Origin of the sequence: Thermithiobacillus plumbiphilus (assembly GCF_038070005.1) — a bacterium.
Lineage (GTDB): Bacteria > Pseudomonadota > Gammaproteobacteria > Acidithiobacillales > Thermithiobacillaceae > JBBPCO01.
In genome coordinates, this window is the sequence record NZ_JBBPCO010000006.1 from 56,989 (window position 1) to 112,329 (window position 55,341).

The window sequence follows — 55,341 nt, forward strand, 5'->3', positions numbered from 1 at the left end:
AGAGGCCATGAAACCCGCCATCTCGCCGTGGGGCAGCTGCATGAATTGGATCTGATCCTGCTGCAATCGCAGGGCATCGAGCACGCCAAATAGCCCGTAGCCGGGATTGCCGAATACGCGCTTGACGCCCCAGGCCTGCAGGCGCTCCACCAGAAAGTCCGCCACCCGTTGCGTCATGCCCGCTCCTTGCCCGTCTCAGGACCCTCAAGCATAAGGTCCGGCGCCCCTTGCCGCATGTGGAGAATGTTGTAAGACCAGCAGCAGGTTCAGGCAGGCGGCAGATCGGCGGGAGCGTCGATGTCGCGCAGGATGCCGGGGTCATCCACCGCGAGCGTCCTGAGCAATTCGGGATGCGCCTGGAGAATGGCGCGCGCGCCCGAATCACCATCGAGCGCCAGCAAATCCTTGCGAAACCGCGGCCCAAAGCCCACCGGGTGCCCGCGCCGACCCTGATACAGGGGGGCGACCAGCGGGGCCCCCTGGCGTAGACTTTCAGCGATCAATCGGATGGTATCAGGCTGGATGAAGGGCATGTCGGCCAGCGCAATGAGCCAGCCACCGGCATCCGGGCTGGCGCGCACGCCACAGGCAATGCTCGCGCCCATGCCCAGCGTGGCCTGCGGGCAGAACACCGGCTGCAGGCCGGCATCTACGAGCATCTGGCTCAAGGGGGCATCTTCGGGGCGCAGCACGGCGAGCGTCTGATCCATCCCGGCTTGCAAAGTAATGGCGGCGGCCAGTGCCAGTGGCCTGCCATCCGGCAGCTGGTGCAGGCGCTTGTCGCTGCCAAAGCGCCGGCTGAGGCCGGCGGCGAGCAGGATGCCAGTGATTTCAGGCATGTTTTCTCCCACTGATTTGTCGGGGCAGGCGCCAGCGTGGCATCATTGTTGCTTGAATTTTCGGGACCAATGTCAGTCCGACCAAGAGTGCCTGGAGCAAGCAGATGGCGACAGACATGTTATAATTTCTCTTTTTCCACCGTGAATCAAAGGTTTGCCATGACTTACTGTCTCGCCATATCGACCGCGCATGGTCTGGTCTTTGCCTCGGATTCGCGCACCAATGCGGGTTTGGACGATATCAGCGTGCACGGCAAGATGCACTCCTTCATCTGGGAGGGTGACCGTTTTCTCACATTGCTGAGCGCCGGGAGCCTTGCCACCACGCAAGCGGTGATCAAGCGTCTGCGTGAAGATGCTGCCGGCACCGGGCATAGCCTCCTGAGCATGCCAAGCATGGCAGCGGTCGCGGACTATGTCGGCGGCCTGAGCACCGAGATCCAGCGCCACCATAGTGGGCGGGATACCGCCAGCACCAATTTCGAATCGACCTTCATCCTGGGCGGCCAGATCGGCACGGCGGCGCCGGCGCTTTATCTGATCTATCCGCAAGGCAACTACATCCACAGTTCCTCGGCCCAGCCTTTTTTCCAGATTGGCGAATTCAAGTACGGCAAGCCGATCCTGGATCGGGTCATCGGGGAAAATACCACCCTGGAGGACGCGGCCCGTTGCGCGCTGGTGTCCATCGATTCCACCATGCGCAGCAATCTGACGGTGGGTCCACCCATCGAACTGCACCTCTATCCGCGTAATTCCCTGAAGAAGGGCCGCTATCTGCAACTGGATCAGGACGATGATTTCTGGCGCGAACTGAGCAACAGCTGGTCGATTGGTCTGAATCGTGCCCTGGGCGAGCTGCCCCCCTTCTCCTGGGAGCAGGCGGACCAGCCGCCGAGCATCCGTTCCATTTCCCAGAGCTGAGCGGTGGGCAACTGTAATTCATCAGGTTCGGCCCGGGAGTGCGCATGGGAATTCTGATCGCATTGCAGCATCGCAGCCAATATGCTTATGACCGCCCCATTCAGCTCGGGCCGCAGATCCTGCGTCTGCGTCCGGCGCCCCATGATCGCTCGCAGATTCGCCAGTATGCGCTGCAGGTCACGCCAGCCGAACACCATCTGTACTGGTTTCAGGACCCCTTTGCCAACCATCTGGCGCGCGTGCTGCTGCCCCAACCCACCCGCGAATTCACGGTGGACGTGAATATCACCCTGGACCTGCAGCCCTTCAATCCCTTTGATTTTCTGGTGGCGGACTATGCCGAGACCTATCCCTTCGCCTATCCGCAACCCTTGCGCCGGGCGCTGCTGCCCTACTTCGAACCGGAACCCGCAGGCGGATTGCTGCAGCAGTGGCTGGCCGGCATCGACCGGCGCCCAGCCAGCCTGATTGGCTTCTTGTTTGACCTGAACCAGCGGCTCCAGCGTGATCTGCGCTATGAGTTGCGCCTGGAATCCGGCGTGCAGTCCTGCGAGGAAACCCTGAGTCGCGCCTGTGGCTCCTGCCGCGACAGCGCCTGGCTGCTGGTGCAGATCCTGCGGCATCTGGGATTGGCGGCGCGCTTTGTCTCGGGCTATCTGGTGCAGCTTGACCCGGATAGCCGCGTGAACGGCACGGGAAATGATGATTTCGGCCTGCATGCCTGGACGGAGGTCTATGTGCCGGGTGCCGGCTGGCTGGGCCTGGACCCGACTTCGGGCCTGTTCGCCACCGAACAGCATATTCCGCTGGCCTGCGCGGCCGACCCCGAATGCGCGGCGCCGATCAGCGGCAGCCTGGAAGCCGCAGGGACGCACTTCAGTTTCACGCATCAGCTCCAGCGCCTGTCCAGCTAGCCTCGCCTGGGCGTATCCAGCGCGCGCAGCTCCCGATCCGCGCCGGCGGCCTCGGTCAGTTCGGCCACGTTGTCGCGCGTAAAGAATCCTTCGAAACCATCAAAGCGCTGCACATATTCGATGATCAGGGAAGAATGCTCGGAGGCGCTGGAGAATATCTGTTTCAGGCCCTCCTCGCGCGAGCCGACCACGTCCAGCAGGAAGTCCTTGCCGCTGTGCTCGATGGCACGCACCACGTAGTCGATATTGGCCTGCCCAGCCGTCATGCCATCACGCACCGCCAGGGCGAAATGATGCAGGCGCGGCCCGTAGTTGCGCACGAACTGCTCGGTCGGCGAAGGCAGTTGCAGCAGGTGGTTGACGAAGTAGGGATGGTTGGCGGCGGTGAAGACCTTGGCCGGGCTGCGCGATTCCTGCGCGCAGTGCAGGCTCTTGGTGACATTGGTCGAGGAATTCTGGTCGGCGATGTCGAAGGAGCCCCAGTAGTAATAACTCGACAGGCTCAGGTATTCCAGAATCGCCACTTCGCGGTTCTGGCTGTAGACCCGCGTGGCGAGATGGTCAATGGGCAGGATCAGCCGGTCGATGCCAAGCCGCGCCTGTTGCTCCTTGGCGTATTCGTAGCCCGACTGGATGTCCGCCAGGATCCGGCTCTCGCCGAGCTGATAGATGCGCAACTGCTGCTCCGGCCTTTCCCAGTAACAGACGATGTTGTGCGTGTAGGGCGAGGGCTTGCTCACCGCCAGGTTGGTCGGGAGCTCCATGCTGGCCAGCTGCTCGGGACTGAAGAAACGGATTTCGCGCGCCTGCTGGCTTCTGACCACGGCATCGAGATCAGTCACCCGCAGGATCTCGCCCATATAGCGGGAGTTGGGCTTGAGGCTGCCGATGGGATACACCTCATTGAGGCTGCGAAACACCCCGCGCAGCTCGGGATTGCGCACCTCGCGCACCAGGATGTCCGGGCTTTCCAGGTCGATGCGCAGCACATGGGTATGGTGCTGGGCGCTTTCCAGGGTGACGAGATAATGGTAGGGCGTCATCAGTGACAGTTCCGCCACGTAGTCGCGCGCGTGCCCAGGCTCCACGGTGATCATGAGTGCATCGATCTCGCGGATCATCTCGCTCAGGCCGGAGCGGTCGCGGTCTTCCAGCAATCTTTCCAGAAACTCCTCGAAAAAGCCCGAATTCAGCTTGTCGCCATGCCGCGGCTGGCGCGGGGAAGAACCCATGCGGTACTCCTCGTGTGGTTGAATGCTCAGTTCTGCGTCTGGCTCTGACAGTAGACCGGTGCCGGCCGGGGCGCGCAGTCATAGCGGAAATAGGTTTCGCTCAGGGCTTCGTGAATCACCCGCAGGTTCTGCTGCAGGCAGTCGAGGGCGGCATGCAGGCCGTCCTTGACCAGGGCATCGGGTTGCAAGGTGGCCAGATTGTCGAGCGTCACGCTGATCGAGGTCCGAGCCGCCTGTGATCTGGGCAGCACCTGCAGGCAGTCGTCCACTTCCAGCAGGCAAAACAGCACGGAGCGGGGAAAGTGCGGGTGGCGCAGCAGAAACTCGATGACATCGGCGCCCCGTACCCGCACCTCGACATGCCGTCGATAGGCCTGATAGGCGTCCAGCGAGCGGAGCACGGCCATCCAGCGCAGATTGAAGTACAGCGTCGGTATTTCGTTTGTGCTCAGCAGCTTGCTGGAATTGACGTCCAGTATCCGGGAGGTCATGTCGGCACGTTCGAGATTGCGCCCAAGGCGCAGGAATTGATAAGGCGCATCATGGCTCATGCTGCCTGCCAGCATGCCGACGATGGCCTGGCGGCGGCGGATCAGGCCGGTGAGGCGGTCGAAACGCTTGCCTCGGTCCAGCGTCGCTCCCAGCGAATCACGGGCATAGAGATAGAGTTCATTGATCTGCTCCCAGGTCTCCCGCGGCAGGATCTCGCGCAGTCCACGCGCGTTGTCGCGGGCCAGCTTCAGGCAGGCCAGGATAGAATTCGGATTCTGATCGCTGCGGATCAGAAATTCCATCAGACCTTCCTCGTCGGCCTGGGCCGTGGACTGACGATAGCGCGGGTCGGTGCCGATGATATCCAGCAGGGCCTGCCAGACGAGATCGGCATCCGCCGGCAGATCCAGCAGCAGAATCGAGGTCACATTGATCAGGCGCGCGGTATTCTCGGCCCGCTCCAGGTTGCGTGCCAGCCAGTATACGGATTCCGCGTTACGCGACAGCATCAGCTTCTCCTTCCAGATCGACGATCCAGGTGTCCTTGCTGCCGCCCCCCTGGGAGGAATTGACCACCAGCGAACCCGGCTTCAGGGCCACCCGGCACATGCCGCCGGGCGTCACGTACTGATCTCGCGCCTGAAGGATGAAAGGCCGTATATCGATATGGCGAGGCATCAGCCGGTCGCCATCGAAGGTCGGCACGGTTGAGAGCGAAAGGGTGGGCTGGGCGATATAGTTGCGCGGATTGGCGAGGATGCGCTGGCGGAAGTTTTCCCGCTCCTCGACACTGGCATGGGGCCCGATGAGCATGCCATAGCCGCCGGATTCATTGGCCGGCTTGACCACCAGCTTGTCGAGATTGGCCAGGACATGTTCGCGCGCCTGCTCATCGAAGCAAAGAAAGCTCGGCACATTGGGCAGGATGGCATCCTGGTCCAGATAGTAGCGGATCATGGCAGGCACGTAGGCATAGACGGCCTTGTCGTCCGCCATGCCCGCCCCGGGCGCGTTGGCAATGCCCACCTTGCCCTGGCGCCAGGCGCGCATCAGGCCGGGAACGCCGAGCATGGAATCCGGTCGGAATACTTCGGGATCGAGAAAATCGTCATCGATGCGTCGATAGATGACGTCGATGCGCTTGAGCCCGGCAATGGTGCGCATATAGACGCAGTCATCATCCCCCACCAGCAGATCCCGGCCTTCCACCAGTACTGCGCCCATCTGCTGGGCCAGATAGCTGTGCTCGAAGTAAGCCGAGTTGTAGATGCCAGGCGTCAGCACCGCGACGCGGGGCGTATCGCCGGGCCGTGGCGAGAGCGTGCAGAGCATCTCGAACAACTGGGCGCTGTAGTCATCGACCGGGGCCACCCGATAGCTTTTGAACAGCTCGGGAAACAGCCGCTTCATGATCAGCCGGTTTTCCAGCAGGTAGGATACGCCAGAGGGCACCCGCAGATTGTCTTCCAGCACGTAGTGCGTGCCGTCCCTGTCACGCACCAGATCGGTGCCACAGACATGCGCCCATGCACCAAAAGGGGGCGATACGCCCTGGCAGGCGGGCCGGAAATTCGGGGAGGCATGCAGCAGTTCTGCCGGAAAGACGCCATCGCGGATGATGCGCTGGTCATGATAGATGTCGTCGATGAAAAGATTCAGCGCAATCTGGCGCTGGCGCAGACCGGCGTCGATCCGGCGCCATTCACGGGCGGTCAGGATGCAGGGCACGAGATCGAACGGCAGGGCGCGATCGATATTGTCGCCGTCGCTGTATACGGTGAAGGTGATGCCCATGGTCATGATGGCGGCATCCACGATCTGGCGGCGCTCCAGAATCTCCGCCGCGCTCAGGCGATCCAGATAATCACAGAGAGGCCTGGCGGCCGGACGCGGGCGGCCATCGGGCTGGATCAGTTCGTCATAGAGCGCGAAAGAGGGATAGTCCGTACAGTTCAATTCGATCCCTCCGCTTGAAGTCCGAAAATGGCTGAAGCCGGCGACTCGGCCACACAAGGGAGGAATGCCCAGGGCGATTCCAGTCCAGATGCAGACCTAGCCGCCACTCATCAAGCCATTGCATGAACCATGCCAGAGTATGCGAATCAGGCCTGAACCGCGAGCGGGAAGGATAAGGGACTGCTGACTTCCGGCACGGGTGCGAGCCGCCGTCCATGGCGCAGGGCGGTGAGTTCGGCGAGGATGGCGATGGCGATCTCGGGCGGGGTGCGGCTGCCGATGGCTAGGCCCACCGGCCCATGCAGGCGGGCGATGGCGGCTGCGGGCAAGTCCATCTCCGAGAGCCGCGCCCGGCGCCGGGCATTGCTGGCGACCGAGCCCAGGGCACCGACGTAGAAGGCATCGGACAGCAGGGCTTCGAGCAGGGCCAGATCATCGAGCTTGGGATCATGGGTGAGCGCGATGACGGCGGTGCGGGCATCCGGCGCGCGCGCACGCAGCAGATCATCCGGCATGGCGGTTGAAAGCTGGGTGCCGGCCACTTCCCAGCCACCCGCATATTCCTCGCGCGGATCGCAGACGATGATCTCGTAATCGAGCGCCTGGGCCATCTGCGCGAGATAGCGCGAGAGCTGGCCGGCCCCGATCAGGATCAGTCGCCAGCGCGGCCCGTGCACCAAACTTAGCAGCCGGCCATCCCAGTCGAAGTCGGGCTCGTCCCGCCCGGCCAGCAGCCGCACCTGCCCGCTCAGGCTGTCCACTTCGCGCAGCACTGGCTGACGCTGATCGAGCTGTTCCAGCAGGGCATCGATCCAGGCAGGCTCCGGCTGGGGTTCCAGCAGGAGCTGCAGGCCACCCTGGCAGGGCAATTGCAGCCGCTGGTTTTCCGCCGGCGTGCCGCCAAAGCGCAGCACCTGGGGCGTGGCGGGCCAGTGGCTTTGCAATTGCGCGATCAGCTCGGCCTCCACGCAGCCGCCCGACACCGAGCCCGCCAGCAGGCCATCGGCGCGGATCGCCAGCAGGGCGCCTGGCGGTCGCGGGGCCGAGCCGTAAGTCGTCAGCACGGTGACGAGCGCCGCCCGCTCGCCAGCGCCGCGCCAGCGGGAGAGCTGGCGCAACACCTGTACGTCGACGCCTTCCATGTCAGGCCTTGAACTGCAACGGCAGGCTTCTCAGACGCTGGCCGGTGGCAGCGAAGACGGCATTGGCCAAGGCCGGCGCCAGGGGCGGCACGCCGGGCTCGCCGACGCCGCTGGGCTTGGCGCCACTTTCGACGAAATACACTTCCACCGGCGGCATCTCGTTCATGCGCAGCGCCGGATAATTGTCGAAATTTGTCTGCTGCACCTGGCCATTTTTCAAGGTGATCGGACCTTTGAGCGCCGCGGTCAGGGCATAGGCCACCGAACCTTCCACCTGGGCGCGCACCGTGTCGGGATTGACCATCATGCCGCAATCGATGGCGCAGACCACCCGCTGAACCTTTGGCTGGCCGTTTTCCATGCGCAGGTCCACCACCTCCGCCACATGGCTGCCAAAGGACTTGTGCACCGCAATGCCCTGGAACACCCCGGCCGGCGCCTTGCCCCAGTTGGCCTTCTGCGCCGCCAGCTCCAGCACGCCGAGCTCGCGCGGGGATTTGGTCAGCAGCGCGCGGCGATATTCATAGGGGTCCTTGCCGGCCGCATGCGCCACCTCGTCGATGAAGCTTTCCTTGGCGAACGCCGTGTGCGAGTGGCCCACCGAGCGCCAGAAACCGATCGGCACGCCGGTTTCCTGACGCACATAGTCCACCAGGATGGCCGGGATGGCATAGGCGATGTCTTCGGCGCCTTCCACCGAGGAAGGATCAATGCCCTTTTTCACCATCTGCGGCATGGCGCGGCTCATGATGGAATCCGTCACCACCCGGTGCTGCCAGGCCCGCGGCGCGCCCTGCTCATCGATCCCTGCCTGCAGCGCGTGATAGCTGTAGGGCCGGTAGAAGTCATGGGTCATGTCCTCCTCGCGGGTCCAGACCAGCTTGATCGGCTTGCCGGTGGCCTTTGCCACCATGACAGCATCGGCCACGAAATCCTGCTCGAAGCGCCGGCCAAAGCCCGTACCCAGCAAGGTGGTATGCACGATGACCTTTTCAGGCGGCATACCGGTGATCTTGGCGGCAGTCATCTGCACGCCGGTCTGGGCCTGGGTCGGCACCCAGACCTCGCAGATGCCGTCATGCAGGAACGCGGTACAATTCTGCGGTTCCATGTTGGCATGTGAGGCAAAGGGCACTTCATAGACGGCCTGCAGCTTGCGGGGGGACTTGTCCATGCCGCCCTTGAAGTTGCCTTCCTGGCGCGCCACCTTGCCCGGTTCGCGGGCCAGCTTGGCGGCCTGATCGTGAATGGACTCGCTGCTGAGATTGGCGTTCTTGCCCGGCTCCCAGGTGATCTTCAGGGCCTGCAAGCCCTTGCGCGCGGTCCAGAAATCACTGGCCACCACCGCCACGCCATTTTCCACCGGCACCACGGCCTGCACGCCGGGGATCTTTTTGGCGGCCGCCTCATCCACCTTGCCGACCTTGCCGCCAAACACCGGGCTGTGGGCGACGGTGGCAATCAGCATGTTCGGCACCTTCACATCGATGCCATAGCCGGCCGTGCCATTGGTCTTGGGCGGGGTATCGGTGCGCGCCATCGGCTTGCCGATGATGCGAAACTCGCTGGCGGGCTTCAGCGGCGGGTCCTGCGGCACCGGCATGCCCGCCGCCGCCGTGGCGAGCTGACCGTAGCTCAGGGTCTGGCCATTGGCGGGGTTGCGCACCACGCCCTTTTCAGTGGTGAGACTGGCGGGCTCGACCTGCCACTGCTTTGCAGCCGCGCTCACCAGCATCACGCGCGCTGCAGCACCGGCCTTGCGCAACTGATCCCAGCTCGACGGCACGCTGGAGCTGCCGCCGGTAGCCTGCATGCCCAACATGGGATTCTTGTAGACCTCGTCCGCCGGGGCTTGCTCCAGCTTGATGCGGCTCCAGTCGGCATCGAGATCCTCGGCCACCAGCATGGGCATGGAGGTCAGCACGCCCTGGCCCATCTCCGACTTGTCCACCACGATGGTGACCACGTCGTCGGGGGTGATGCGTATCCAGGCATTGGGTTTGAAGGGCGCCTGCTGAGCGCTGGCCTGCGTCGCCGCGCCGCTGCCTGCCGCAGCCCCAGCCGCCGCCGGTGCGCGTTTCTCCTCGCGCCCGCAACCAGGCAGCATCACACCGAGGGCAAAGCCCCCACCAAGCAGGGCCGAAGCCCGCAGAAACTCACGCCGGTTCATGCTCATGCCGCACCTCCCTGAGTATCATTGCCCGCCGCCTGATGGATGGCGCGGCGGATGCGGTTGTAAGTGCCGCAGCGGCAGATATTGCCGGACATGGCGCTGTCGATGTCGGCATCCGAGGGCTTGGGATTGCTCGCCAGCAGGGCTGCCGCCGACATGATCTGGCCGGACTGGCAGTAGCCGCATTGCGGCACCTCCACGGCGATCCAGGCCTTCTGCAAGGGATGGCTGCCATCCGGCGACAGGCCTTCGATGGTGGTGATCTTCTTGCCCGCAGCCGCCGAGATCGGGGTTACGCAGGATCGGATCGCCTGACCCTCCAGATGCACGGTACAGGCGCCGCACTGGGCGATGCCGCAGCCGTACTTGGTACCAGTCAACCCCAGATGATCGCGCAGCACCCAGAGGATGGGCGTGTCCGGGGTCACATTGACGTTCTGTTCCTTGCCATTGACCGTGAAGGCAACCATGTTTTTCTCCTTGATTTAGCGGGTTCTGGCCCGGACGTACTGCACCGGCCAGTCAATGTCGGCATGTAGATCCTGGGCGGCGTGCAAGGGCCAGTATGGGTCACGCAGCAGTTCGCGCGCCATGAACACCACGTCCGCCAGACCCATGGTGATGATCTGCTCGGCCTGGAAGGGATCGGCAATCAGCCCCACCGCCCCGGTGGCGATACCGGCTTCGTTACGAATGGCGGTGGCAAAGGGCGTCTGATAGCCCGGTGCCGCGGGGATCTTCGCATCCGGCGTCATGCCGCCGCTGGAGCAGTCGATCAGATCGATCCCGAGCGCCTTGAGGCGTTTCGAGAACTCGATGCTCTGCGCCAGATCCCAGCCGCCCTCGACCCAGTCCGTGGCCGAGATGCGCACGAACACCGGCCACTTCGCTGGCCAGGCATCGCGCAGGGTGCGCGCCACGCGCAGCGGAAAGCGCATGCGATTCTCGAGACTGCCGCCGTAGTCATCCTCGCGCCGGTTACTGATGGGCGACAGGAACTCGTGCAGCAAATAACCGTGGGCCATGTGGATCTCGATGACCTCGAAACCCGCCTCCAGGGCGCGTTTGGCCGCCGCCAGGAAATCCGCCTCGATGCGATCCAGCTCCTCGATGCCCAGCGCCCGCGGCTCGGGGAAGTCCGGCGAAAACGCCACAGCGCTCGGCGCGACCACCTGCCAGCCGCCGGCCTCGGGCGGCACCTTCTTGCCGCCTTCCCAGGGCACGGCGGTCGAGGCCTTGCGCCCGGCATGCGCGAGCTGAATGGCCGGCACCGCGCCCTGTTCCTTGATGAAGCGCGCAATCGGCCGCAGGGCATCGCGCTGGGCATCGTTCCAGATGCCCAGATCCGCTGGCGAGATGCGCCCCTCGGGCGAGACCGCCGAGGCCTCGGCCATTACCAGCCCCGCGCCGCCCACGGCCCGGCTGCCGAGATTGACCAGGTGCCAGTCATTGGGCATGCCCTCCTCGGCCGAGTACTGGCACATCGGCGAGACGAACAGGCGGTTGCGAATCTCGAGTTCGCGCAGCTTGATGGGAGTGAATAACTGACTTGGCATATTGGCTCCGTCTAGAAAGTCATCATCTGATAGCCATCGTGCACCATATGGACCAGGTCGCCGCCGAACGCAGGGCCATTTCCACCTTGACCGGATCTTTCATGTCCGGCCCCAGGACGACTGCAAGTTTGCTCATGTTTTTTCTCCTGAACAAGGGATATTCAGCCTGCCGCCTCGAGCATGGCCTTGGGCGATTCACTCTTCCAGCGGACAGCATCGATGCGTTTTCCGGTGACGGTATCTGCATCCGATGACAGCAGCCAACGCAGAGGCGGCACCACGATTTCCGGAGCGAGCAGATCCCGCCGGGCCTGCTCCGGCATGCTGTCCGGGATCATGCCGGTATTGGTCGCTCCACCGGGCAGCAACGCGTTGACGGTGACGCCACTACCGGCCAGGTCCTGGGACCAGATGATGGTTTCGGATTCCAGCGCCGCCTTGGAGGGGCCATAAGGAGAAAACCCGGCGCGGCGCATGGTTTCCCGATTCATGGAGATGTTGACGATGCGCCCCCAGCCCTGAGCGAGCAAATGCGGCACCGCGGCGCGGGCCATCAAAAATGGCCCGTTCACGTTGGTATCGATCACCATGCGCCAGACCACTGGATCCACTTCCCAGAAGCGCGTCGGCTCGCTGAGAAAGGTCTCGCTGACATATTTCATGCCACGACCGGCATTATTGATCAGGATATGCAGCCCGCCCAGTTCCCGAATGGCACTATCGACCACCCGCTGGCAGTCTTCCGGCCGGGTCACGTCGGCCAGCAGGGGCAACACGCAGTCCCGGCCGGTTTGTGCGCGAGCCTGTGCCGCCACGGACTCGATCTCCGCACTTTCACGGGCTGCGGTGATGAGCACCTTGACACCCGCCTCGACAAGGCCCAGGACCATGGCCCGTCCCAGCCCGCGCCCACCCCCGGTGACTATGGCCACCTTGTCCTGCAGGGAGTCTGGCGAAGCGGTATTCATAGATTCACCATCTGCATGCCGGCCTCGGTATAACGCGGCCCGGCTACGGCATCCGGCGGGAAGGCGCTGTCCAGGCGCGCGAGATCATCCGCCGAGAGATGCACATTCACGGCGCCGACGTTTTCCTCCAGGTACCGGCGTTTCTTGGTGCCGGGGATCGGCACGATGTTCTCGCCCTGTGCCAGCAACCAGGCCAGCGCCAGTTGCGCCGGGGTGCAGCCCTTCTCGCGCGCCATATTCTGCACCTGCTGCAGCAAATCGAGGTTGCGCTGGAAATTCTCGCCCTGGAAACGCGGCGAGTTGCGCCGGTAGTCATCCGCCGGCAGGTCCTCGAAACGCTGAAAGCGGCCGGTGAGAAAGCCGCGCCCGAGCGGACTGTAGGGCACGAAGCCGATGCCAAGCTCGCGGCACACGGGCAGGATTTCCGCTTCGGGATCGCGGGTCCAGAGGGAGTATTCGGTCTGGATGGCGCTGATCGGATGCACGGCATGAGCGCGGCGGATGGTCTGCACGCCAGGCTCCGACAGCCCGAGATAGCGCACCTTGCCGGCCTGTACCAGATCCGCCATGGCGCCGACGGTCTCCTCGATGGGCGTATCGGGATCGACGCGATGCTGATAATAAAGATCGATCGTGTCCACCCCCAGGCGCTTGAGGCTGGCATCACAGGCGGCACGCACGTACTCCGGGCGACCATTGACGCCACGATAGCTGCCGTCGGCACGGCGCTCGAAACCGAATTTGGTGGCCAGCACCACACTGTCCCGCTTGCCGCGGATGGCACGGCCCACCAGTTCCTCGTTGGCGCCCATCCCATACATATCGGCGGTATCGATCAAGGTAATGCCGAGTTCCAGGGCCCGGTGCAGGGTCTCGGTGGATTCGGCATCATCCTGACCGCTGTAAAAGTCCGACATGCCCATGGCCCCCAGGCCGAGCGCGGAGACGCGCAGGCCCTTGCTGCCCAACTGTCGCTGTTGCATGGTGCACTCCTTTCGATCAGCAAAGATCCGTATGACAAGCATCAGCCTGATGGCTGATGGCGCTCACTCCTGCGCGGCCGCTAGCGGCACCCGTTCCCGCCCCTGCCAGTGTTGCCAGCTCACCAGGGCCAGCGCAATCAGGATGCTGAGCATCCCCAGACCCTCCCAGCGACCCGGCACCTCCCCAAGGTGCGCCCAGGCCGCGAAGACACCGATGAGCGGGGTGAACAGCATGGACATGCCCGCAATCCCGGCCGAGAGCCGCTGCAGGGCATAGGACCACAACAGCCAGGCCAGTGCATTGGCAGGCAGGGCATTATAGGCGAGATCCAGCACAAAACGCGGCGTCCAGCGGATCTGCATCGGCTCGATCGCCCAGGCAATCAGCAACAGTACCATCCCGCCCAGCAGCATCTGCCAGGCCGTGAGATTCATCATGTTGACCTGCCGGTCCTGGCCCAGTTGCTTGAGCAGAATGGCCGAGATAGCCCAGCACAAGGCAGACAGCAAGCCGAACAGCGCGTTGGCGTAGCCCGTGTGATGGCTCCAGGGCGCCAGCAGCACGATGATGCCGCCGAGCACCAGTCCCAGCGCAGGCCACTGCAGGCCGTGAACACGCTCGTGCAGCAGGGGCCAGGCCAGCAGGATCAGCCAGACCGGCATGGTATAGACTAGGATGGCGGTCTTGCCCGCCCCGCCGTATACCAGCGCCAGAACGGTAAAACCGACGAAACCAGTGGTCTGCACCAGCCCAAGCGGCAGCATCTGACGCCAGGGCGGCGGACGCAGCGAGACACCCAGCAAGGGGCTGATGGCCAACAGCACGCCGGCGCCAACTGTCGCGCGCAGGCCCGCGAAGAGGAAGGGCGGACTGTATTCCAGGGCATCCTTCATGAAGATCCAGTTATAGCCCCAGATCAAGGACAACAGCGCCAAGGCAGCGAGCGGGCCCGCTGACGATTTGCCTTGCATGCAATTTTCCCGAAAGTGAGCTCAGGCCATCGACCAGCTAGACCGTAGCAGGCCTGCGTCCGGTGACCACCGCCTCGCGACCGTTGACGAAGAGATGCACTTCGGGCTCCAGCCCCACCGCCTCGAAAGCCGCGGCAATCTCTTCAGGACGCAGGAAATGATTGCCCTGCACATGCTCCGTGAGATTCTGGAAGGCCACCGGCCGGCGGGCGGGATCACGCAGGTCTCCGCGCCTTTCCGGCCAGGCCGGTTCCCAGATCACCGCCACGCCACCGGGCTTGAGCTGATCGCGCAGGATGCCAAACACCGTGTCCTTCTCGTCCCAGACATGATGCAGGGCGCGGTTCATGGCAATCAGGTCGGCCGGCTCGTCCGAGTTGAATTCGTAGATGTCGCCCTGGGCAAAGCGCAGCCGCTCACGCAGTCCCGCGGTCTCGGCACACGCCGTGGCCTGATCGATGTTTTCGGCAAAGCCATCCAGGCCCAGGCCACGCAGGCCGGGGAAATTCCGGCACAGGGCACGCAGATACCAGCCATTGCCACAACCGAGATCGATCGCCAGCCCGCCACGCGCCGCGACCTCCTGATAGGCCTTCAGATTGGGCAGGATCTCGCGCTCCAGCAGCGGCCCGAACTGATATTCGAGCATCGGCCCGAACCAGGGCAGGATAGTCTCGCGCTCGGCCAGCACTGATTCGCCCGGGCGCTCGCCGGTGCGCATCAGCCCCGCTGCGCGCTCGCTCATGTGCGCCGAGAGCACGGACTGCACTGCAAAGGGCATCAGGGTGCCGGGTCGATCCGGCAGGAAGGCCTGGCCCAGTTCGGACAGGGCAAAGCCATCCGGCGCGCTTTCATCCACCAGCCCAAAGGCATAGGCGGCATCGATCCAGCGCAGGACATAGCCCGCGTCCATGCCCGTGGCCTCGGCAAGCGATGGCACACTGGCCTGACCCAACCGCTCCAGCTGGCCGAAAAGCCCGTTGACCACCCCAATATAGGCGATATTCAAAAGCAGCGCGCCCTGGGCCTGCTGCATGACGGTCTGACGCAATTCTCCTGGAAGCATGGTTTGTCCTTATTTCTTGATTGAAACACGCCAGCAGGGCGCACGAACGCTAAGGATAGGTTTGCTTGGTGGGCATCACCAGTAGTTCCTGGACATTGACATTGGCCGGCTGGGCGAAGGCATAGACCAGGGCGTGGGCGATGTCCCCGGCCTGTAAAGCCTCCAGTTGGTCGCGGCGTTGCTGCATGGCTTCGGCGGGCACGTTATGCCCCCACTGGGTATAGACCGCGCCAGGCTCGATCAGGGAAATCCGGATGCCCTCGGGGCCGAGCTCCTTTCTGAGCGCGTCATGAAAGCCCACCACCGCGAACTTGGTCGCATTGTAGACTGCCCAGCCTTCGATGCCGTGCCGCCCGCCCACGCTCGACACCGAACTGATCATGGCGCCGGGACGCCCGCGCAGCAGCGGAATGGCAGCCTGGGTGCAGTTGAGCACGCCATAGAGATTGGCGTCGATGGTCAGCCGCCACTCCTGTGGCTTGCTGTCGGCAAAGGGGCCGTTATAGCCGACGCCAGCGTTGTTGAACAGGAGATCCAGCCCGCCAAAACGCGCGCGGATGGTCTCGAACAGATGCGCCACCTGCTCACGATCACCGACATCGGTGGCTACCGCCAGGGCACCCTCGCCCAGCTCGCCGGCCAGCGCCTCGATGCGATCACGGCTGCGCGCCGCCAGCACCACCTGCACGCCCTCTGCCACCAGCGCCCGGGCTGCCGCCTCGCCGATGCCACTGGAGGCGCCCGTCACCAGCGCGATCCTGCCCTTGAGATTCTGCAGTTCCATGAGAGCTCCTCGTCCTATCCGGCCAGGCCTTCTTCCTGCATGGTCTTTGCCACCGCCGGCCGTGCCGCCACCCGGGCGGCAAAGTCGAGCAGCGCGGGCCAGCGCGAAAAGTCCAGGTCCAGAAAATTGCGCCAGTTCAGAACGGTAAAGAGATAGATGTCGGCAACGCTGAAAGTCTCACCCAGCAGATATGGCGATTGCTGCAGCCTTGCATTCACATAATCCAGACGCGGCTGCAGACGCTCGAACTGGGCGTCCCGCTGCTCTGGCGTCAAGGCCGGATTGAACATCTGGCCCAGGCCCTTGTGGATCTCGGTGGCAATGAAGTTCAGCCATTCCTGCAGGCGGTAGTGTGCCAGTGTGCCGGCCGGGGGGGCCAGGTGCAGGTCCGGGTTCTGATCGGCCAGATACTGGAGGATGACCGCGACCTCGGTCAGCACCTCGCCATCATCCAGTTGCAGCGCCGGCACATAGCCCTTGGGATTGATGTTGCGATAGTCGACCCCTGCGGCGCTGCGCTGGCTGGCAAGGTCCACCTGATCCAGGGTCGCCTGCAATTGCGCCTCATTGAGCGCGATGTGTACCGCCATCGAACAATAACCTGGCACGAAAAAGAGTTTCATGGATGCACTCCTGCATGGGAAGGTCGAACCGGACCAGGTCTCATCCCGGCCCGGCAGGTTTCAGGGTAAGGGTTCCGCCGTATAGGCGATATTGGCCTCCTCGGACCGGTACAGCGGCAGCGGCTTGCCCTCGCGCACATCATTGACCCAGTTCGGGTTGAGCAGCATGGACTTGGCCGACAGCGCAATGTCCGCATCCTTCAGGGCATCCTCGGCACTGGCGCGATCATGAATCTTGCCGCAGATCATCAAGGGCATGTCCGTGACCTCACGCGCGAGCTGGGCCACATTCCTGTCCGTGCCAAAGGCCATGGCGAAGTATTCATAGGCCGAGATGGAAATGGCATCGATGGGCTCATCGGAGAGGAAGCGCACCACCTGCTGATACTCCTCGCGGCTGCCAAACAGCGATACATCCATGTCGGCAATGCCCCAGTCCGAAATCCGCACCGTGAGCAGCCGGTCCTCGGGCACCACCGCGCGCACCGCCCGGATCGCCTCGTGGAAGAAGCGGTAGCGGTTGTTGAGCGAACCGCCGTATTCATCTGCGCGCTGATTGGAATAGCTGGCAAGAAATTGATGGATCAGATAGCCGTGCGCGCCATGGACCTCCACGCCATCGAAGCCCGCCGCAATCGCACCACGCGCGGTCTCCACAAAACCCTTGATGACGTGTTCGATATCAAAGCGGCTCATGGCATCCGGCACCGGATAGGGCTCGCCGGTCAAAGGGTTGATTTGCTTGAGCGCGAGCGCGCTGGGGGCGATGCTGCGCCGCGCCGGATTCACCTCGGGCCAGGCCATGCGCCCACAGTGAAACATCTGCATGATCGAGACCGCGCCAGCCGCGCGGATGGCATCGGTCACCGACCGCCAGGCGTCGATCTCGCGCTGCGTGGTCAGCCGTGCCTGCCCGGGATAGCCCTGGGCACTTTCGTAATCCGTCACAAGCGCTTCGGTATAGACGATGGCCGCGCCGTTTTGCGCCCGGCGCACCAGAAAATCCAGCACGTCCTGGCGCGGGATGCTGTCGCCGGAGGATGACATGCGCGTCATCGGCGCCACGCCCAGGCGGTTCTTCAGCCGGAAGCCCTTCAACTCAAACGGTGAGAAAGCCTTTCCGTCACTCATGATCCCACCTTCAGCCGTTTGGCGATCTCCGCGACATGCCGGCCCTGGAAGCGCGCCATGCCCAATTCTGCCTCGCTCGGCACACGGCTGCCATCGCCGCCCGAGATGCTGCTCGCGCCATAGGGTGAACCGCCATGGATGACGTCCATGCCCATCTGCCGTTGTTCGGTATAGGGCAGGCCGACGATGATCATGCCCTGATGCAACAAGGAAACGTGCGTGGTCAGGATCGTGCTTTCCTGGCCCCCGTGCTGGGTTGCCGAGGTCACGAAAACGCTGCCGACCTTGCCCACCAGGGCGCCTGAGAGCCACAGCCCGCCAGTCTGATCGAGAAAGTTGCGCATCTGCGCCGCCATGTTACCGAAACGGGTCGGCGTGCCGAAGATGATGGCATCGGCCTCGGCCAACTGCTCAGGCCGCATCACCGGCACATCGGCGAAGGCCTGTTGCGCCTGGGCCGCGCCGCTGGCCTCCAGCTTGTCCTGCGGCACCAGCTCCGGCACCCGGAACAACTGCACCTCGGCGCCCTCCACCTCGCGCGCGCCTTCGGCCTCGGCCTGCGCCATCTGCCAGGTATGGCCATACATGCTGTAGAACACCACGGACACTTTCACAGACATGGACTATCTCCTCTCATTGAAGATGCGTGTGTGATAGTCGGCAAAGCATGGCGATCCACGCGCTTTGTGTAAAGTATGCAGTTTTTGGTAAGATACTCACTTGACAGTTCCATACTTACTTCAAGGAAACGTATGGTTCAGACAGAGTGAACAGCTTAACCAGTAAATACGCCTGTCAATACGGGCGAAGGTCGAGGGAAAGAAGATGCCGGAAGGAGAACATTGCGCCGTCGAGGTCACCCTGCGGGTGATCGGCGGGCGCTGGAAGGTCTTGATACTGCGGGAACTGTTCACGGGCACCAAGCGCTTCTCGGAGCTGCAGCGCGGCATCATCGGCGTCACCCAGAAGATGCTCACCCAGCAGCTGCGGGAAATGGAATCAGACAGCATCGTCCACCGCAAGGTCTATCCCGAGGTCCCGCCCAAAGTGGAGTACTCGCTTACCCCGCTGGGCGAAAGCCTCTGGCCCATCCTCATGACCATGCACGACTGGGGCATGCGGCAACTGAGCGAGATCGGCCAGGTGCCTGCGCCCCTGGTGCAGGATACCGGGAGTAGCTAAACGGGCTGAGCTCAACTTAGTATTGCGTCAACCCGAACCCATATTCAGACACCGCTCAGATGCGGCCCGGAAGCCCTACCCGGTCCGCTTTGCAAGCCAGGGTAAGCCCAACTATCATTAACTATCAATTCATCACAAATTGATGGTTAATGAAACTGCCGCTCGCGCCGCGAGGCACCTGCGCAATATGCCCGCGCCTATCTCCACACGAAAAGACGGCAACGACACCACCTACCTCATCCTGCATCAGCTTGGCGTCATCCGCCAGGCCATTACCGCCCTGCATGACCATCTTGGCCGCCAGGCATAAGCACAGCGCAATGCGGAGCGCCTGTTACGCAACGCACCCGCCTTGCACGAGCATCTCAATCACCGGCAAATTGCCCTGCTCACAGACAAGCAATCCAGCGGATTTCGAGAAACGGGTTGAGGGTGGATTTTCCATCAAAGCTCCTCCTGTTGGCACTACCAGCTACAGGACGCATGCCGAGAACCGGCATGCGCCATAAAAATCAGGAAGCGTAATGCTGCTTTTCCCGGAACTGGATCAGCACCTTGGTATAACCATCGATGCGCTCATCGAACTTCTCATAGGCATCGGGCGCCTGATCGATCTGGATGCGATGACTGACGATCTGGCTGGGCTTGGCCCGGCCCATGATGATCAGGTCGCGCAGATACTCGTTGAACTGCTTGACCGGACACTGGCCCATGCCGACCGTCACCGCCTTGTCGAAGAACTCGGCAATCGGCAGCGGGAAGACACCCTTTCTGGCTGAATCGCTGGCAGCTCCCGGATCCGGCGCGATATATACCCCGACGATCCCGATATGACCGGCGGCGTTGACCAGCCGGACCATGTTGTCCAGCACCTGCGTGGGATTCTCGCGGCTGTAGTCCTGGTCGTCGCGCGCCTGATAGCCCACGGCATCGATCACGCAATCCACGCCCTTGAGCTTTTCCTCGCCGGGCCGCAACCGCTGTTGCAGCGCCTGATTCGCCTGGCGCAACTGGAAGATCTGCTCCACCGGGTCGCCATCCCGGACGTTGATCGGCGTGGCACCAAAGGCGCGGGCCTTCTCCAGCCGCTCGGGGATGAAATCGATCACATAGATCTCCGAAGCCCCCTTGAGCGAAGCGCTCAGTGCCGCCATCAGGCCCACCGGCCCGGCACCGAAGACGGCCACGCTCCGGCCCGGCCCCACATGGGCCAGCTCGGCGCCAAAGTAGCCTGTCGGGAAGACATCGGCCAGCATGATGAAATCCTCTTCCCATTCATCGAAAGGCTCGCCCGGCAGCTTCAGGCAGTTGAAGTCGGCATTGGGCACCAGCACGTACTCGGCCTGGCCGCCCTGATAGGGTCCCATACCGGCATAGCCATAAGCCGCGTGCGGCTGCTGCGCGTTCATGGTCAGGCACATGTTGGTATACCCGCGGGTGCAGTTGTGACAGAAGCCACAGGCGATATTGAAGGGCAGTACCACACGGTCACCCTTGCGGATGCTGCTGACCGCCTCGCCCACCTCCTCGACCACGCCCATGATCTCGTGCCCGACCACATGCCCGGGCTCCAATGGCGTCCGCCCCTCGTACATGTGCAGGTCACTGCCACAGATCGCCGTGGTCGTGACCCGCAACACCGCATCCCGCGGACCGGCCTTCGCAGGACGCTCCCAGTCATTCACCTGCATGTTGCGCTCGCCTTCGTACACGACAGCTTTCATGATCATCTCCTTTCGCCAGGCCAAGATGCAATTTTGGACTGCCCATGCATCGGGAGGTTCTGGAAAGAGTCAGCCAGCGAAAGACAGAATCATCAGACCAAAGGAGGTGTCGCGCTGCTGGTGCATAAAATCCCAACCCGCCTTCGATCGCTTGTTGGAACAAGGCGCTGGGGTTAGGATCAGCGCATGTGTGGACGCTATAGCCTGGGCCGATCCCACCTGACCCAGCTCTCAGCCACGCTGGGGCAGGAATTCCCGCCGCTTGCCGCGCGCTACAACATCGCGCCGGGCCAGGATGTGCCCTGCATTCGTCAGGATGGATCGGGTTATGTACTGGAACAACGCCACTGGGGCCTGATCCCGCCCTGGGCCAGGGACACCCGCTTTGGGCAGCATACGATCAATGCCCGGGCCGAGACGGTGGCCGACAAACCGGCCTTCCGCAGCGCGTTTCGCCGGCATCGCTGTCTCATTCCCGCTGATGGTTTCTACGAATGGCAGACCACGCCACAAGGCAAGCAGCCATGGTATTTCCGGCTGGCATCCGGGCAGGACTTTGCCTTCGCCGGGCTCTGGGAACATTGGGAGAGGCCAGACCAGGTGGTCGACTCCTGCACGATCATCGTGCGGGCGGCCAATCCCCTGGTCAACGCCGTGCATGACCGCATGCCGGTCATTCTCGATCCCGCGGATTACGTCACCTGGCTTGATCCTGCCCAGCAGGACCCGATCTTCCTGCAGACACTGCTGCAAGCCTACCCGGAGGAGCTGATGCAGGCCTGGCCCGTCAGCCGGGCGGTGAACGCCTCGCGTGTTGATTGCCCGGAATTGATTGAGCCGGTGGGATAGAGACTTTACATTCTCGGCCCATGTAGAAGAATTTGCGGCCAGTTCATCACTCTCTGCATCTTACGCATGTCTTGTGCACCTCAGAGGAGAAACCCAAATGGTCTTTCTCTTTACAGCCCTTTATTAGATGTAGTTCCAGATCTATCCGCATGGTAGTCTGTACAGGAGAAGCTATGCAAAACGCATACCAATCCGAAAAGCTATGCCTTGCTTGCCGTTGCCTGATGCTCTTTCAAAGCCAAGACGAGCGCAGTCAATCGCAAGGGTCAGGGTTGACTGATTCATATTTTAAACAATGGGGCCAAACTCGATTGAGAAGCACCAGGCCCAAGTATGATGATTAACATCGACGCACCAATACTCCCCAAGGACGCAATATGAAGAATCAGCCCAACATTGAACATCCCTCGCCCCAGGACGCAAAATCAGCGTTGGAAACTTGGCGAATACTGTTCCTCGACAACGCCGCCAACATTGAGCAGCTGAAAACGTCCTGTAAAAAAGGCGGATACGATGTTGTGGGTTCGACCACCATCAAAGATTCATGGGCGTTTCTCAATGGGAAGGATCATGTCGACGTCATCGTCTGCGCCGCGCACCTTGAAGAGGAGTCGATGTTCCATTTCCTGCAGGATGTACGTGCCAACAAGATGCACGGCAAGACAGCGTTTCTGATTTTATCTCTTGAGCCGGGTATTTCGGCCGCGCGAATAGACCGTTCGACGGAGCGCGTGGGCATGTTGCTGGGCGCTGACGGCTATCTTGTCATGCCGGTATTTGACGCGGCCGAGTTGATCACCCAAATACAGCTGCTGCAGCCGGCGATCCCAATGCTGCAACAGTCGGCTACGGAAGAGGAGAAAAAAAACGCGGGGTAGAAAACCTACCTTCTCCTGGCGCGGATGGAGCAGCTGATTCCTTGGCCGCAGCTGGAAGCCCAGATCGGGCGCCACTATCCCCAAGGGAGCCAGGGCCGGCCACCGTACCGCTTGTCCGTCATGCTCCGGGTGCACTGTCTGCAGCTCTTTTATAATCTCAGCGATCCGGCCATGGAAGATGCGCTGTACGAGATTGCCTCCATGCGCCACTTCGCCGGGCTGCGCCTGTCTGATCCCTTGCCCGATGAGACCACCATCCTCAACTTCCGACATTTCCTGGAGCGCCATGACCTGGGCCAGGTCGTGTTTGCCCTGGTGAACCAGCATCTGGCGCAGCACGGTCTGATGCTGCGCGAGGGCAGCATCCTGGATGCCAGCATCATTGCCGCCCCCAGTTCCAAAGAACCAATCTGGCCAGGAATACCCACCGGCTGTACTGGCTGGCAGCCTTTGCCAACCTGCTGATCGGTAGTAGATACACGTCATCACGGGCGTAGTGCGCCCAAGTTCCGCCAATTAGTCGGAAATCGGGCCGAAAGCAAACAGATAAACCGGGAAACTCGGCTGAAATCCCGGAGTTTCGGACCAGTACCGGCGCCAGAGCCCGAGATCAGCCGTTGTTCAGAGGTTCTCTCAGACAAGAATCATTGATACGTTACTTCGTGGCAACTGAAATAATTTTTACTGCCAACCCCCCTCCAGGGACAAAGGTGTTTAATGCTTCTGCACCGATATCGAATAGCACCTCACGATCTGATATCTTACCCATGTATTTTTTAAAGCTTTGCCCATTACCGAACACTTCTCCACTCAGGCCGTCAACCTCAACGATTCCAATCTTTCCTTTTGAACTCCATGTATACTCAAAGGCAAACACAGGCCTATAGTATAGATGCATAGATTCTATCTCTGATTCATCAGCGATGATTTCATCAGCGTCAACTGCTTTAGCAATTTTGCTAGTGACCTCCTGAATCAGGTACGCACCTCGGACTTCAGGCTTAAGAAATTCTTCTCCTTCAGGTTTTTCTACCTCCTCAGGGCGATACCTCTTTAGATATTCCTGATGATCTCTCGTCTTCCGAGCATCTTTCATACCATCCAAAAAGCTTTCGTGAGCAATTTCTTTTGCACAGGTTTCAACGGCGTCAATTGTAATAACCCTGAGGGGAAAATCTCTTGGCTGGTACTCCTCTCCATTTACATTGATTATTTTAGCATCTAGATTCGTAATCGGCACACTGTATTTTGTTGAACGCCTAAACTCCACACGTCGCCTAGCCTTAACGAACCAGAACGGCTCGAACCGCTTTTCCACTCCCGTATTAATTATTTCTTCTTCTTTTGGCTTATCCCAGAACTTCAGCTTTGTCAATGTTCCAAATGCGTCCATTTTCTTTTTCTCGGCATGCTCTTTCGCAGCCGACTCTGGAAAAGTTTCCTTAAATACAAATACCTTCTTTGCCTTATCTGAAAGCAACATATCTTTACCCACCCATTTTCAAATGATTGATATTTTAAAGTTGGATCGCGCGGGAATTTACCAGAATCTCTCTTGGCTATTCGGGCCTCTCCTATCGGGCGCGGCGCAGGCCGATCTCGTAGGTTCAGAGCACCTTACTGGCTTTGCTCCTGCCATCCTACACAGCACATCATAGGGCCTGAAAGCCAGCCACCACCTCCTACCGCATCTGACACCACTATATTGATGAATTCGTTCATTTTGCGGGTCATGGGTTTCGTGTGCGGCCTGGCCGTTCAGCTTCTGGTCTTTGGGAGAATAGTCGGATCAGGCTGATTATGCCAGATCATCCGGCTTCAACTATCGCAGCCCTGTCAGGATGCCGAATACCAGCCCGCGTCTGAGCATATGAGACCCGATACGCTCAGTCCCACCGCAACCCCGGAAAGTCCGGGTACCACGCACTATGGTCGCCTTCGTGGTTGTCCATGCCCGGCCGGGTGAGGTCGCCCTTGGGCGGCGCATAGCTGGAGATGCGGCGTTCGGGCTGCTCGTGCCAGCTGAGATTGAAGGCCGCCAGCTTGGGGAAAAACGACATGCTGCCATACGGCAGGTGGTCGTGAATCCACCAGGCCAGCGCGCGCCAGTCCGCTCCTTACTCGTAGCGGTCTGCGAACCAGGGGATCACGATGCAGGCGGTCGCGCCCTTGTGGCCGGCCGCATCGCGCCGGTCCCAGATGTGGCGGGCATGGTTGGCCTCGTTCGAGGCACAATTGAGCTTGTGGTGATTGCCGAATTCGTTCACAGCGCAGGAGCGATAGGCGGAACGTATGGTGATGCGCCCGAAGGTGGCCTGTAGCGGTTCGAGCAAAGTTTCGCAAAGTTGCCGGCCGACCTCGATGGCCAGGTCCGGGTCATCGGGAATATTGGGTATGCCATGGAAGTTGGCGATTTCGCTGTACAGAAAGTCGCGCATGTAAAACGACCGCGACAGCCTCACCCGGCCCAGGGTCTCCAGTGCTTCCATACTTTGTGGTTTGCGCATGCGTGCTCCGGGCCTGTGTATCTTGATGGATAGGGACAAACTGCCTGCCTCGCTATGTACCATTCTTCGAAGATCTATTCCTCTTTCCCACATACCGCATCCGCTACAGGGGCTTGATAGCGTTGGTGCAGGTTATTGCACATCTGCGCAAAGTAGGCACGCAGGTACTCGGGTGCAAGCACCTCGACCTCATCGCCGATACCCAGCAGCCACCAGCGCAGTTGCCGGCTGTCTTCCAGCGTGGCGCGCAGCAGCATGCCGTCTTCAGCGGGCTGGAGTCGCTGATCCGGGTGCAGCGGCATCTCCTGGAGGTAACGGGCCACCGAGTTGCTGACCCAGAGCCTGAGCGCGATGGGCTGGTCTACCAGCGGATACTGAAAGGAGCGACGCACATACTCGCCAAGCTCAAAGCCCTGGGGCAGCTCGCGCGCGCTGTCGAGCAGGTTTGCTGTGCGCATGCGGTGCAGGGCGTAGTGACGGGGCTCGGTGTACTGCCAGGCAGTGGCCACGAGATAGAACACGCCGTCCCGATACACCAGTCCCAGCGGATTGAGCTGCATGGCCCGGGTCTCTGTTTGCTGGTGACGCGCATACTCGACCCTCACCTGCCGGTTCTCCAGCAGGGCCGTCTCGAGCGTGGTCTGCACTTCGGGCAATACCACCGGAGGCTGCAGCACCTGACCGCGATGGGCGATGCGCACCCGTTCGGTCCAGGTAGCCGGCCCCGAAGCCTCCCCGGCCTGCTGCAACACGACGGCAGCCTGATCAAAGTGCGGCTGGAGATGGATCATCGTGCTATGGGGGAAGATCGGGTGCAGTAACTCACCAGCCATGTGAAAGGCCAGCGCAGTATGCAGGTCCATGCCGGGCAGGTCCCAGAGCGGGGCGCTCTTTGTCCAGAACCAGCCAAAGGGCTTGTCGCGCTCATCACTTTGCAGCGGAAAGGCTACCGACAGATCCTGCAGATCCCGCTGAATGCTTCGCAGCGAGATTGAATAGCCCTGATTCTTCAGCTTTTTCTGTAACTGCTCGGCCGTGATCTTATGGGGTGCGTGCGGGATCAGGCGCAGCATGCTCATCTGGCGCAGCAGGGCGGACATGCAGAACTCTCCGGGAGTTAACAGATTTCAGAATGCCTGTACCGGCATCCTGTAGGCCGGAAACAAATGTCGCTCATACAGGTTGCGCCTCCGCGAGCACCTGATCGCGGATTTTTGGTGGCAGATCACCTGGGGTCGGCAAATCGACATCGATGCCTAGCAGATCTTCCAATTCGGCCTGCAGTCCGCCTAAGTCAAACAGCGTTGCCCCAGGGGACGCATCCACTAATACATCAAGATCGCCACTCTTGACCTTCACTACTTTCATCACTAGATGCTGGTTCGCTATCAGCAATCACGCGTTTTCCCATTACCTGTTCGATCAGGTTCAAAAGTGCTTGCTTCCGCATATGATAGAACTCATTGAAGTCATCGTTACGCAATGTCTGAGCAGGAATGCAGTGACTAGCCAGAATGTCATCCATTGCTGTGTCTACAAGCTGAACCTGTTGATGCTGTTGCAGGCGCTTTAGATAAAGCGATGGTGCTGCACCACCGATCATTCGGTTGGCTTTGTAAGAAATGGGCGTTTTGTTGATGATTGCATCGTACTGTTTTCGCCTGATGCCCTGTTTCTCACACCAGTCACGAGGAAAAATGTGATGAATGTCCAGCGCCACTTCCTCGGCGTCCAACTCCTTAATATTGGCCTTCCAGAAGAAATCCCGGGCTCCTTCGCGCAGAACCAGCACATTGATTCCCTTGTAGGCTGCACTGAGGCGAGATGTCAGGCGATCCAGGCGGTCTGGCTGAAAAGCGGCGTCAGCGATGGTACGAGGCTCGTCTGCGCCCCCTTCGATCCAGCTCAATAGTTCTTCCACATCATTGGCGATGCGGGTCTCAACTGCCCCACCATAAAGTTCACCCAGAACACCGCACCAATACCATCGTGCCAGCTTGGTATGGATGCGCGGCTCCAGCCAGCGTTCCCCAAGCAATGCCAGTACGGCAGCCAAGGGCGCGAGCTGAGTTCGATAAGGCAGATCACGCGGATTGGTGAGGCATTCCTTACGCAGGAATTTCGCGGCCAGCATAAATCCTTTTTCTACCTGCTCTGCCCAATCCCGGTAAGCCGCCAAAGGCAACGAGAGAATGGCCGACCGTTTGGCACTGACAGGTGTTATCTGCTTATCCTTCCGCCCTGCGGCAATATCTTCCCGGCGACGTTCCAAAGTGTACAGTAAAGTAACTGCCTGAAGAAAGTCAGTGGCCTCTACCCCGGCCAGCAAGGGTTCCCTGAACAAACGACGTTGACGTGAAGGCACATTACGCAAATTGCTCCCGAACCAGTCATCGCGCAAATTGTATCCGTCAGCAGCATAGCTGGCCGTTATAAGCTCGAAGACTGAAAGCGGCACACCGCCGGTATTCACTTTCTCAAAGACCAGACAAACCGCTTCCTTGGAGGTTTCCTTTTTCAGCTCTATAAGTGGCAGCTGGTAGCTACGAAATGCAGTAAGGATTTCCTTGCGAAATCTCATGTACTGGCCGAAGCACTCGGGCGCGTGTTCCTGCAGGCTTTCTTCCCAACTGTCCGAGTTAAGAATCTCGCTGCAGGGGAAATAAAGCTGGCGACACTCCAACTCGCGACTGGACAGATCCAGCACCACGTCACGACCGAAGTTGGCCTTCTGCTTGCGATCCGGCTCGACGGCGAGCAAGGCGTCATCCAGCCGATCCGGCCCTTCCAAGGCGGTTAAAATGTGCAGATAATAGTAACGCTCGATTGGCTTGCCTTTGTTATCACGCGTCTTGACCGTGCCCTTGAGGGCCAGCACCTGGGTCAAGGAAGTAAGACGCTGCTGACCATCAAGGATCAGGGATTCCGCTTCCGGCGGTAAACCGAAAAAAGGCACATTCTCCACTGGCCGCACCTGAAAGCGGGCTTCGCCACCAGTTTCCAGCAGCATGACCGCACCAACTGGAAATGAGCGGGCAATGCTGACGAGAAGCCCACGCACATGCTCATCATCCCAAACCCAGCCACGCTGAAAATCCGGCAGCTGAACCTTGCCCTTGACGATGTCACCCAGGATATCGGGCAACAGACGCTTGGTACTATCAAAAGTGCTCATATCCCCTTCCCTTTTTTGATCCAAGCCACATTCATGGCATGGCGAGGCCCACTGCTGCGTCTCCCAAGGACAGGTCGAAGATGAATGGGCGCAAGAAATCTGCTGTCATTATTTGTTGCATCTGGAAATGTGCAGAATAGTCGGTTTAACCATTCTTTGCACGGCAGGGCCAGCCTCACTTCCTCACATGAATCCTATCCGCTGCTTCGCGCCGGGCTTGGCCTGACACTCGGCGGCCAGTGCTTCCAGCACGCGCTGCGGGCTGACAGCCTGCGGCAACAGGCGCAGCTTGCGTTGCACGGTGGCAAAGTCACCCGGCGTGAGCCGCTCGAGACGGGCAAGCTCGCGGCGCTCGGGCATGCCGTCACGCAGGGGCAATTGCAGGCTTTTGAGCAATGCTTCCCAGAGCTTGCCAGCCTGGGCGGGTGTGAGGTAATCGAAACGGATCTTCAGGTCGAAACGGCGCAGAACGGCCGGATCGAGCCGTTCCATGAGGTTGGTGGACATGACCAGCAGGCCCTCGTAGGCCTCCATCTGCACCAGAAGCTCATTGACCTGCGTGAGCTGCCAGTGCTCGCGGGCCTGAGCGCGATCCTGCAGAAAGCTGTCGGCCTCGTCCACCAGCAGCAGGGCCCCTTGCTGACGGGCAGTCTGGAACATGCGGGCAATGGCGGCTTCGGTATCGCCGACATAGCGGCCCAGCAGGTCGGAGGCGCGGCGCTGCAGCACGGGCATGTCGAGCGTCTGGCCGAGGTAATGGGCAAAGGCGCTCTTGCCGGTGCCGGGTGGGCCATAGAGGGCAATGCGGCCACTGCGCAGCTTTGCCAGGCCCTCGGCGAGATCAGGCAGGGCGTGATCGGCATTCAGGGCGTCGAGCCGGTAGTCGAGTGCCGGGACCTGGCCGCCAGTGGCAACCGGGCCGCTCAGGCGCAGGCCCTCATCGAGCACGCGGCTGAGTACCGGCTCCAGCCTGTCGCCCGGGTAGTCGTCAAGATGGCTAGCGATGCGGGCGGCGCGCTGGATCTGCGCGGGCGTCAGTGACTCGATACGGCTGGTACGCTGCAGCCACTCGGGCGAGACCGGCAGGTTGTGAAATGCGCCATCGAGCATGCGCCGGCGCACCGATTGCGGCGGGGTACCGAGTTCGAGCACGAGATCGAAGGGCGCAGGGCGGCGGGATCGATCTGATGGACGATGTTGCTGATCCAGATGGCAGGCACGGGGTTGCTTTCGAGCAGGCGGTTGAGCCAGGACTTATGCTGGCTTTCCCGCAGGTCGCCGAAGGGCCCGAAATCAGGGAAGACGTCCTCGATTTCGTCAAAGATCAGGAGGTGCTTGCGGCTACGCGCCAGCAAGTGCTGCCCGAGCTGAAAGGCGCGAAAACGTTTTTCGCCCTTGATGGGGTTGCCGTGACGATCCTGGTCCGCCACTTCATAGGCGCTGAGACCGCATTCGCTGGCAAGTACCCGGGCCAGTTCGCTCTTGCCGGTACCCGGCGGGCCATAGAGCAGGATGTTCACGCCCTTGGTGCCGCGTGCCTGGGCGGCTTTCAGATAGTCGTGCAGCAGCCCGAAGTCCTGTTCAATGTGACTGAAGTCACCCGGCAGCAGGCGGCTGCTGCGGCTATCGGCAAAGAAGTATTGCAGCAGGAACTGGACATTGAAGTTGGCGTCGAGCAGGACCTCCTGCAGTTCGGACAGGAGTTCGAGCTTGTTGGACATGCGAAACAGGCTCTTGTCGTCGATCCAGAGCAGGCCGGTACGCGGCAGGGTAGCCCCATGTGCGAGGGCTGCGGCAATGGCATCCACTGGCTGGTCGAGCATGGTGGCGAGCACGGCGCAGGTGCGGGTGCGATCAAGGCAGCAGGCGCAGGGCCCAGAGCGCGTTGCGCCTGGAGGCGGCATCGGGCAAGCGGATATTGGAGAGATTGGCGGGCAATCTGAAGCGGTGGCTCATGCGGTATCCTCCCTGGTGATGGAGACCAGCATAGATCCGCATGGCGACAATTTATGTCGCAGTGAAAATTCTGCCGAAGATCAGGCCCACCTAGGAGCCTGCGTTCTCCTGCTTATTATTTGCTTACCGGTGCTAGCACTAGAGATCCGCAGAGCGCCTCGATCCAGCCATTCATGGCCTGAGAGATCAGGCCGAGGTCACCACCATAGCCGGGGAAATTTGCAAGCAGGAAGCGCCCGTCCGACACTTCCTTCCAGCCTGTTATTGCCAAGTTCTCCAGAATACCTCTGGCCGTAGCAGTCATGGCGGGACGCGGCTCGCCACGGATATCGAGCCTCCAGCCACTGGGCTCCAGCACAAGGTCCAGCACCAGCTTATTACCTGTTTTGAGGGGAAGGTGCAGGAAGAGCACATCCGCCAGTGAATCGGGGTCAGGCCAGAACTGCCATTTCAATCCTTTGGCACAATCTGGAAGCGGCCAGTCCCGCGCCAGCGTTTCCAGGTGGCTACGCATATCATTGCGAAGATCCTTGACAGCCTTACAGAGCTGCAGAACGCCCTTTTTATTGTCAGACTGGTTGATGAAATCAATAAAGCTTTTGTCCATGCCTGTACCCTTCTCCAGCTTGCGCAGGGAGTTGATGAAATCGGTCAGAAAGATCAGATATTTCGGATCTGCAGTGGGTACGCAGGCCTCGAGCCCTGCGAGGATCTGGTCGAACAACTGGGCATAACGCACGGGTACCCAACCGCCCACTGATGCGGTGGGGTACAGCGACAGCAAGATCCTGACCAGGGTTCGGCTGCCTTGCTCGCCTGCCAGATAGCTTTCGTATTCAGTAAAGGGATTGTAGGGAGCGGCGTAGATCTTGTTCTCTATACCGATGAGCAGATCGTCGTTCTTGATCACCAGATCCAGACGCTTGCTGTTCGCTGTCGGCACCTCCCGATTGACCTCCACTCCGGTCAAGGGATTCGACGAGACAGTCTCATGGCCAGCCGCTGCTAGCAGGGCGCGCAAGACCAGATCCCCCAATCCGTGCGCTTCAGCGGGATCGAGGTAGAAGGCGAGAATGTTGCTGCAGACGTTCTCGTAGTGCGGGAAGCCCGCGATCTCAAGAAAGGTCCGTTGCGTCGCGGGCGCCGCGGGCAGACGCTGGAAATCATTGATGAGCTGCTGCAGGTGATTGAGATCCAGGCTCACAGGGATTTCTTTGAAACATTCATGACAGCACTCATGTGGAATCCTTCTGGTGATGGCGGGTCTGGCCGCACTTTTCTCGCCCGGGCCGGGGATGGTCGAAGAATATAGCCGAATTTTTGTTTCTGGCGCAGGATATGACTGCTATGCGACAAGCCCTGTCGCATTGATCCCGCATCATGGCCTTTTGAACTGCCGGGAGCGAAGCATGTGTGGATACTGTACGGAAGCGGCCTTTCTGTTTCAGCAGTATGGCGGTTGGCAGAACGATCAACCCGAGTCCGAGCTTTCGCTCAGTGATCAGTTGCTGGCCTGGCAGATGCTGGAGCATCCCTGGCCATTGCTGCGTGAGGGCAGGCCCGGAGACCTGCTGGCCCTGGTGATCGCGTGCCGCTGGATTTGTGAGCAGTGGCATCCGGCAGCAGGCACGCCGAAAACCGTCGAGCAGGTCGCACCCCTGATGCTGCAGGCCCGGCAATATCTATCTCAGGATGCACGCCTGCCGGAGCTGCTGCAGGACCTGCTCAATCCCGCTGCCTGGCGAGACCAGGTCTGGCAGCAGACACCGCACGCCATACTGCTTTCAGCCTGTCAGGCGGTGGTGGATCATTATCTTGATGTGCTGAGCCTCGCGCCGGCAGGCCCGGATATGCCCGAACCCATACTGGTACTCGGCGGCGGAGAGGATATCACGCCGCTGCGGCCGGCGACGGGGCCTCGGCTCGAAGACTTGCTGGTGTGCCTGCCGGCTCTTTGTTTCAGTCTGGCCTGGCTGGCGCAATGGCCCGCGAAGCGCGAGCGCCTGGAATCGGTGATGCGTCATGAGCCGCGCATCAGCCCGGACTTCGGTGCGATTGTACTCTGGCCGCAGCGGCTCGCCGTCCTGTGTCTTGGCAGGCAGCAGGGGCTGGATTGGCTGCTTGCCTATCCTGCCCCGCTGCGCCCGGAGGTCCTGTACTTTGCCTGGCTGCGGCTCGATGCCTTGAAAGCAGGCGCGCAAGCCTTGTCCAGGCGGCTGGAAGCGGATAACAGCGGCTTCTATGACCCGAGCGGGGTGCTCTGGGCCTTGGGATCGAATGATACTCTCACGCTCTGCCGATGAGGGCGTGCACCTTGCCCCGGACTTCCGCCAGTTCTGCGGCAGAAACCTGGCCTTTGTGGCGTGCCTAGCGTGTGATCCAATCATTGTCCAGGGCAAAGCCATCCAGCAGCGTCGAGAGTTTGTATTCCATGGTACGAATCAGGATTTGTGCAGAGACGCACAGCACCGATTGGCATCCAGGATTCGGATTACAAGGTTGCGCGCAGCTCGAAAGATGCGGCTTCTGCCTCGACCCTTGTGCGCCGACCGTGGCTGGGATTGAGTTCAGTTTTAACCTTTAGCAAGCCATAACGTTTCATGAGTGCGACATCCCGTGCAACAGCCCGGCGATCGCGGGAAAGCTCGGCGGCAATTTCCGTAATGGAACTGGCATGTCTTCGGACAGCGCGCAGAAGCTCAATTCGACGCGGCGTCAAAACAGCTGCTAAATCCCTGGGATCCTCGAAGCTGATGCGCCGGGACGGCGCAATTGGTAGCCCCGCATCGGCTTTCCGGGCGGTTTCCTTGCCACGGGCAAAAAACGCCTCTACCGATTCGGTGCCGATGACATCTTTTGCCGGCGCATGTTCCCGCGCGGGTAGATTTGGCCGATCTTCAACTGGCTTATGTTTTTCGCCGGCCCGTTCGAGCTCACTCTTCTTGCCAGATCGCATAACACTCCTCCTGGAACCGGGTTTCGATATCTTCGTAGCTGGTGAACTCCACATCCTCTACCGCACCCCGGAAATGGCGGTGGTGATGGCCATGATTGTTGTCGTAGCCAAGGATCCGGCCATTATCCACGCCACACAACCTGGTATTGATGTATGCCAGATTATAAGCAACTACCTGGCCCGAGGCGTTCCGCCATACCTCGCGGCGAAGAATTCCGCCGCCCTTTCGCTGAAATCTTTCATCAACCACCTTCTGCAAAGCCGCTGACTTTGTGATTTTCTTTGGCTGCTTTTTGCCCATTGATTCAGTATAGACTGCAGATAGGAGTATTTATATCCCGCCTGGCGATGAGAACGGACAGTCCTGGCAAAAAGCTCATGGGCTTGGGAAACATCCCATGCACGTCGGGAGGTCAGATCGCAACAGTATTGGTAAGCGAAGACAAACGGCTGATTTAAGAAATTCGCTACCCCTCCAGATGCCCGACCTTCACGAAAATCAAGCAACCCGGCTCGCTGAAGGGCTGGTGCTGGCTCATGTGCGGGCTGCGCAGCCAGGTACCGGCCGGGTAATCGCCGAACTCATCCTGAAAAACGCCGTCCAAGACGAAGATCTCTTCACCGCCGTAATGCCGGTGCGGCTGGAAATGCGTACCCGGCTGCCAGCGCACCAGCGCGGTGTGCTCGGTGGCGAATTCCGCCAGCGGCAGTACCGTCAGGCCCTCCTCCAGGCCGGGGCGCCAGGCGGCGCTATGGGTATCGATGACCACGCGCTGGCTATCGGCGGGGTCCTGATAGCGCAGCTTCACCAGCAGCACGCAGCCGTCCGGGCTGTAGGGCGCGTGCACGGAGTTGTGTGGATTGCGCAGATAGGTACCGGCGGGATATTCACCGAGTTCATCGGCGAAGGTGCCCTCCAGCACCAGGATCTCCTCGCCCCGGGGATGGTTGTGCTGGCTGAACCGCGCGCCTGGCGCATAGCGGACGATGGAGGTGGCGCGCGCCTGCTCCGCGCCATTGCGCTCCAGCATCTTGCGCTCCACGCCCGGTAAAGGTGAGGGCTGCCAGGGTATATTGTTGGTGTCGATGGCGACACGCTCGGCATGGTCGGCATTGATGAGCATGGAATGACCTATGGTTTCCTTAAGGTGGGTATATTACGTTAGAGTACATACTTCACAATGCGTTGGCTATCGGTTACAACTAGCACATCCGTGCCGGCCCCTGCCGGCATCCTTTCACTGGCAGATCCTCTGCCCCGGATTCAGATTCAGGAGACCCCATGGACGTACGCGCAGCAGTCGCCTTTCAGGCCGGCAAGCCCCTTTCCATCGAAACCGTGCAGTTGCAAGGCCCCCGGGCCGGCGAGGTGCTGGTCGAGATCAAGGCCACCGGGGTCTGTCATACCGATGCCTTCACCTTGTCCGGCGCCGACCCCGAGGGCCTGTTTCCGGCCATCCTCGGCCATGAGGGCGCGGGCGTGGTGGTGGAGGTCGGGCCGGGCGTCAAGTCGGTCAAGCCGGGCGACCACGTCATCCCGCTCTACACCCCCGAGTGCCGCGAATGCGAGTATTGCCTCAACCCCAAGACCAACCTCTGTCAGGCGATTCGCCCCACCCAGGGCCGGGGCGTGATGCCCGATGGCAGCAGCCGCTTTTCGATCAATGGCGAGATGATCCATCACTACATGGGCACGTCCACCTTCGCCAACTACACGGTGCTACCCGAGATCGCGGTGGCCAAGATCCGCGAGGACGCGCCCTTTGACAAGGTCTGCTACATCGGCTGCGGCGTGACCACCGGCATCGGCGCGGTAATCTATACCGCCAAGGTCGAGCCCGGCAGCAAGGTGGTGGTCTTTGGCCTGGGCGGCATCGGGCTCAATGTGATCCAGGGCGCGCGCATGGCCGGCGCCGACATGATCGTGGGCGTGGACATCAATCCCGCCAAGCGCGAACTGGCCGAGAGGTTCGGCATGACTCACTTCGTGAATCCGCGTGAGGTCGAGGGCGACCTGGTGCCCTATCTGGTCGATATCACCAAAGGCGGCGCGGATTACAGCTTCGAGTGCGTCGGCAACTCGACCCTGATGCGTCAGGCCCTGGAGTGCGCCCATAAGGGCTGGGGCACCAGCGTGATCATCGGCGTGGCCGGCGCCGGCGAGGAGATCAGCACCCGGCCCTTCCAGCTCGTCACCGGGCGCAACTGGCGCGGCTCGGCCTTCGGCGGCGCGCGCGGGCGCACCGATGTCCCGAAGATCGTGGACTGGTACATGGAGGGCAAGATCAATATCGATGATCTAATCACCCACGTCATGCCCCTGGAGCGCATCAACGATGCCTTTGACCTGATGCACGAGGGCAAGTCCATCCGCAGCGTCATCACCTTCTAGGGAGGCCGCATGACTCTGGAACTGCTGGCCGAGCACCAGTGCTTTGATGGCGCGGTGCACTACTACCGACATCCCTCCAAGGCTTGCGATGCGCCGATGCGCTTTGGCATTTACCTGCCGCCGCAGGCCAGCCAGGGCCCGCTGCCGGTGCTCTATTATCTGGCGGGTCTGACATGCACCGAGGAGACTTTTCTGATCAAGGGCGGGGCCCAGCGCCTGGCCGCCGAACTCGGCATCATCCTGGTGGCGCCTGATACCAGCCCGCGCGATACCGGCATCGCGGGCGAGGACACGGACTGGGACTTCGGCAGCGGCGCGGGGTTTTATCTGGATGCCAGCGAGGCGCCCTGGGCGCAGCATTACCGCATGTACAGCTATGTCACGGCGGAACTGCCGGCGCTGCTGGCCGAGCATTTTCCTGTTGATCCCCAGCGCCATAGCATCTTCGGCCACTCCATGGGCGGGCATGGGGCGCTGGTCTGCGCCCTGAAAAACCCGGACCGCTACCGCTCCGTCTCGGCCTTCGCGCCCATCGGCGCACCGATGCAGAGTCCCTGGGGCGAGAAGGCCTTCTCGGGCTATCTTGGTGCGGATCGCGCAAGCTGGCGCGCCTGGGACGCCAGCGAACTGGTGCGCGAGCATCAACTGGCAAGCCCCATCCTGATCGATCAGGGCACGGCGGACAAATTCCTGCACGCGCAGCTCAAGCCCGAGCTTTTCGAAGCCGCCTGCCGCGAGTCCGGGCAAAGGCTCGAACTGCGCCTGCAACCAGGCTATGACCACAGCTATTACTTCATCTCAAGCTTCATGGCGGAGCACCTCCGCTTCCACGCAGCATATCTGAAAGCCTGACAAGGAGATTCACATGACGAACTTAGCGGGCAAGCGCGCCTGGGTCACCGGCGCATCCAGTGGTATCGGCGAGGCCACGGCTATTGCATTGGCCAAGGCAGGCGCAGAGGTGGTGCTCTCGGCCCGGCGCGAGGAGCGCTTGCGAGAGGTCGCGCAAAGCATCCAGAACGCAGGCGGCAAGGCGCAGATCAAACCTGTGGATGTAGCGGATCGCAGCGCCATGGAGCAGCTCGGCAAGGCACTCGAATCCATGGGCGGCATCGATATCCTCATCAACAACGCCGGTCTGATGCCGCTTGCGCCCATGCTCGATGGTCGCGTGGACGAGTGGGAGCAGATGATCGACATCAACATCAAGGGCCTGCTCTACGCCATCAACGCCGTACTGCCGGGCATGGCCCAGCGCAAACGCGGGCACATCGTCAATCTCGGTTCGGTGGCCGGGCGCGTGACCTTCACCGGCGGCGCGGTCTACTGTGGCACCAAGTTCGCGGTGCGCGCCATCTCCGACGCCCTGCGCAAGGAAGGCACGCAATTTGGGCTACGTGTGACCGACATCCAGCCGGGTGCTGTGGCGACCGAACTACCCCTGTCGATCCGCTCGGAAGCGGTGCGCGAGATGGCCACCGGCGCCGGCGGCTTCTACGGACCGGACACCGAGATCCTGCAGGCCGAGGATATCGCCAATGCCATCCTCTACGCCGTCACTCAGCCGCCGCATGTGGATGTCAGCGAACTGCTGATCCGCCCGCAGCGCCAGGAGGTTTGAGGCGGCGGGGCGGCGGGGCGCCGCTATCCCGCAAATCTCAGGGCCGGTCGTGCAGGTGGCGGCGAAACAGTCCAAGGGTGAGTTCCCAGGCCTCCTCGGCCGCGCTTTGCTTGTAGCTCTTGCGCTGGTCGCAGAAAAAGCCGTGGCCGGTGTTGTGAAACACGCGCATCAGAAAATCCCGATGCGCCGTGGTGAAGGCCTCGGCAATGCGGCCATGCTCATCGGCATGGATGGAGGTGTCCTGGGCGCCATAATAGAGCGCGACCGGGCCATGCATGTCCTTGATGTGATCCAGCAACGCGGGCCGGCCAAATGGATCGCTGGCCGGTGCGATGCCGGCGCCATAGAAGCAGGCTGCCGCCCGTGAGCGCTCGCCAAAGCGCTGGTGCGCGAGAAAGGCGAAGCGCCCGCCCATACAAAATCCCATCACCCCGAGCGCGCCGGCATCCACCGCGTCGAGATTCGCCAGATGATCCAGGGCCTGCCCGGCTTCCCGCATCACCTGATCGTCATCCAGAGTCCTGAGCCGCGAGATGGCGCCATCCATGTCCTCATAGCTGTACACGTCCCCGTGATAGATGTCCGGCGCCAGGGCCGCGATGCCCGCACCCGCGAGCCGCCGGCAGACATCCTGAATATGCCCATTGAGCCCGAAGGCCTCGATGAACACCAGCACCGCCGGGAAGGGCCCCTCGCCTGCCGGCAAGGCCAGATAACCGGACAGGCCCGGTGCGATCTCGCGCATGCCAGCCTCAGCTAGCGCATGCTCATTTTGCGTCATACCAGCCTCCTCGATCGCTGTCGTGCAAATCCCTGTTCGCGGACCTCAGGGAACAGCAAAGCCGCTGGCCGGGCAAGCGGCCCAAAGTCGGGGAAGCCCACCGTCATTGGCCAAAACCTGCAATTCCGGCATTTGCGACTATTCTTTCTGGTACCAAAGAGAGAAACCTGCCGTCGCCAGGCGGCAAGGCACAAGAAAAGAGAACGCCATAATGGCCCCACCGGCTTCAAAACGCCTGATCGGCTTTGGCTTTACCCTCGTGCTCGCGCTCATGACGCTGCTGACGCTCGTGGGATTGCTGCGCATGAAGGACATCTACCGGCATCTGGAAACCACCGCCAACGTGCACAACGTCAAGGCCGGGCTGGCATCGGCCATGCGCACCGCCGCCCGGGAACGGGCCGTGAGCCTCTACACCATGAGCCTCATGGATGAGCCCTTCGAGCGGGATGCGGAATTCCTGCGTTTCAACACGCTGGCCACGAAGTTCACGCGCGCCCGCCAGCAACTGCTGGCCATGCCGATCAGCGAGGAAGAACTGCGCCTGCTCGAGCGCCAGGCAGCCCTGGCCCGGATCAATCAGCCCCTGCAGAACGAGGTGGCGGACCTGATCATCGAGAGCAATCCATCCGCCAAGCACATTCTCCTGACCCGCGTGATGCCGATCCAGAACAAGGTCCTGGCGGAACTCGATGAAATGGTGGCGATGCAACAGAGAAAATCCATTCAGGGCTTTCAAGCCGCCGCGCATGCCTATCGGGCCGCGCAAGTTTCCATCATCGTGCTTGGCAGCCTCGCCATGGGCCTGGGCATTCTGATTGCCCGGCTCGTGACCCGCCGGGTAACCGAGGCGGAAGATGCCCTTTTCCAGGAAAAGGAGCTGGCCGAGGTCACCCTGCATTCCATCGGCGACGCCGTCATCACCACCAATGCCCAGGGATATATCGGCTTCATGAACCCCGTGGCGGAAGAGATGACGGGCTGGTCCCTGAGCGAGGCCAGAGGGGAGCAGCTCGGCAAGATCCTGCAACTGTTCAACAGCAGCACCCTGGAGCAGATGGAACATCCGCTGAGCCTGCTGCCGACGAAAGATGCCAGCGAACAGCAGCACACCCTGCTGTTGCGCCGCGATGGCCGCGAATACGCCGTGGCCCACTCCTGGGCGCCGATCCGCAACCGTACAGGCCGGCTCATGGGCGCCGTGGTGGTCTTCCACGATGTGACCACCGCGCGTCAGCTCGCCCAGCAACTATCCTGGCAGGCCTGCCACGACGCCCTGACAGGGCTGGCCAACCGGCATCAGTTCGAGGAGCGCATGGCCCAGTTGCTCGACAGCGCCCGGGCTCAGGGCAAGATGCATGTGCTGCTCTACATCGATCTCGACCAGTTCAAGATCGTCAATGACACCTGCGGCCACATGGCCGGCGACGAGCTGCTGCGCCAGATCGCCCTGCTCATGCAAAACCATACCCGCAGCACGGATCTGGTCGCCCGTCTGGGCGGAGACGAGTTCGCGCTGCTGCTGAAGGATTGTGACCAGATCCAGGGTGAGCGCATTGCCGAAACCCTGCGCCGCGACATTGCCGACTGGCGCTTCGTCTGGGAGGACCGCAGCTTTTCCGTGGGCGCCAGCATGGGCCTGGTGCCCATCCGTCCCGACACGCCCAGTCTGACGGCGCTTTTGAGTGCCGCGGACGCAGCCTGCTATGCCGCCAAGGACAATGGCCGCAACCGCGTTCACAGCTTCCGGCCGGATGACGGCGAGCTGGCCCGACGCCACGGCGAGATGCAGTGGGTATTCCGCATCCAGCAGGCCATCGAGGAAAACCGCCTCACCCTGTACTGCCAAACCATCCTGCCGGCCTTGCCGGCCGCCAGCGAGCCCCGGCATATCGAGATCCTGCTGCGCATGCGCGACGAGCAGGGCGAGCTGATCCCGCCCATGGCCTTCATACCGTCCGCCGAACGCTATCATCTGATGCCGGCCCTGGACCGCTGGGTGATCCAGCACACCCTGGACTGGCTGGCCAACCGTTCATCCGCTGAGAGAAACACCTTCCAGCGCTGCTTCATCAACATATCCGGGCAGTCGCTCTGCGAACCCGGATTCCTGAATTTCGTCACCCAAGCCATCCAGGCCAGCAAGGTCCAGCCGGAGCGGGTCTGTTTCGAGATCACCGAAACCAGCGCCATCGCCAATCTGAGCCAGGCACGCCAGTTCATGCACGAACTCAAGGCCCTGGGCTGTCACTTCTCGCTGGATGACTTCGGCAGCGGCATGTCTTCCTTTGGTTACCTGAAGAACCTGCCGGTGGATTATCTCAAGATCGATGGTGCCTTCGTGCGCGACATGACGGACGATCCGGTGGATCAGGCCATGGTGGAAGCCATCAACCGCATCGGTCAGGTGCTGGGCATCCAGACCATCGCCGAGTTTGTCGAAAATGACGCGATCCGGGGGGCGGTGAGCGCCATCGGCGTTGATTTCGTGCAGGGCTTCGGACTGCATCGCCCGAGCGCGCTCGACAGCTTTGCGCTGGAAATCCAGCCTCACGATCACGCTGACTTGATAGCCCACGCTCAGATATCCAGGCGCTCCATGAAGTAGCACAGGCAGTCCTGCCGGATCACGCGGGTGTCCAGGGTCAACATCGACGGCATCACCCGCCGCGCCGTGCGGATCTCGCCGCCATCACGAGAAAAGTAGCGCGCGCTGACATCCTCGCCGGTCTCATTGTGAGCCGCCAGGCCCGCATGGCTTCCCGTGCGCGCCCAGCCCAGCAGGGTACCGGCCGGCAGTTCGCGGAAGTTGAGATAATCGAGATCCCCCAGCAGGCGCAGCTCGGTATCGGCCTCGCCAAAGCCGAAGGAGACCGCCGGCGGCACGGTCACGATGGCCACGGTGTGAAATAAATCGATGTCGTGCGCGGCCACCGGATGTGCCGGGAGCTCCGCCAGATGCAGGCAGGCCTCCACGAATTCGCGCGCGTGCTCGATGCCGTAATCCTGGCCGGGTTGCCCGCACTCGATGGTCACGGATGGACACAGCTCGGCAAAGGCCATGCTCTGCACCCCGGTGGGCCGCAGAAAATACACCACGGTGCGCCCGAACAGGGTGGCCAGATGCAGGAAAGCATCATCCAGCCGGTTGACGCAGGCGTAATGCGGGTTCAGACCGGTGTTGTTGTGGATGTCGATGCTGGCGAAGACGCGCCTTGCGCGCATGATATCGACAATATCGCGCATCATGGCGTGCTCGGGGGAATCGCCGGGCTCACCACCGGGCCAGATGCGGTTGTAGTCCGGCTGGCCGTCCAGCCGCCGCAGGCCAAAGCGCGCGGCGCTGACATTGCCGGTAAAGATCGACAGCGCCCGGGGCAGTTCGCGGTCCTGATACTCTCTCAACAAGGCCTGCATCGCCCGCAGGCCGGTATCCTCGTTGCCATGCAGCAACATGGACACGAAAACTGGCTCCGGCCGGCGGCCCGGCAGATGGATCAGGGCCGGATCGGGCAGGATCTCGTGCAGGCGCGTCGCGTCCAGGTCGAGAAAACCCGGCGGCAGATGGTCGAGTATGGTCAGCATCGCTTCATTCCAGCGGGTTTGCGACAGTCCACATCCGCCCTCCTCATGATACGCCCGCAAAGCCCCGGGCTCACCCTTAAAAAATGACTGAAAACAGAGCAACCCAGGACAGGATCACCAGCACCACGACCACCCATAAGACACTATTGGAAAGCACGCGATTGAGGGAGAAATTGTTACGGGGCATGGACACATCCTCCATTGTCTTGGAATCAACAGGTCCAGAAACACAGGTCCGGCATGCACTGCCCGGGCCGCCACGGCAGGACAGTCTCAGACCGACCAGCCATGCACCGGCTTGGCACTCGCCTGATGCGCCAGGTAGGCAGCCGTCAGCTTGTGCATGTCCGGCCCGTGCCGCGCCACCCAGGCACGCTGCCAGGCAGCGCCATTCTGCCCACTCTCGGCCCGCGCCTCGATGATGCCGAGATAATGATCGCGATCCGCCGCGTCCAGCCCCAGGCTGTCCAATCCCGCATGGGCCAGCGGCAGCAGGGACTCCAGTATCAAGGTGCGGACATTGGCCTGCCGGCCCTCCAGCCAGAAGATTTCAGCACGCAGTCCATCCCGCGCGGCAGCATAGAAATTGGCGCTGGCGGCCTCGAAATCGAGCAGGGATTCCGGTGCCGGGTCCTGGCGCGCCAGGGCATGCACCAATCCAAAATAAAAGGCGGCATTGGCGATCATGTCCGGCACGCTGGGTCCAGCGGGCACCACCCGATGCTCGAGGCGCAGGTGCGGCAGACCATTCCCGCTGAAGCCGATCAATGGCCGGTTCCAACGCCAGATAGTGCCATTGTGCAGGCGCAGATGTTGCAAAAGTGCCGGATCGGCATCCGTATGCAGGGGCAACAATACTGGATAGCGATCCAGATTCTCTAGAAAGCAGGGTAGCAGGGAATCCCGCATGTAACCGCTACCAAAGGTCACCCGGTTACGGGACAGCGCGAGCTCATCCGGATCATCATCGACGGCGGTGGATTGCTCGAACAGCGGAATGCGGGTCTCGTCCCAGAGATCCTTGCCAAAAAGATAGGGTGAGTTCGCACTGATGGCCACCATGGGCGCGGACAGAATGGTCGCGGCATTGTAGAAACGCGCCGCCTCCCGGGCCGAAACCTGCAGGTGAATCTGGAAGGAGGTCGCCGCCGACTCAAGCATTACGTCGCGATGTTCAGTTTGCAGCAGCTCCCGCCCCTGGATATCCAGACGCAAGGGCCGCAGATGCCGCTGGCGCAGCACCTGCCGATTCAGCGCCCGATAGCGCTTCAGCGGCGACATGTTGCCAAGGTTCAGTTCAGATTCACGCACCGTGGGCAGGATGCCGATCATCAGCAGTTGCGCATCGAGCTGCCCGGCGACCTCGCGGCAGGAATCCCACTGCGCCGCCAGGCCTGCCGCCATCCGGCGCAGGACAGCGTCCCGCAGTTCTAGCGGCTGGCTATTGAATTCCAGGTTGAAGCAGGCCAGTTCGGGCACTACCAGCGGGCTGCCGAGCCGCTCTATCAACTGCTGATTCAGGGGGGCGGGCTGCATCGCCCGATCCACGATCCAGGCCTCCAGTTCATAGCCCGCCCGCTCCGGACCTTCATCAAAATGCCCCTCGCGGAACCACGCTGCCAGCAGGTCCGTTTCGCGATGCAGATGTTCGAGAAAGCGTGCGGCATCATCTGCCGTGAATGTGCTGCTGTCGATCTCGACACCCATGGCGACCTCCTGTCCATGAGCAAAACTATAGCGCGAGACCGATACTGAATCCTCAGACCATTTCCAGAGCCCGTGCGTTTGCTGCGCGCCAGGACCAGCCAGCAGTTACACCAGCTCCAGCTTGACCACGCCCAGCGCCAGCCACTTCACGCCCACGCTCTCGAAATTGATCTGGATGCGCCCCTGGCGCGCCCCGCCCTCGTAATTGAGCACCATGCCCTCGCCAAAGACCGGGTGACGGATGCGGCTGCCCAGTGGGAAAGGCAGGTCGGCGGCAAGCTGTCTCACGGCCCCCGATCCCTGGGCCATGCGCGGCGCATCGTCATAGACCGGCCGGCTCACCCGCGGGCGCGGGCGCAACTCCTCGATCAGCTCGCCGGGGATATCGCGCAGGAAGCGCGAGGGTAGACAACTGCGCTCCGTGCCATGCAGGCGGCGCGACTCGGCATAGCTCAGCACCAACTGGCGCATGGCGCGGGTCATGCCGACATAGCACAGCCGCCGCTCCTCCATCATGCCCTTGCTGTCCTCCAGGCTACGCATGTGCGGGAACAGCCCTTCCTCCAGTCCCACCAGAAACACCAGCGGGAACTCCAGGCCCTTGGCACTGTGCAGGCTCATCAGGTGCACGCAATCGCTCCAAGCCTCCGCCTGCCCCTCGCCCGCCTCCAGCGCGGCATGGGTCAGGAACTCCTGCAACTGGGCACGGCGATCCGCCATCTCCGGCTCCAGGCTGGCCTGATTGCGAAACACCCGCGCGGCGGTGATGAGCTCGTCGAGATTCTCCTCCCGCGCCTCGGCCCGATCACTCTGGCGGGCATACCAGTCGCGCAGGCCGGAATCCTGGATCACGCCCGCTATCATGGCATCCAGCGATTGATCCTGAAAGCGCTGCGCCAGCTCATCGATGAGATTCAGGAAACCCGCCAGCTTGCGCCCCGGCGCGCCGCCAAGCAGGCCTGCCGCCTGCCACAATGAAATTCCCTGGTCCCGCACCACGGCGCGCAACTGGTCCAGGGTGCCCGGCCCGATGCCACGCGCCGGCACGTTCACCACCCGCTCAAACGCGGCGTCGTCATGGCGGTTGTGCAGCAGGCGCAGATAGGCCAGGGCATCCTTGACCTCGGCGCGGTCAAAGAAACGCAGACCACCGTAGACCCGGTATGGCATCCCCTGCTGCACCAGCACCTCTTCAAAGGCGCGGCTCTGGGCATTGGCGCGGTACAGGATGGCGCACTCGTCATGCCGCCCGCCCGCCGCCACCCACTGCTGGATGCGCGAGACCACATAGCGCGCCTCGTCCACCTCGCTGTAGGCGGCATAGAGCTGGATCGGGCTCTGATCCGGGGAGTCGGTCCACAGGGTCTTGCCCATGCGGTCGGGATTGAAGCTGATCACGGCGTTGGCGGCATCCAGAATGGTCTGGGTCGAGCGGTAGTTCTGCTCCAGCCGGATCAGGGTGGTGCCGCGAAAGTCCTCGCCGAAACGCAGCAGGTTCTCCACCCGCGCGCCGCGCCAGCCATAGATGGCCTGATCGTCGTCGCCCACCACGAAGAGATTGCCGTGAGCCTCGGCCAGGGTGCGCAGCCAGTGGTACTGCACCAGATTGGTGTCCTGGAACTCGTCCACCAGCACATGCCGGAAGCGCTGCTGGTATTGTTGCAGAATTGCCGGATCGCGCCACAGCCGCAGGGCATAGAGCAGCAGGTCGGCGAAATCCACCAGGCCCGCGCGCATCTTCAGTGCCTCATAGGCGCGGTAGACGCGCAGGCCCTGGGCGCTCAGGCCATCCTCGGTCGCTACCTCATCCGGGGCCAGGCCCTCGTCCTTCCAGCGATTGATCAGGCCTGCCAGCATGCGCGGCGGCCAGGCCTTCTCGTCCAGCCCGAGCTCGCGCAGCACCCGCTTGACCAAGCGCAACTGGTCGTCGCTGTCGAGGATCTGAAAATTCTCCGGCAGGCCGACCGCGCCATGGTGCATGCGCAACAAACGGTGCGCCAGGCCATGAAAGGTGCCGACCCAGAGCGAGCGCACGTCCACGTCCAGCAGCCGACTGGTGCGCTCGCGCATCTCGGCCGCCGCCTTGTTGGTGAAGGTCACCGCCAGAATCTCGCGCGGCGACAGGCCGGATTCCACCAGATGGGCGATGCGATGGGTCAGCACGCGGGTCTTGCCGGAACCGGCGCCCGCCAGCACCAGGGCCGGCCCGCCGGGCAGGGTCACCGCCGCGAGTTGGCGGGGGTTCAGGGAGGGATTTGTCATCCCGACAGTATATAACAAAGGGGGGTGCTGGGGGGTATCGAGCAGGATGGTTCTGCTTCCAGGAAAACTGCTGCCGACTTATTGAACACACAGTCGTGCCCAAATAGCCGGCAGTAGGCCGGACCGCCTATCTCGGCTCGTTGTACGTAATCCAGTTGAAGCTGGGTATCGTCTGGACCGACTCACCGATCTGGATCGTAATCGAGCGATGCGACAGCAGTTCGATGTCCCTCGGATCGCCCATGTACTGCCGCACATCGCCACCATCGCTGATGAAGAACGCTACTGGGGCGCCATTGCTGTCGGCGGCTTCGGTGGCGGACAGTGGCATTCCCCAGATGGCGAAGAGCTGGCCTAGCGTCATGCGCTGATAGCCAGGGGCCTCCACATGAATGACACCGCTTGAGTCATGCACATGGATCGGATAGAAACACCGATTGGGATCGTTTTCAGCGCCGACGATGCCAACCCCTGCCGGAAACGCAATGATGTTCGTAGGTTGCTGTTGTGCTACCTGATTCTTGATGATCGCGACATGCGTATGAACATGGTAGGCAGAACCCATGCCACCGCAAGTCAGGCCATCAACAGGCTGACCCTGGCCGCCATTGGCAGTGTCCCCCAAGGCATAGGCGGGCGTACCGATGGTCTGACCGGCCACTACATCGATCGGCGTCGGATTAAGGGGCGCAGGATCGGTCCAGGCATAATTCGCAATCTGCGCGGGCTTGGTGTCACCGACCACAATGCTGATGTCGCGCTTGGGAGTCAGTGCCAGTTGGCCCAGGTCACCGGTATACTTGGTCAGTCTGCCCGCGTCATTGACGTAGACGCTGATCGGCTTGCCAGTCAGGCCGGCGACATTGGTGCTGCTGAGCGGCTGGCCCCAGACCGCAAAGAACTGGCCGAGCGTATAGGCGCCGTCCGATGCGAAGCGGATCTTGCCGGAGTTGTCGTCGGTGTGCAGGGGAAAGGCGCAGGTGTAATTGCTGCCGTCGGGTGGAGCGACGTTGGCTGGATCGCTGTCATCGGGTGGAATGCGGCCCAGGGGAGGACTTACCCAGCCGACATTGGCCGGGAGCTGCTGCTGCACTCCATCGACAAAGATGTTCAGATGTGTATAGGTGTAAGCTGAACCCTTACCTGGCGTCCCGCAGGACAAACCTGAGGCAGACGCAGCATCGCTGGCGGTGACGTTATCGGGCCAGGTCGGGTTCGGCGTGCCGACGGCAGTACCGTCCACCATGGTAGTCGCGGAAGCCAGCACCGGCTCTCCGGTCGTCGAGCCGCCATCCCCTCCACCGCAACCACCAAGCACAGCCAGAAGCATGAAACAAGGAATTTTCTTTGCAGAAATCATCTTGCCGTCCCTCATGGTTATGGTTAGATATGCTTGAAACTGAATTGCATTACCCGATGCAGACAGCAATGGCGCCTTGCAGGCGCGCGGATGGCGATCGCAAATTTCTGGTGATGTCGAGTTAAGACACTTCCAGTAAGCGCTCCCAACCAGATCATTCCAACGGTTGGAGCGTAGTGAGGAAGTTCCAGGTGGGGTATCCAACAGATGTACTAAATACGACCGGAAAGGCGCGCAGATGATAAATATTTTATCGGACCTAGGCCCGCACCGGCCGGTACTCCGCCCGGCGCAGCAAAGGCGCGAGCAGAAGCCCGACGCCGAAGCCGCCGATGTGGGCCCACCAGGCCACCCCGCCGGCATCGCCAAAGTCGTGCAGGATCGAGAACCCGCCCGAAAGCACCTGGATCAGGAACCAGGCCAGGATATAGGCCGCAGCGGGGATGGTGAAGAAAAACGGAATGATGAATACTGGAAACAGCGTGAGGATGCGCGCGCCCGGGAAATATAAGAGATAGGCCGCCATCACCCCGGCAATGGCCCCGGATGCGCCCACCGCGGGCATGGTCGAATCGGTATTGAAAAAATAATGCGCATAGCTCGCGCCGATGGCCGCCAGCAGGTAGAACATCAGAAAGCGGACATGGCCCATGTCGTCCTCGACATTGGGCCCGAAAATCCACAGCGTCCAGAGGTTGAACAGCAGGTGGGCCCAGCCGCCATGCAGGAAGGTATTCAGCAGGAAGGGCGAGTAGTTGGTCGGGCTGAGCCCGCTCATCGCCGCCCACAGCGGGTCACTGTAACGGGCCGGCACCAGACCGTATTGCTCGAAAAAGAGGTCAAGCCCCTGCGCCGGCACACTGAGCTCGATGCCGAAGGCCAGGAGATTGGCCGCAAGCAGCAACCACAGGACGTAAGGACGCCGGCGGTTCGGGATATTGTCTGCAAGAGGAAACATGGTCCGCCTTTACAGGAAGCCTGACTTGAAATAGCCGGCAGATGGCCCAAATTAGTGTTCAGATCAAGGCGTGGCACGATTACAGGCGCGCGCCGGGATAACAGGCCGGGTGTGGCGAAACACCATGCGGACATTATCCCTGAATCCAGCTCAACCCAATCAGCTTATCGGCGGAGGCAGCCTTGGAATACAAGGATTACTACAAGATCCTCGGTGTGGACAAGAAGGCCAGCCAGGACGAGATCAAACGCGCCTACCGCAAGCTGGCCCGCAAGTATCATCCGGACGTCAGCAAGGAGGCGAATGCCGAGGACAAGTTCAAGGACCTGCAGGAGGCCTACGAAGTCCTCAAGGACCCGGAAAAGCGGGCGGCCTACGACCAGCTCGGCAGCTACCGTTCTGGCCAGGATTTCCGCCCACCCCCGGGCTGGGGTGAATCCCATCAGTGGACTGGCGGCGCTGGCGCGCAGGGCGGAGCCAGCCCCGGCGGTGGCTTCAGCGACTTTTTCGAGACGCTTTTTGGCATGGGCGGGCGCGGCGGCTTCCAGGGACACCCCGGTTTTGCTGGCCGTGGCTATTCATCACCCGGCGAGGACTTCGAAGTCGCGTTCAGCGTCACGCTGGATGAAGCCTTTCATGGCACGCAGAAATCGGTACATCTGGAAATCCCGGAGATGCAGCCGGATGGCCGGGTGGTGCGCGTGCCGCGCCAGATCCAGGTACGTATCCCCAAGGGCGTCACCGATGGCCAGCGCCTGCGTCTGGCCGGCCAGGGCGGCAAAGGTTTCGCCGGTGGGCCGCCTGGTGACCTCTATCTGCGCATCAGGCTGGAAGCACATCCGTTTTTCAAGGTCCAGGAACATGACCTACTGGTCGATTTGCCGCTCGCGCCCTGGGAAGCGGCCCTTGGGACCTCGGTGGAAGTCCCGACACTGGATGGCCGGGTGCGCATCAAGGTGCCCGCCGGCGTCAAATGCGGCCAGAAGATGCGCCTGGCGGGCAAGGGCCTGCCGCTTCCCGGCAACAGGGGCAGCGGCGATCTCTATGCCGTTTTGCAGATTGCCGTGCCCAAGTCGCTGACTGGCCAGGAACGGTCGCTGTTCGAGGAACTGGCCCGCAGTTCCAGCTTCAATCCCCGCGAGGACCTGGAGGGTGTCTAGACATGACTGGCAAGCTGATTCGGATACTCGAAGCCCAGTTGCTGGCCGAGGAGGCCGGCGACCTGACACTGGATGATTTCTGCCAGCGCCTGCAAAGCCCGGTGACGGTCGTGGAAGCGCTGGTCGCCTATGGTGTGATCCAGCCGGGCGGTCGCCTGGAGGAGCGCATCTTCAGCGCCCAGGAGCTACGCCGGGCACGCGTGGGCCTGCGCCTGCAGCGCGACCTGGAGCTGAACTGGGCGGGTGTGGCCCTGGCGCTGGAACTGATCGAACGCCTGGAAAACCTGGAGCGGCAGGTGGCGCTGCTGAGCGCCAACGCCGGGCGCTGAGATGCGGGAGCTCTGGCACAAACTGACTGGGCACCCCGCCCGGCTCAGCTTTTATGAGCGCTTTGAGCTGCTCATTTCCCATATGCTGGTATTGCTGATCAGCGTCATCATCCTGGTGGCCTTGTACCGGCTGGCCGACGACGTGTTCTTCCGGCTGGTGCAGGGTGCACTCAACCCACTGGATCACAAGGAGTTTCAGCTCATTTTCGGCGAGATCATGACCGTGCTGATCGCCATGGAGTTTCGCCATTCCATCCTGCGCTCGATCGCTGGCCGCGGCAGCCTGGTCAGCGTCAAGACCGTGGTGCTCATCGCCATCCTGGCCCTGGTGCGCAAGTTCATCATTCTGGATGTGACCGAAACCGGCGCCGCAGCGATGGCGGCCATGGCCTTTGTCACCCTGGCCCTGGGGCTGGTCTACTGGATGATGCGCGAGCGCGACGACCGGCTCTGCCCGCCGGCACAGAACCCCACAGCGCCTGCCGGAGAGACCGCGCAGTCCGCGAACCCCTCCTCGGCCAGTTAATCCTGCGCCAGCAGGGCATCCACCCTGGCCGCGCAGATGAAATCGTTGTCCGACAACCCACCGATGGCATGGGTGCTGTAGCGCACCACACATCGCCGGTAGCTCACCTCCAGATCCGGGTGATGGTCCTCGCGATGGGCGATCCAGGCTACAGCGTTCACGAAGGCCACGGTCTGGTAATAGTTCTTGAAATCAAATGCCTTGACCAGCGCGTCGCCCTGCCAGCTCCAGCCCGGCAATCCGGGCAGGCGAGCCTCGATTTCCGTCACGCCCAGGGGTTCCACACCACCCTCGCAGGGCCGGCAATGTCGTTGGGTCCAGGGTAGATCCTTGTCATGTTCCGTCATTGCACACTCCAGTCCAGGTCAGAACCGCGCGCAGGCTCAGCCGCCCACATCCAGGGCCGTGGCAAAGGGCGGCTCGGCCTGCAGATAGCGGCTCATGGCGAAGGCGGCGCTCGGGCGCACATGCACGGCCACCATGCGCACCCCCATGGCCTGGCAGGCACGCGCCAGATGCGCCATCCAGCCATAATAGACCGGGTCGATCACGGCTAGTTGCTGCACGTCATAGTACAGCCGCGCCACATGCTGCTCGCGCAGACAGGCCAGGATCGGCTCCAGATAATCCTCCGCCGCATCCGGATCAAGACCATCACGTGGTTCGAGCAGCATGTCGCCAGTACCGATCCGGGTCAGATGCAGGGGCAGATCAGCCAGACCCGGCATGCTGGTGCCCGGAATCATGTTCACGCCACCCGGCCCTGCATGTCCAGCCCCAGACGGCGGAAGGCGAACTTGAGGCCTTCGGCCATGGTGGCGCAGGTGGTAACGTCGCCCAGATCGATGTTGAGGCTGGCCAGGGCCCGGGCGATGTCCGCCCGGATGCCGGTCAGGATGGCCTCCGCCCCCATCAGGCGCACGGCGCGCACGACCTGGATCAGGTGATGCGAGACCTGGGAATCCACGCTCTGCACGCCAGTGACATCGATGATGATGGTGCGCGCCCGGTCGCTCTCGATGCGGCGCAGCAGCTTGTCCATGACGAGCATGGTACGTGCCGAGTCCATGCTGCCGATGATCGGCAGGGTCAGCACGCCATCCCAGATCTCCACGATCGGCGTGGAGGTCTGGCGCAGCTCCTCCTGCTGGGCGCGGATGGTGCCTTCCTTTTCAGTGAGATAGGTCTGGAATACCGCAAGGCTCAGCTCGTTGAAGAGCTTGACCAGCAGCATGAGCATGCCGCGGCTGTCCTCGAAGCTGGCCTGACTGTCGGATTCGATCTGCTCCAGCAGGGTGCTCTGGATGAACTGCTGATAGCGTACCAGCTCCTCCATCTCCCCGCCGCGCGACTGGATCTGCAGCGCCATGCTGGCGAGAAACTGTCGCAGGGCCTTGAAGGCCGGTTGCTGCTCGTCCAGTGCATCCCGGGACTGGAGCAATACGATCAGCAGTTCCAGGAACTCCAGTGAATAATCGGTGATTTCCTCCGCGCTCAGAAGAGGCGCATCGCTAAAGATACGCGCCGCCTGCTGCTCGATGATGTCGGTAATTCCCCCGATGCGCAGCTTCAGGGCATCGATCAACAATCCATTGATTCTATCCATGTTCTCCCCACCCCTTTACCAGCGAATCACGAAAACCGACTGATCATCGTTCAATCGGCCGAAAACATTGCCCAACAAAAAGGCCTGCATCGGTGCGCGCAGCCGGGCCAGTCCCGGCAGACTGGCCGTCCAGCCACTACGCAACCCGTCACTGGCGGTGATCACCGCACCGCCGAGGGGGCAGTCCACCCGCTCGATGCGCAGCTTCCGATGCAGGTGTCCCACCACGCCCTCGGCCAGTTCCAGGCGCCGCGCCGTACCGCCACACAGGACCTGCGCACTCATGTCGCCAACCCCGGCGAACTGCAGCACATGGGCCTGCGTGTCCAGTTCCGAGAGCATCAGCACCGCGCCCCGCGGCCCCTTCAAAAGACGATCCAGGTGCTCAAACACCCGTTCAAAGGGCAGGGACAGATCCAGGTGCTCAAACACGCGCTGGCGCACGGCGTCCGCTTCCGGACCGTGGCCCAGGGCATCCATGTGCAGCCAGCGATACACCGGCCCCTGCTGCTCCAGCCAGATGCCGTCGCCATTTTCCCGGGCGTCACCATAGGCGCGCAGATGCATGCCGGTGTCCGCCTCCCCGGCTTGCCGGTCCTTCCCTTCGGGGCAGAAACGCGCCCAGACCACGCTGCCCTGCCAAGGGCTTTGCGGCGCCTGGGCTGCGGTCAGGGAAAAGAAATCCGCCTGAGAGGCCAGGCGCTGAATGCTGCCCAGGCCCTTGCCCAGTGTGCCCTTGCTGCTCATGCCGTCCTGCAGGGCCCAGGCGAGATTGTCGATGCCCGGCCCATGATCCAGGGCAAAGAGATCCAGACTGCGCGGACCGGTCTGCCAGATCTGGATGAAGCCGCGCCCGCCGGCGTACTTGATCTGGTTGCTCAGCATCTCGGCGGCCACCAGCACGCAGCGCTCGCGCAGCACCTCGTCGAACCCCATGCGCCGGCCCACGGCCTGCAGCCGACTGCGCAGCAGGATGCCATCGCCATCGGGCGCGGTCGGCTGATGCAGCAGCAACCGCACTGGCGGCTGCTCAGGGCGCATGACGGTAACGTCCGCGACCCTGGCGCTTGGCCTCGTAGAGCGCGGCATCGGCACGAGCCGTGAACTGCTTGGGATCGATGTCGCTGTCCCTGAGACTTGCAATGCCAATACTGACCAGGCCATCCATGCCGCTCAATATGCGCCCTGCGGCGCGCTCGGCGATCCCCTTGTCAGCGAAAATCAACAACGCGAACTCGTCGCCCCCAAAGCGGAAGGCCTCATCGACGTCCAGGCGGATCGCGGCGCGCATGGTGTCGGCCATGCGACAGAGCCACTGGTCCCCGTAGGCGTGTCCGTGGGTATCATTCACCTGCTTGAACATGTCGAGATCAAGGAAAAGAAGCGTCAATGGCTCCTGCTGACGCCGGGCGCGGCGAAAGGCGTGATCCAGATGCAGGTCGAAGGCACCGCGGTTATAGAGACCGGTCAGGGCGTCATGCTCCGCGCGGTGCAGGGTCTCGCTCAGCGCGCGCTGCTTGCTCTCAAGCACCTGCTCCATGGCACGCAGCTCCTGTTCGGCACGCTGACGCGCTTCTTCCAGCCGGGCAGCGATGGCCTCGTTCTGCCGACGCAGGAGTTCGGGGTCGGTGCGCTCGGTCTTGTGGCGCAGCCGTTCCCGAAGGACTGACAGCTGTTCAGTCGCGGGTGGCTGGATAAACGCCAGGAGCCGGAAAACCCGATCCGGCTCACCAAAGCGCAGGACACAGCCCTGTGCCTGAGCCAGCAGGTGCACCGCCAGAGGTGGCCCCTGACCTTGCAGTTCCTCACGCAACAAGGGCATCAGGGCCAGTACCCGCTCGGCCAGCGGCAGGGTCGGGCAACCCAGCTCCTGGCCAGTTTCCATGAGCAGGCAGCTCAGGCGCTGCAGATCCGGTTCGACCACCAGATGCCAGTGCAGGAGCGGGAAAGTTTCTGACATGTAATAATTGTTATGTCCAACAAGGCCGGAGAAGTCCGGATTCAATACTTATTAGTCTGTTTTCAGATTATTTCCAGTGAAAACCTGAAGTTTGCGGCTTTACCGGCACGTAAACCGCAGGAACAGGGATCAGCCATTCTCTGAATCGTGGGGCTCAGCAGGCGTCATCACCGAGAGGGCATCTGGCAACAAACGGTAATGCAATGGCGGCGCCAGACTGACGATTTCGCCATCGAGGGTCACGCGCAGGCTGTGCCGGGGCGTGTCCAGCCAGGCTTCATCGATGCAGCGCAGTTCCAGCCCATCGACCTGGTGCAGGCGCCGGAACAGAGCGCTAAGGGTCAGGCGCAACATGCCCCAGCGACCCACCGGATGCATCAGATAAAGACACATGCGCCCGGTGTCCAGACAGCCTGCGGCACGGGGATCGAACTGGCCGATCTGCGCCTGGCTGATGGTCAGGAAAGCCAGCAGGATCTTTTCCGTCGACGCATCCGGACCCAGCCCGAAACGCAGGCGCAGGTAACGATGCCGCTTGAACAGGGTCACCACGGTCGAAATCGCCGCCACCCAGCGGCGCCGCCCGAATCGCGCCTTGACGCGCTCGCCTTCGGCCAGGATGCGCGAATGCAGGCCGATGCTGGACGTGTTGAGAAAGTTGCGGCCATTGACCTCACCCACGCTCACGGTCTGTGGCCTGCCCGTGAACAGCACGTCAACCGCCGCCTCCAGGTCCAGCGGGATGCCGAGATTGCGGGCGAAGTAGTTGAAAGTACCCAGGGGCAGCACCCCGAGTGTGGTTCCGGTGCCTATCAGCGCTGTGGCGGCGGCATTGATAGTGCCATCACCGCCGCCGGCCACCACCAGATCACTTCCCGCGCGCTGGGCCTGGCGCGCGGCCCAGAATATGGCATCCCCCCGGCGCAGCAGGTGGATTTCAGGCTCGATGGCGCGCGCCTGGCAGAGCGCTTGCAGGCGTTGCTGGATGATCTCCTTATTGCGGGCGCCAGCCTTGGCATTCAGCAGAACGGTGATGCGCGCGGGCTTGAGTGACGCAGGCGGGGCAGGCGGCTCTTGCGAATGATTCATTGCAGGACTCCCTTCTCGTTGTTTTCTCAAGACAGATGCTTGCAGGCGATCAGCACCCCCTTGTGCGCGCCATTATGGGCCAATGCGCATCAGGCCAGCTTATATTGTCGCAGCTTTCGGTACACCGTGCGCTCGCTGACACCCAGGGCATCGGCGACCTGACGGCGATTGCCTTCGAAACGTGCCAGCAGTTCCTGCAAGGCGGCAAGCTCCATCTCGCGCAGCGGCATGGCAGGCAGACTGGCGACGACACCCTGCGGGGTCGGCCCGGCCGCAGCCGGCATCGGCAGGTCGAGGTCCTCGGCGCCAATGGCGCCATTGCGCGCCAGGGCGGCGGCGCGCTGGAGGATGTTGCGCAGCTCGCGGATATTCCCGGGAAAGTCATGTCTGCCAAGACTTACCAGGGCATCACCGGTCAGATAATAACGCCGCCCGCTGCCGGCCGTGAGCCGCGCCAGCAACGCCTCGGCCAGCGCCGGGATATCGCTGCGCCGTTCGCGCAGGCTGGGCAGCGGCACCGTGATACAGGCCAGCCGATAATAAAGATCCTCGCGAAAACGCCCCTCACTCACCATCTGGCGCAGATCCCGGTTGGTGGCCGCCACCACCCGCACGTCAGCCCGCAGGATCTCACGCCCGCCGACCCGGCGGAATTCTCCCGTTTCAAGCACCCGCAGCAACTTGGCCTGCATGGCCAGCGGGATCTCGCCCACCTCATCCAGAAACAGGGTGCCACCATCGGCCAGTTCAAAAAGCCCCTGCTTGCGACCGATGCATCCAGTGAAGGCACCGCGCTCATGGCCGAAGATTTCGCTCTCGAACAGTGCCTCGCTGATCGATGCGCAATCCACCGCAAGAAAGCCGCGCCCGGCGCGGGGACTCTGGGCATGCACGAAATGCGCGGCAAGCTCCTTGCCCACGCCGCTCTCGCCCAGCAGCAACACGCTGGCACCGCTCGCCGCTGCCTGGCTCAGTCGCTCTATGGCGTGCAGAAAGGCCGGTGAGCGACCGATCAGGCGCATC

Annotated in this window: 59 protein-coding genes (2 of these 59 cut by a window edge); 16 read left to right on the forward strand and 43 right to left on the reverse strand. The window is 61.9% G+C overall.

Features of this window, described 5'->3' with window-relative positions:
* Positions 1-177 carry the beginning of a thiamine pyrophosphate-requiring protein gene (locus tag WOB96_RS07225; protein ID WP_341370612.1) on the reverse strand. 1,617 nt of this gene lie to the left of the window's left edge, so the window shows 177 of its 1,794 coding nt (coding positions 1-177); the start codon lies at positions 175-177; its stop codon lies beyond the left edge, outside the window.
* 89 nt (positions 178-266) lie between these two features.
* Positions 267-839 (reverse strand): nucleotidyltransferase family protein, encoded by a 573-nt coding sequence (locus tag WOB96_RS07230; RefSeq protein WP_341370613.1) that lies wholly within the window; start codon positions 837-839, stop codon positions 267-269.
* A 159-nt stretch (positions 840-998) separates the two neighbouring features.
* On the opposite strand from WOB96_RS07230, the gene WOB96_RS07235 reads away from it, so the two are divergent.
* The gene (locus WOB96_RS07235) at positions 999-1,763 is read left to right on the forward strand and encodes a proteasome-type protease (RefSeq protein WP_341370614.1); all 765 of its coding nucleotides are present in this window, start codon (positions 999-1,001) and stop codon (positions 1,761-1,763) included.
* A gap of 44 nt (positions 1,764-1,807) precedes the next feature.
* Complete coding sequence (locus WOB96_RS07240) at positions 1,808-2,677, forward strand: transglutaminase family protein (RefSeq protein ID WP_341370615.1); 870 nt, start codon at positions 1,808-1,810, stop codon at positions 2,675-2,677.
* Here the strand turns inward: WOB96_RS07240 and WOB96_RS07245 are convergent.
* The 15 genes from WOB96_RS07245 to wrbA all read right to left on the reverse strand — a co-directional run bounded on the left by WOB96_RS07245 (position 2,674) and on the right by wrbA (position 18,375).
* Positions 2,674-3,909 carry a hypothetical protein gene (locus tag WOB96_RS07245; protein ID WP_341370616.1) on the reverse strand — a complete coding sequence of 412 codons (1,236 nt, stop codon included), beginning with the start codon at positions 3,907-3,909 and terminating at the stop codon, positions 2,674-2,676. The genes WOB96_RS07240 and WOB96_RS07245 overlap by 4 nt on opposite strands.
* Positions 3,910-3,935: 26 nt before the next feature.
* The gene (locus WOB96_RS07250; RefSeq protein ID WP_341370617.1) at positions 3,936-4,910 is read right to left on the reverse strand and encodes an alpha-E domain-containing protein; all 975 of its coding nucleotides are present in this window, start codon (positions 4,908-4,910) and stop codon (positions 3,936-3,938) included.
* Positions 4,897-6,357, reverse strand: coding sequence for a circularly permuted type 2 ATP-grasp protein (locus WOB96_RS07255; RefSeq protein ID WP_341370618.1), 1,461 nt, complete (start codon positions 6,355-6,357; stop codon positions 4,897-4,899). The genes WOB96_RS07250 and WOB96_RS07255 overlap by 14 nt, the downstream gene beginning before the upstream one ends.
* A gap of 146 nt (positions 6,358-6,503) precedes the next feature.
* Positions 6,504-7,499, reverse strand: a complete 996-nt coding sequence (locus tag WOB96_RS07260) for an XdhC family protein (protein ID WP_341370619.1) — start codon at positions 7,497-7,499, stop codon at positions 6,504-6,506.
* Position 7,500: 1 nt separating this feature from the next.
* Positions 7,501-9,675, reverse strand: a complete 2,175-nt coding sequence (locus WOB96_RS07265) for a xanthine dehydrogenase family protein molybdopterin-binding subunit (RefSeq protein WP_341370620.1) — start codon at positions 9,673-9,675, stop codon at positions 7,501-7,503.
* Positions 9,672-10,142, reverse strand: coding sequence for a (2Fe-2S)-binding protein (locus WOB96_RS07270; RefSeq protein ID WP_341370621.1), 471 nt, complete (start codon positions 10,140-10,142; stop codon positions 9,672-9,674). Before WOB96_RS07270 ends, WOB96_RS07265 begins: the two co-directional genes overlap by 4 nt.
* A 15-nt stretch (positions 10,143-10,157) precedes the next feature.
* Positions 10,158-11,228 (reverse strand): NADH:flavin oxidoreductase/NADH oxidase, encoded by a 1,071-nt coding sequence (locus tag WOB96_RS07275; RefSeq protein ID WP_341370622.1) that lies wholly within the window; start codon positions 11,226-11,228, stop codon positions 10,158-10,160.
* 161 nt (positions 11,229-11,389) lie between these two features.
* Positions 11,390-12,196 (reverse strand): SDR family NAD(P)-dependent oxidoreductase, encoded by an 807-nt coding sequence (locus WOB96_RS07280; protein ID WP_341370623.1) that lies wholly within the window; start codon positions 12,194-12,196, stop codon positions 11,390-11,392.
* The gene (locus tag WOB96_RS07285; protein ID WP_341370624.1) at positions 12,193-13,179 is read right to left on the reverse strand and encodes an aldo/keto reductase; all 987 of its coding nucleotides are present in this window, start codon (positions 13,177-13,179) and stop codon (positions 12,193-12,195) included. Before WOB96_RS07285 ends, WOB96_RS07280 begins: the two co-directional genes overlap by 4 nt.
* Before the next feature lie 63 nt (positions 13,180-13,242).
* Positions 13,243-14,151: a DMT family transporter gene (locus WOB96_RS07290; protein WP_341370625.1), complete on the reverse strand. Its 909-nt coding sequence runs from the start codon at positions 14,149-14,151 to the stop codon at positions 13,243-13,245.
* 37 nt (positions 14,152-14,188) lie between these two features.
* Positions 14,189-15,217, reverse strand: coding sequence for a methyltransferase domain-containing protein (locus WOB96_RS07295; RefSeq protein WP_341370626.1), 1,029 nt, complete (start codon positions 15,215-15,217; stop codon positions 14,189-14,191).
* Positions 15,218-15,266: 49 nt separating this feature from the next.
* On the reverse strand, positions 15,267-16,001 hold the full coding sequence (locus WOB96_RS07300) for an SDR family oxidoreductase (protein ID WP_341370627.1): 735 nt from the start codon (positions 15,999-16,001) through the stop codon (positions 15,267-15,269).
* Between the two features lie 14 nt (positions 16,002-16,015).
* Positions 16,016-16,624, reverse strand: a complete 609-nt coding sequence (gene gstA / locus WOB96_RS07305) for a glutathione transferase GstA (RefSeq protein WP_341370628.1) — start codon at positions 16,622-16,624, stop codon at positions 16,016-16,018.
* A 60-nt stretch (positions 16,625-16,684) separates the two neighbouring features.
* On the reverse strand, positions 16,685-17,755 hold the full coding sequence (locus tag WOB96_RS07310; RefSeq protein WP_341370629.1) for an oxidoreductase: 1,071 nt from the start codon (positions 17,753-17,755) through the stop codon (positions 16,685-16,687).
* The gene (gene wrbA, locus WOB96_RS07315) at positions 17,752-18,375 is read right to left on the reverse strand and encodes an NAD(P)H:quinone oxidoreductase (RefSeq protein WP_341370630.1); all 624 of its coding nucleotides are present in this window, start codon (positions 18,373-18,375) and stop codon (positions 17,752-17,754) included. The genes WOB96_RS07310 and wrbA overlap by 4 nt, the downstream gene beginning before the upstream one ends.
* Positions 18,376-18,580: 205 nt before the next feature.
* On the opposite strand from wrbA, the gene WOB96_RS07320 reads away from it, so the two are divergent.
* Together WOB96_RS07320 and WOB96_RS07325 are read left to right on the forward strand one after the other, a co-directional pair.
* Complete coding sequence (locus WOB96_RS07320) at positions 18,581-18,937, forward strand: winged helix-turn-helix transcriptional regulator (RefSeq protein ID WP_341370631.1); 357 nt, start codon at positions 18,581-18,583, stop codon at positions 18,935-18,937.
* A gap of 142 nt (positions 18,938-19,079) precedes the next feature.
* Positions 19,080-19,247, forward strand: a complete 168-nt coding sequence (locus WOB96_RS07325; RefSeq protein ID WP_341370632.1) for a hypothetical protein — start codon at positions 19,080-19,082, stop codon at positions 19,245-19,247.
* A gap of 202 nt (positions 19,248-19,449) precedes the next feature.
* Here WOB96_RS07325 and WOB96_RS07330 read toward each other — a convergent pair whose 3' ends face one another.
* The gene (locus tag WOB96_RS07330; protein WP_341370633.1) at positions 19,450-20,661 is read right to left on the reverse strand and encodes a glutathione-independent formaldehyde dehydrogenase; all 1,212 of its coding nucleotides are present in this window, start codon (positions 20,659-20,661) and stop codon (positions 19,450-19,452) included.
* Between the two features lie 186 nt (positions 20,662-20,847).
* Between WOB96_RS07330 and WOB96_RS07335 the strand changes: the two genes are divergently transcribed.
* The 3 genes from WOB96_RS07335 (at position 20,848) to WOB96_RS07345 (ending at position 22,853) form a co-directional block, all read left to right on the forward strand.
* Positions 20,848-21,510, forward strand: a complete 663-nt coding sequence (locus WOB96_RS07335) for an SOS response-associated peptidase (protein ID WP_341370634.1) — start codon at positions 20,848-20,850, stop codon at positions 21,508-21,510.
* 377 nt (positions 21,511-21,887) lie between these two features.
* Positions 21,888-22,388 carry a response regulator transcription factor gene (locus WOB96_RS07340; RefSeq protein WP_341370635.1) on the forward strand — a complete coding sequence of 167 codons (501 nt, stop codon included), beginning with the start codon at positions 21,888-21,890 and terminating at the stop codon, positions 22,386-22,388.
* 24 nt (positions 22,389-22,412) lie between these two features.
* The gene (locus WOB96_RS07345) at positions 22,413-22,853 is read left to right on the forward strand and encodes a transposase (protein WP_341370636.1); all 441 of its coding nucleotides are present in this window, start codon (positions 22,413-22,415) and stop codon (positions 22,851-22,853) included.
* A gap of 190 nt (positions 22,854-23,043) precedes the next feature.
* On the opposite strand, the gene WOB96_RS07350 is transcribed toward WOB96_RS07345, so the two are convergent.
* The 9 genes from WOB96_RS07350 to WOB96_RS07390 all read right to left on the reverse strand — a co-directional run bounded on the left by WOB96_RS07350 (position 23,044) and on the right by WOB96_RS07390 (position 31,179).
* Entirely contained in the window at positions 23,044-23,871 is an 828-nt protein-coding gene (locus WOB96_RS07350; RefSeq protein WP_341370637.1) for a hypothetical protein, read from the reverse strand.
* Between the two features lie 403 nt (positions 23,872-24,274).
* Positions 24,275-24,448: a hypothetical protein gene (locus WOB96_RS07355; RefSeq protein ID WP_341370638.1), complete on the reverse strand. Its 174-nt coding sequence runs from the start codon at positions 24,446-24,448 to the stop codon at positions 24,275-24,277.
* Between the two features lie 57 nt (positions 24,449-24,505).
* Entirely contained in the window at positions 24,506-24,895 is a 390-nt protein-coding gene (locus WOB96_RS07360; RefSeq protein ID WP_341370639.1) for a hypothetical protein, read from the reverse strand.
* Between the two features lie 74 nt (positions 24,896-24,969).
* Complete coding sequence (locus WOB96_RS07365; protein WP_341370640.1) at positions 24,970-25,995, reverse strand: helix-turn-helix transcriptional regulator; 1,026 nt, start codon at positions 25,993-25,995, stop codon at positions 24,970-24,972.
* A 73-nt stretch (positions 25,996-26,068) separates the two neighbouring features.
* A complete protein-coding gene (locus WOB96_RS07370) occupies positions 26,069-26,263 on the reverse strand; it encodes a nucleotidyltransferase family protein (RefSeq protein ID WP_479725477.1) in 195 nt (64 codons plus the stop codon).
* Complete coding sequence (locus WOB96_RS07375; protein WP_341370641.1) at positions 26,229-28,070, reverse strand: GmrSD restriction endonuclease domain-containing protein; 1,842 nt, start codon at positions 28,068-28,070, stop codon at positions 26,229-26,231. Before WOB96_RS07375 ends, WOB96_RS07370 begins: the two co-directional genes overlap by 35 nt.
* A gap of 183 nt (positions 28,071-28,253) precedes the next feature.
* Positions 28,254-29,222, reverse strand: coding sequence for an ATP-binding protein (locus WOB96_RS07380; protein WP_341370642.1), 969 nt, complete (start codon positions 29,220-29,222; stop codon positions 28,254-28,256).
* Positions 29,105-29,905: an AAA family ATPase gene (locus tag WOB96_RS07385; RefSeq protein ID WP_341370643.1), complete on the reverse strand. Its 801-nt coding sequence runs from the start codon at positions 29,903-29,905 to the stop codon at positions 29,105-29,107. Before WOB96_RS07385 ends, WOB96_RS07380 begins: the two co-directional genes overlap by 118 nt.
* A gap of 236 nt (positions 29,906-30,141) precedes the next feature.
* Positions 30,142-31,179, reverse strand: coding sequence for a PD-(D/E)XK nuclease family protein (locus WOB96_RS07390; protein WP_341370725.1), 1,038 nt, complete (start codon positions 31,177-31,179; stop codon positions 30,142-30,144).
* Here WOB96_RS07390 and WOB96_RS07395 point away from each other — a divergent pair.
* Positions 31,066-31,338, forward strand: coding sequence for a hypothetical protein (locus WOB96_RS07395; protein WP_341370728.1), 273 nt, complete (start codon positions 31,066-31,068; stop codon positions 31,336-31,338). The two genes, WOB96_RS07390 and WOB96_RS07395, sit on opposite strands and share 114 nt — an antisense overlap.
* A 97-nt stretch (positions 31,339-31,435) precedes the next feature.
* On the forward strand, positions 31,436-32,329 hold the full coding sequence (locus WOB96_RS07400; RefSeq protein ID WP_341370644.1) for a hypothetical protein: 894 nt from the start codon (positions 31,436-31,438) through the stop codon (positions 32,327-32,329).
* A 188-nt stretch (positions 32,330-32,517) separates the two neighbouring features.
* On the opposite strand, the gene WOB96_RS07405 is transcribed toward WOB96_RS07400, so the two are convergent.
* The 3 genes from WOB96_RS07405 to WOB96_RS07415 all read right to left on the reverse strand — a co-directional run bounded on the left by WOB96_RS07405 (position 32,518) and on the right by WOB96_RS07415 (position 34,106).
* Complete coding sequence (locus WOB96_RS07405; protein WP_341370645.1) at positions 32,518-32,982, reverse strand: HVO_A0114 family putative DNA-binding protein; 465 nt, start codon at positions 32,980-32,982, stop codon at positions 32,518-32,520.
* Positions 32,960-33,283, reverse strand: a complete 324-nt coding sequence (locus WOB96_RS07410) for a toxin-antitoxin system TumE family protein (RefSeq protein WP_341370646.1) — start codon at positions 33,281-33,283, stop codon at positions 32,960-32,962. Before WOB96_RS07410 ends, WOB96_RS07405 begins: the two co-directional genes overlap by 23 nt.
* Before the next feature lie 166 nt (positions 33,284-33,449).
* The gene (locus WOB96_RS07415; protein WP_341370647.1) at positions 33,450-34,106 is read right to left on the reverse strand and encodes a cupin domain-containing protein; all 657 of its coding nucleotides are present in this window, start codon (positions 34,104-34,106) and stop codon (positions 33,450-33,452) included.
* A gap of 158 nt (positions 34,107-34,264) precedes the next feature.
* On the opposite strand from WOB96_RS07415, the gene WOB96_RS07420 reads away from it, so the two are divergent.
* From WOB96_RS07420 to WOB96_RS07430, 3 genes are read left to right on the forward strand one after another with little or no spacing between them, the layout of a single operon-like run.
* On the forward strand, positions 34,265-35,374 hold the full coding sequence (locus WOB96_RS07420) for an S-(hydroxymethyl)glutathione dehydrogenase/class III alcohol dehydrogenase (RefSeq protein ID WP_341370648.1): 1,110 nt from the start codon (positions 34,265-34,267) through the stop codon (positions 35,372-35,374).
* Between the two features lie 9 nt (positions 35,375-35,383).
* The gene (gene fghA / locus WOB96_RS07425) at positions 35,384-36,226 is read left to right on the forward strand and encodes an S-formylglutathione hydrolase (RefSeq protein WP_479725478.1); all 843 of its coding nucleotides are present in this window, start codon (positions 35,384-35,386) and stop codon (positions 36,224-36,226) included.
* Positions 36,227-36,239: 13 nt separating this feature from the next.
* Complete coding sequence (locus tag WOB96_RS07430; RefSeq protein WP_341370649.1) at positions 36,240-36,995, forward strand: SDR family oxidoreductase; 756 nt, start codon at positions 36,240-36,242, stop codon at positions 36,993-36,995.
* 37 nt (positions 36,996-37,032) lie between these two features.
* Here WOB96_RS07430 and WOB96_RS07435 read toward each other — a convergent pair whose 3' ends face one another.
* Positions 37,033-37,776 (reverse strand): dienelactone hydrolase family protein, encoded by a 744-nt coding sequence (locus WOB96_RS07435; RefSeq protein WP_341370650.1) that lies wholly within the window; start codon positions 37,774-37,776, stop codon positions 37,033-37,035.
* 211 nt (positions 37,777-37,987) lie between these two features.
* On the opposite strand from WOB96_RS07435, the gene WOB96_RS07440 reads away from it, so the two are divergent.
* Complete coding sequence (locus tag WOB96_RS07440) at positions 37,988-40,384, forward strand: EAL domain-containing protein (RefSeq protein WP_341370651.1); 2,397 nt, start codon at positions 37,988-37,990, stop codon at positions 40,382-40,384.
* Here the strand turns inward: WOB96_RS07440 and WOB96_RS07445 are convergent.
* The 5 genes from WOB96_RS07445 to WOB96_RS07465 all read right to left on the reverse strand — a co-directional run bounded on the left by WOB96_RS07445 (position 40,357) and on the right by WOB96_RS07465 (position 47,648).
* Entirely contained in the window at positions 40,357-41,361 is a 1,005-nt protein-coding gene (locus WOB96_RS07445; protein WP_341370652.1) for a M14 family metallopeptidase, read from the reverse strand. The two genes, WOB96_RS07440 and WOB96_RS07445, sit on opposite strands and share 28 nt — an antisense overlap.
* A 273-nt stretch (positions 41,362-41,634) precedes the next feature.
* On the reverse strand, positions 41,635-43,068 hold the full coding sequence (locus WOB96_RS07450; RefSeq protein ID WP_341370653.1) for a glutamate-cysteine ligase family protein: 1,434 nt from the start codon (positions 43,066-43,068) through the stop codon (positions 41,635-41,637).
* Positions 43,069-43,173: 105 nt separating this feature from the next.
* A complete protein-coding gene (gene uvrD, locus WOB96_RS07455; RefSeq protein WP_341370654.1) occupies positions 43,174-45,330 on the reverse strand; it encodes a DNA helicase II in 2,157 nt (718 codons plus the stop codon).
* Positions 45,331-45,457: 127 nt separating this feature from the next.
* Positions 45,458-46,660, reverse strand: coding sequence for a hypothetical protein (locus tag WOB96_RS07460; RefSeq protein WP_341370655.1), 1,203 nt, complete (start codon positions 46,658-46,660; stop codon positions 45,458-45,460).
* Between the two features lie 289 nt (positions 46,661-46,949).
* Positions 46,950-47,648, reverse strand: coding sequence for a rhomboid family intramembrane serine protease (locus WOB96_RS07465; protein ID WP_341370656.1), 699 nt, complete (start codon positions 47,646-47,648; stop codon positions 46,950-46,952).
* 182 nt (positions 47,649-47,830) lie between these two features.
* Here WOB96_RS07465 and WOB96_RS07470 point away from each other — a divergent pair, with 182 nt between their 5' ends.
* From WOB96_RS07470 to WOB96_RS07480, 3 genes are read left to right on the forward strand one after another with little or no spacing between them, the layout of a single operon-like run.
* Entirely contained in the window at positions 47,831-48,808 is a 978-nt protein-coding gene (locus WOB96_RS07470; protein WP_341370657.1) for a DnaJ C-terminal domain-containing protein, read from the forward strand.
* Positions 48,809-48,810: 2 nt separating this feature from the next.
* A complete protein-coding gene (locus WOB96_RS07475) occupies positions 48,811-49,137 on the forward strand; it encodes a chaperone modulator CbpM (RefSeq protein ID WP_341370658.1) in 327 nt (108 codons plus the stop codon).
* 1 nt (position 49,138) lies between these two features.
* Positions 49,139-49,663, forward strand: coding sequence for a phosphate-starvation-inducible PsiE family protein (locus WOB96_RS07480; protein ID WP_341370659.1), 525 nt, complete (start codon positions 49,139-49,141; stop codon positions 49,661-49,663).
* Here the strand turns inward: WOB96_RS07480 and WOB96_RS07485 are convergent.
* From WOB96_RS07485 to WOB96_RS07515, 7 genes are all read right to left on the reverse strand, one after another.
* Positions 49,660-50,010, reverse strand: a complete 351-nt coding sequence (locus WOB96_RS07485; RefSeq protein WP_341370660.1) for a 4a-hydroxytetrahydrobiopterin dehydratase — start codon at positions 50,008-50,010, stop codon at positions 49,660-49,662. The two genes, WOB96_RS07480 and WOB96_RS07485, sit on opposite strands and share 4 nt — an antisense overlap.
* Before the next feature lie 36 nt (positions 50,011-50,046).
* On the reverse strand, positions 50,047-50,409 hold the full coding sequence (locus tag WOB96_RS07490; RefSeq protein ID WP_341370661.1) for a hypothetical protein: 363 nt from the start codon (positions 50,407-50,409) through the stop codon (positions 50,047-50,049).
* A 2-nt stretch (positions 50,410-50,411) separates the two neighbouring features.
* A complete protein-coding gene (locus WOB96_RS07495) occupies positions 50,412-51,269 on the reverse strand; it encodes an STAS domain-containing protein (RefSeq protein ID WP_341370662.1) in 858 nt (285 codons plus the stop codon).
* 15 nt (positions 51,270-51,284) lie between these two features.
* Complete coding sequence (locus WOB96_RS07500) at positions 51,285-52,310, reverse strand: ATP-binding protein (protein WP_341370663.1); 1,026 nt, start codon at positions 52,308-52,310, stop codon at positions 51,285-51,287.
* Complete coding sequence (locus tag WOB96_RS07505; protein WP_341370664.1) at positions 52,300-53,229, reverse strand: GGDEF domain-containing protein; 930 nt, start codon at positions 53,227-53,229, stop codon at positions 52,300-52,302. Before WOB96_RS07505 ends, WOB96_RS07500 begins: the two co-directional genes overlap by 11 nt.
* Before the next feature lie 129 nt (positions 53,230-53,358).
* Entirely contained in the window at positions 53,359-54,318 is a 960-nt protein-coding gene (locus WOB96_RS07510) for a diacylglycerol/lipid kinase family protein (RefSeq protein WP_341370665.1), read from the reverse strand.
* An 89-nt stretch (positions 54,319-54,407) separates the two neighbouring features.
* A protein-coding gene (locus WOB96_RS07515) for a sigma-54 interaction domain-containing protein (protein WP_341370666.1) crosses the window boundary here: on the reverse strand, positions 54,408-55,341 show its 3' portion. Its footprint extends 392 nt past the window's final position; only the last 934 of its 1,326 coding nucleotides appear in the window; its start codon lies off the right edge, out of view; its stop codon occupies positions 54,408-54,410.

What these genes read in the sequence shown, in the direction of transcription:
- WOB96_RS07345 (WP_341370636.1), top strand. Translation starts at nt 22,413, where the DNA reads ATGGAGCAGCTGATTCCTTGGCCGCAGCTGGAAGCCCAGATCGGGCGC.
- WOB96_RS07435 (WP_341370650.1), bottom strand. Translation starts at nt 37,776, where the DNA reads ATGACGCAAAATGAGCATGCGCTAGCTGAGGCTGGCATGCGCGAGATC.
- WOB96_RS07365 (WP_341370640.1), bottom strand. Translation starts at nt 25,995, where the DNA reads ATGTCCGCCCTGCTGCGCCAGATGAGCATGCTGCGCCTGATCCCGCAC.
- WOB96_RS07295 (WP_341370626.1), bottom strand. Translation starts at nt 15,217, where the DNA reads ATGCTTCCAGGAGAATTGCGTCAGACCGTCATGCAGCAGGCCCAGGGC.
- WOB96_RS07360 (WP_341370639.1), bottom strand. Translation starts at nt 24,895, where the DNA reads ATGCGCAAACCACAAAGTATGGAAGCACTGGAGACCCTGGGCCGGGTG.
- WOB96_RS07445 (WP_341370652.1), bottom strand. Translation starts at nt 41,361, where the DNA reads ATGCTGACCATACTCGACCATCTGCCGCCGGGTTTTCTCGACCTGGAC.
- WOB96_RS07440 (WP_341370651.1), top strand. Translation starts at nt 37,988, where the DNA reads ATGGCCCCACCGGCTTCAAAACGCCTGATCGGCTTTGGCTTTACCCTC.
- WOB96_RS07340 (WP_341370635.1), top strand. Translation starts at nt 21,888, where the DNA reads ATGAAGAATCAGCCCAACATTGAACATCCCTCGCCCCAGGACGCAAAA.
- WOB96_RS07310 (WP_341370629.1), bottom strand. Translation starts at nt 17,755, where the DNA reads ATGAGTGACGGAAAGGCTTTCTCACCGTTTGAGTTGAAGGGCTTCCGG.
- WOB96_RS07450 (WP_341370653.1), bottom strand. Translation starts at nt 43,068, where the DNA reads ATGGGTGTCGAGATCGACAGCAGCACATTCACGGCAGATGATGCCGCA.
- WOB96_RS07280 (WP_341370623.1), bottom strand. Translation starts at nt 12,196, where the DNA reads ATGAATACCGCTTCGCCAGACTCCCTGCAGGACAAGGTGGCCATAGTC.
- WOB96_RS07300 (WP_341370627.1), bottom strand. Translation starts at nt 16,001, where the DNA reads ATGGAACTGCAGAATCTCAAGGGCAGGATCGCGCTGGTGACGGGCGCC.
- WOB96_RS07460 (WP_341370655.1), bottom strand. Translation starts at nt 46,660, where the DNA reads ATGCTTCTGGCTGTGCTTGGTGGTTGCGGTGGAGGGGATGGCGGCTCG.
- WOB96_RS07495 (WP_341370662.1), bottom strand. Translation starts at nt 51,269, where the DNA reads ATGGATAGAATCAATGGATTGTTGATCGATGCCCTGAAGCTGCGCATC.
- WOB96_RS07285 (WP_341370624.1), bottom strand. Translation starts at nt 13,179, where the DNA reads ATGCAACAGCGACAGTTGGGCAGCAAGGGCCTGCGCGTCTCCGCGCTC.
- gstA (WP_341370628.1), bottom strand. Translation starts at nt 16,624, where the DNA reads ATGAAACTCTTTTTCGTGCCAGGTTATTGTTCGATGGCGGTACACATC.
- WOB96_RS07240 (WP_341370615.1), top strand. Translation starts at nt 1,808, where the DNA reads ATGGGAATTCTGATCGCATTGCAGCATCGCAGCCAATATGCTTATGAC.
- WOB96_RS07430 (WP_341370649.1), top strand. Translation starts at nt 36,240, where the DNA reads ATGACGAACTTAGCGGGCAAGCGCGCCTGGGTCACCGGCGCATCCAGT.
- WOB96_RS07370 (WP_479725477.1), bottom strand. Translation starts at nt 26,263, where the DNA reads ATGAAAGTAGTGAAGGTCAAGAGTGGCGATCTTGATGTATTAGTGGAT.
- WOB96_RS07250 (WP_341370617.1), bottom strand. Translation starts at nt 4,910, where the DNA reads ATGCTGTCGCGTAACGCGGAATCCGTATACTGGCTGGCACGCAACCTG.
- WOB96_RS07290 (WP_341370625.1), bottom strand. Translation starts at nt 14,151, where the DNA reads ATGCAAGGCAAATCGTCAGCGGGCCCGCTCGCTGCCTTGGCGCTGTTG.
- WOB96_RS07410 (WP_341370646.1), bottom strand. Translation starts at nt 33,283, where the DNA reads ATGGGCAAAAAGCAGCCAAAGAAAATCACAAAGTCAGCGGCTTTGCAG.
- WOB96_RS07350 (WP_341370637.1), bottom strand. Translation starts at nt 23,871, where the DNA reads ATGTTGCTTTCAGATAAGGCAAAGAAGGTATTTGTATTTAAGGAAACT.
- WOB96_RS07465 (WP_341370656.1), bottom strand. Translation starts at nt 47,648, where the DNA reads ATGTTTCCTCTTGCAGACAATATCCCGAACCGCCGGCGTCCTTACGTC.
- WOB96_RS07235 (WP_341370614.1), top strand. Translation starts at nt 999, where the DNA reads ATGACTTACTGTCTCGCCATATCGACCGCGCATGGTCTGGTCTTTGCC.
- WOB96_RS07330 (WP_341370633.1), bottom strand. Translation starts at nt 20,661, where the DNA reads ATGAAAGCTGTCGTGTACGAAGGCGAGCGCAACATGCAGGTGAATGAC.
- WOB96_RS07510 (WP_341370665.1), bottom strand. Translation starts at nt 54,318, where the DNA reads ATGAATCATTCGCAAGAGCCGCCTGCCCCGCCTGCGTCACTCAAGCCC.
- WOB96_RS07265 (WP_341370620.1), bottom strand. Translation starts at nt 9,675, where the DNA reads ATGAGCATGAACCGGCGTGAGTTTCTGCGGGCTTCGGCCCTGCTTGGT.
- WOB96_RS07405 (WP_341370645.1), bottom strand. Translation starts at nt 32,982, where the DNA reads ATGCGATCTGGCAAGAAGAGTGAGCTCGAACGGGCCGGCGAAAAACAT.
- WOB96_RS07400 (WP_341370644.1), top strand. Translation starts at nt 31,436, where the DNA reads ATGTGTGGATACTGTACGGAAGCGGCCTTTCTGTTTCAGCAGTATGGC.
- WOB96_RS07500 (WP_341370663.1), bottom strand. Translation starts at nt 52,310, where the DNA reads ATGCGCCCTGAGCAGCCGCCAGTGCGGTTGCTGCTGCATCAGCCGACC.
- WOB96_RS07245 (WP_341370616.1), bottom strand. Translation starts at nt 3,909, where the DNA reads ATGGGTTCTTCCCCGCGCCAGCCGCGGCATGGCGACAAGCTGAATTCG.
- WOB96_RS07480 (WP_341370659.1), top strand. Translation starts at nt 49,139, where the DNA reads ATGCGGGAGCTCTGGCACAAACTGACTGGGCACCCCGCCCGGCTCAGC.
- WOB96_RS07320 (WP_341370631.1), top strand. Translation starts at nt 18,581, where the DNA reads ATGCCGGAAGGAGAACATTGCGCCGTCGAGGTCACCCTGCGGGTGATC.
- WOB96_RS07375 (WP_341370641.1), bottom strand. Translation starts at nt 28,070, where the DNA reads ATGAGCACTTTTGATAGTACCAAGCGTCTGTTGCCCGATATCCTGGGT.
- WOB96_RS07355 (WP_341370638.1), bottom strand. Translation starts at nt 24,448, where the DNA reads ATGTCGTTTTTCCCCAAGCTGGCGGCCTTCAATCTCAGCTGGCACGAG.
- fghA (WP_479725478.1), top strand. Translation starts at nt 35,384, where the DNA reads ATGACTCTGGAACTGCTGGCCGAGCACCAGTGCTTTGATGGCGCGGTG.
- wrbA (WP_341370630.1), bottom strand. Translation starts at nt 18,375, where the DNA reads ATGTCTGTGAAAGTGTCCGTGGTGTTCTACAGCATGTATGGCCATACC.
- WOB96_RS07490 (WP_341370661.1), bottom strand. Translation starts at nt 50,409, where the DNA reads ATGATTCCGGGCACCAGCATGCCGGGTCTGGCTGATCTGCCCCTGCAT.
- WOB96_RS07475 (WP_341370658.1), top strand. Translation starts at nt 48,811, where the DNA reads ATGACTGGCAAGCTGATTCGGATACTCGAAGCCCAGTTGCTGGCCGAG.
- WOB96_RS07270 (WP_341370621.1), bottom strand. Translation starts at nt 10,142, where the DNA reads ATGGTTGCCTTCACGGTCAATGGCAAGGAACAGAACGTCAATGTGACC.
- WOB96_RS07325 (WP_341370632.1), top strand. Translation starts at nt 19,080, where the DNA reads ATGGTTAATGAAACTGCCGCTCGCGCCGCGAGGCACCTGCGCAATATG.
- WOB96_RS07485 (WP_341370660.1), bottom strand. Translation starts at nt 50,010, where the DNA reads ATGACGGAACATGACAAGGATCTACCCTGGACCCAACGACATTGCCGG.
- WOB96_RS07505 (WP_341370664.1), bottom strand. Translation starts at nt 53,229, where the DNA reads ATGTCAGAAACTTTCCCGCTCCTGCACTGGCATCTGGTGGTCGAACCG.
- WOB96_RS07230 (WP_341370613.1), bottom strand. Translation starts at nt 839, where the DNA reads ATGCCTGAAATCACTGGCATCCTGCTCGCCGCCGGCCTCAGCCGGCGC.
- WOB96_RS07335 (WP_341370634.1), top strand. Translation starts at nt 20,848, where the DNA reads ATGTGTGGACGCTATAGCCTGGGCCGATCCCACCTGACCCAGCTCTCA.
- uvrD (WP_341370654.1), bottom strand. Translation starts at nt 45,330, where the DNA reads ATGACAAATCCCTCCCTGAACCCCCGCCAACTCGCGGCGGTGACCCTG.
- WOB96_RS07415 (WP_341370647.1), bottom strand. Translation starts at nt 34,106, where the DNA reads ATGCTCATCAATGCCGACCATGCCGAGCGTGTCGCCATCGACACCAAC.
- WOB96_RS07275 (WP_341370622.1), bottom strand. Translation starts at nt 11,228, where the DNA reads ATGCCAAGTCAGTTATTCACTCCCATCAAGCTGCGCGAACTCGAGATT.
- WOB96_RS07260 (WP_341370619.1), bottom strand. Translation starts at nt 7,499, where the DNA reads ATGGAAGGCGTCGACGTACAGGTGTTGCGCCAGCTCTCCCGCTGGCGC.
- WOB96_RS07420 (WP_341370648.1), top strand. Translation starts at nt 34,265, where the DNA reads ATGGACGTACGCGCAGCAGTCGCCTTTCAGGCCGGCAAGCCCCTTTCC.